Consider the following 55,000-nt stretch of genomic DNA (forward strand, 5'->3'; position numbering starts at 1 on the left):
CAGGACGACCCCGAAGACCACCGAGGCGAGCGAGAAGGCCAGGTTGGTCCGGAGCCCGAGGGCCCAGGTGCTGGTGCGGGCAAAGAGTGGATCGCCGATCGTCTCGGCGACACCCCAGACGCCGAAGACCAGGATGTAGACGCCGATCAGCCCGGAGAGGACCCGGTAGAGCGGCCGTGCCGGATGGTTGACCGGAAAGTGCGGCATGCCCAGACCCCCAGATGTGACCGTTTCAGGGGAATTGTCGCCCAAGGCAGCACTAACTGTCCGCAGAACCCCAAAGCCGAAGGGGTCCGCCGAAGGCTGGACCGAGTCAGGTTTTCGCCGGAGCCCGAGCTGCGCAGGGATCAAGCCTGACCGCCCGGAGCAGCTCGGGCTCCGGCGAAAACCCACGGCCGCAACCAAAGATCAGAGAACCAGACGAGCCTTCTGGAACGCCTCCGCCTCGTCCTCCGTGCCGACCTTGCCGTACATACCGACCATGAGCAGCACCAGGGCTGCCGTCATCACCACGATCACTGTGGTGATGCTGAAGTTGAAGATGTTGGCGTCCGTCCGGATGAACGCGAGACCGGCCAGGCTGACCACCATGAGGCCGTACGCCATCCACTGGTTGATCGCCACGTCGATGTTGCGGCCGAGCCCGGTGCCGACCAGCACGACGAGCCCGAGCAGCACGCTGAGCAGCGAGAAGCCGAGGTTCGTGCCCTGACCGAGCACGCGGGTGTCGTCCTGGGCGAGGAACTCGTTGCCGGTGCTCGCGATGATGCCGAGCACACCGAAGACGACCAGGTACAGACCGGTCAGCCCGCCGATCGCCCGGTAGATCGGCCGCGCGGGGTGGTTGACGGGGGTGTGGGCCATGTCTGTGTCTCCAACGCCGTGGGGTACGTGTCGCCGACGATTGTCTCGCACGCGGTGGTGTGACGCCGCACACGGGGGCCGGGCCGGCGCGCCCGGCCGGTCAGCTCTCGGGCAGGTCCTCGGCGAGGGTCATCCAGCTCTCCTCGATCCGTTCCCGTTCGGCGCGCAGATCCTTGAGCTGGGTGTCCAACTCGGCGACCCGGGCGTAGTCGGTGGCGTCCGCCGCGAGCTGACCGAGCAGCGTGGTCTCGCGCTGGTCGAGCTTGCCGAGTTGCCGCTCCAGCCGGGACAGCTCCTTGCGGGCCTGACGGACCTCGGCGGCGGACATGCCACCTCCCGAGGGGGCAGCGGGCGCGGAGGTCGAGGTGACGCCCACCCGAGGAGAGCCGGCCCGCTCGGCGGTCCGCGCGAGGTATTCGTCCACCCCGCCCGGCAGGTGCACCAGCCGACCGTCGCCGAACATCCCGTACGCCGTATCGGTGACCCGCTCGATCAGGTACCGGTCATGGCTGGCCACGATGATCGTGCCGGGCCACGAGTCGAGCAGGTCCTCCAGCGAGGCGAGGGTGTCCGTGTCCAGGTCGTTGGTGGGCTCGTCGAAGAGCAACACGTTGGGCTCGCCGGCCAGCAGCCGCAGCATCTGCAACCGGCGGCGTTCCCCACCGGAGAGGTCACTGACCGGGGTCCAGAGGCGGCGGTCGTCGAAGCCGAACACCTCGGCGAGCTGCGAAGCGGAGACCTCCCGGTCGCCGAGCTGAACCCGGCGGGCGACCTCCTCCACCGCCTCCAGCACCCGCAGGTGCCCGGGCAGCTCGGTGAGCTCCTGGGAGAGGAACGCGGGCCGCACGGTGGAGCCGGTGCCGAGGCGACCGCCATCGGGGCGGGTGATGCCGGCGAGCATCCGCAGCAGCGTGGTCTTGCCGGCGCCGTTGGCGCCGAGGATGGCGATCCGGTCGCCGGGGCCGACCAGCCAGGTGACGTCGCGAAGGATCTCCTTCGGGCCGGCGTGCAGCTCGACGTTCTCCAGGTCGTACACCTGCTTGCCCAGCCGGGAGGTGGCCATGCGCTGCAACGACATGGTGTCGCGCGCCGGCGGCACGTCGGCGATCAACGCGTTCGCGGCGTCGATGCGGAACTGCGGCTTGGAGGTCCGGGCGGGCGGGCCACGGCGCAGCCAGGCGATCTCCTTGCGGAGCAGGTTCTGCCGGCGGGCCTCGGTGGCGGCGGCTACCCGCTCGCGCTCGGCGCGGGCGAGGGTCCAGGCGGCGAAGCCACCCTCGTAGGCGCGGACGGTCTGGTCGGCGACCTCCCACGTGTTGGTGCAGACCGCGTCCAGGAACCACCGGTCGTGGGTGACCACGACCAGGGAGCCCCTGCGGCCAACCAGGTGCCGGGCCAGCCAGTCGACACCGCCGACGTCCAGGTGGTTGGTGGGCTCGTCGAGGATGAGCAGGTCGGAGTCGCGGACGAGCAGCGCGGCGAGCGCCACCCGGCGGCGTTCGCCACCGGACATCGGGCCGACCGGCTGGTCGAGGCCGAGGTGCGGCATGCCGAGGCCGTCGAGGATGGCCCGCACCCCGGAGTCGCCGGCCCACTCGTGCTCGGCGCCCATGCCCTCGGCGAGCCAGGCGGTGCCGAGCACCACATCCCGGACGGTGGCCTCGGGGGTGAGGGTGAGCTGCTGCGGCAGCCAGAGCACGCGCAGGTCGCGGCGGTGGGTCACCCGGCCGTCGTCGGGGTCCTCCTGCTTGGTGAGCAGCCGCAGCAGGGTGGACTTGCCTGCGCCGTTGAGGCCGACCACGCCGATCCGGTCGGCGTCGTCCAGGCCGAGCGAGACGTCCGTGAGCAGCCGCCCGGCGGCGCCGTACCCCTTGGACACCCGGTCCAGATTGACGATGTTCGCCACGTTCCACCCTTCATGATCAAGGCGTCCCGGTGCCGGCGGGCACCTGGACGCCTGTCCCAAGGGTACGCGGACGCCCCGAACGCCCGCGCCGCGCGCCGGCAGCCCGGTGGGACGTCCCGTCAGCCGACGCGGGCGCCGACGACCGGACCGTGCGCGACCCGCGCCTCCCGGCAGACGCCCGCGGCGGTCAGCTCGGCGGCGATCCGCTCCGCGTCGGCCGCGTCGGCGGCGAGAAACACGCAGGTCGGGCCGGAGCCGGAGACGATGCCGGTGAGCGCGCCGGCCGCCTCGCCGGCCTTGAGCGTGTCGGCCAGCGCCGGGCGCATGGCCAGGGCGGCGTCCTGGAGGTCGTTGCCGAGGGTTCGGGCGAGCACCCGGGGGTCGCGCTGGCGCAGCGCGCCCAGCAGGGCGTCGGTGCTGCCCAGCGGGGCGCCGGCGGCACCGGAGTCGCGGAGTCGATCCAGCTCCCGGTACGCGGCCGGGGTGGACAGGCCGACGTCGGCGATCGCCACCACCCAGTGCCAGGAGGTCGGCCGGGCCAGCACCGGGCTGATCGCCTCACCCCGGCCGGTGCCCAGCGCGGTGCCACCGTAGATCAGGAACGGCACGTCGGAACCGAGGTCGGCGGCGATGCCGGCCAACTCGTCGCGGGACAGCCCGGTGCCCCAGAGCGCGTCGCAGGCCACCAGCGCGGCGGCCGCGTCGGCGCTGCCACCGGCCAGCCCACCGGCGAGCGGGATCTGCTTACGCAGGTGCAGTCGGGCGTGCGGCAGTACCCCCGCGTACCCGGCGAGGGCATGCGCGGCGCGGATCACCAGGTTGGTGTCGTCCAGGGCCAGCTCGCCGGTGCCCTCACCCTCCATGGTCAGCGCGAGGGTGTCGCCCCGACGGGCCGTCAGCTCGTCGTAGATCGAGATGGCGTGGTAGACCGTGTTCAGCTCGTGGTAGCCGTCCCGGCGCAGCGGGCCCACCCCGAGGTGCAGGTTGACCTTCGCGGGCACCCGCACCCGCACCGGGCCGATGGCCCCGCGTGGTTCGTCGTCGTCCGGTCGCCAGGCCTCGGTCACGGGGTGATGTCCCGCATGCGCAGGCGGATGTCGAACGGCTTGGCCACGATCAGCTCCTCGGCGTCCTGGGCGGGCACGGCGTCAGCCTACTTCGCGGCCGGCGTACCGACCGGAGCCGACGCGGCGATGGCGGCGAACTGCTCGACGGTCAGTGACTCGCCACGGGCGCCGGGGTCGACGCCGGCGGCGGTGAGCGCTGCGGCGGCCCGGTCCGCACCGCCGGCCCAGCCGGCCAACGCGGCGCGCAGCGTCTTGCGGCGCTGCGCGAACGCCGCGTCCACCACGGCGAAGACCCGCTGCCGGGGTACGTCGGTGCGGGGCGGTTCGTGGCAGGTGAAGGCGACCAGGCCGGAGTCGACGTTGGGCACCGGCCAGAACACGTTCGGCGGCACCTTGCCCGCGCCCCGGGCCTGGGCGTACCAGGCAAGCTTCACCGACGGGATGCCGTACACCTTGGAGCCGGGACCGGCGACGAGCCGGTCGGCGACCTCCTTCTGCACCATCACCAGGCCGTGTCGCAGGGTGGGCAGCACGGCGAGCAGGTGCAACACCACAGGCACGGCGACGTTGTAGGGCAGGTTCGCCACCAGCGCGGTCGGTGGCGGGTCGGCCAGCTCGGCGGCGGCGACGCGCAGCGCGTCCGCGCGGTGCACGGTGAGCCGGGCGGCGTCGGCCCCGGCGTGCCGCGCGACGGTCTCCGGCAGCGCCCCGGCGAGCACCGGGTCGATCTCCACGGCGTGCACGTGCCCGGCGACCGGTAGCAGCCCCAGGGTCAGCGAGCCGAGCCCCGGCCCCACCTCCAGGGCCACGTCGTCGGGGGTGAGGCCGGCGGCGGTGACGATCCGACGCACGGTGTTCGGGTCGTGCACGAAGTTCTGGCCCAGCTTCTTGGTGGGCGCGACGCCCAGCCGGGCGGCGAGTTCCCGGATCTCCGCCGGGCCGAGGAGACCGGTCATGGCTGGCAGCGTAGCGACGGGGTCGGTGTCGACCGTCGGGCCGGGCTCACCATGGGCCGAAGGCCCGGTCGCCGGTGGCGGAGATGGCGGCGCACAGCTCGTCCAGGTCGCTGCCCGCGGTCGCCGCGAGCGCGCGGACGGTGAGCGGGATCAGGTACGACGCGTTCGGCCGGCCGCGGTACGGCATCGGGGTGAGGTACGGGGCGTCGGTCTCCACCAGCATCTGATCCAGAGGGGTGAGCGCGGCGGCCTCGCGCAGCGCCGTAGCGCTGCCGAAGGTGACGGTGCCGGCGAAGCTCAGCAGAAAGCCGCGGCGGACGCACTCACGGGCGAAGTCGGCGTCGCCGGAGAAGCAGTGCAGCACCACCCGGTCGGGGGCGCCCTCGTCGTCGAGGATCCGCAGCACGTCGGCGTGTGCGTCGCGGTCGTGGATGACAAGCGTCTTGCCGTACCGCTTGGCGATGGCGATGTGCGCCCGGAAACTCTCCTCCTGCGCGGCACGCCCCTCGTCTCCGGTCCGGAAGAAGTCCATTCCGGTCTCGCCGATCCCCCGGACGCGGTCGCGGGCGGCGAGCGACTCGATCTCCCGCAACGCCTCGTCGAGGTCGTTCAGCCGGGGCGCCTCGTTGGGGTGCAGCGCCACGGTGGCCAGCACGGCGGGATACCGGTCGGCGGTGTCCGCGCCCCACCGGGAGGAGGCGACGTCCACCCCCACCTGGACCAACCGGTCCACGCCGACCTTCGTGGCCAACTCGATGGCCACGGCAACCGGGTCGTCGGCCGTCCCGCCACCGGGCACACCTGCCTCGCTGACAGTGATGTCCAGGTGGGTGTGGCTGTCCAGCACCGCCCGGGGCAGCGACTCGGGGGCGGGCGGAAACTCTCCGGCCCGCCGGGCGGCACGCTCGCGGCGGGATTCAGTGGGCTCGCTCATCAGCGACAGCATCACACACCGGGCCTGTCCATCCGCCCGCCACCCGACGTTCACCTCGACTACGCCGCGCGACTCTACGGTCCCCGCATGAGCGTCACCCCCCAGGCCGATGGCGCCGCCGGCGAACGGACCGGGCTGCACGTGGCGTTCGGCGGCGGCGTGTACCCGGCCGAGGAGATCGCTCGGGGCGCCGCGTACGAGTTGTTCAGCGCCGACGAGGTGGCCGGCTTCGAGTGGGCGCCCCGCCCGGGTAGCGCCCTGCCGTGGCGTCGTTTCGTGCACGTCACCGAGGTGACCGCTGTGCACGGGGCCACCGAGCCGGCCGACGAGCCGGAGACGCCACTGCTGATGCCCGCCCACCGCGAGCGGGGTTGGGCGTACCTGCACCAGCTCAGCCAACAACCGGCGGCGGCGGGCGACCCGATGCTGGTGACGGCACGCGCGTCGGCGGTGGTCCGGCGGGGCACCCGGATGATGAAGGTGCTCTCGGCCCAGCAGGTCGCCGGCTACGTGCGGGGCTGGCTGCCGCACGGCTTCTGCTACCGCGAACACGATGTGGCGCACCTGCGTACGCCGGCGACGACGACTGTGCTGCGGAGCGACGGTGACGCTGGCCGGGACGGCCCGGAGGTCGCGTACGCGCTGCGCTGGCGCGCCTCCGACCCGGGCGACTACGACGTGCCGGTGGGCCGGGCGCACCGCGGCCTGACCGCGCTGGCCTCCCGGGACCGGCTCGGCGCCCCGGTGCTGGGCACGGGCTTCGTGCCGAGCAACGGTCAGCTCATCCCGGAGTTCATCACCCGGGACTTCGCCGACCTGCCGATGCCGGCGAACGCCGCCCTCATCGCCTACCCGGCGGAGGGGGCGGAGGTGGTGCTGTACACCTACCAGGCCGAGCAGCGCGGGTGGCTGCGGATGGTGGGCCCGCAGTGGCGGCACCTGCTGGCCGCGGTGCCGGGCCTCTCCCCGGACCAGGAGTACGTGCCGAACGCCGACGCGCCCCGCTCCACCCAACTGGTCGGCATGTACGGCGACACCGAGTACGAGGCGGTCGCCGACCTGCCCGGCGGGTTCCGGGTGCTGGCGATGACCCGGGCGGCCCGATACCCGGTGGACGCGGTGGCCCGCCGGGTCCGGTTCGCCCAGTGGCGGGGGACGCCGTGTCTGGTGCTGCGGGAGGAGGCCGGCTGGCTGCGGGTGCGCCTGCGCTACCCGAACCCGGACACCGTGGTCACCACCGGGGCGCAGTGTCAGGAACGTGGCATCTACGAGGCCTGGGCGCCGGGCGCCGAGGTGACCGACGACCAGGTGATGGACACCCGGTACGCGATGTGACGGCGCGCGGCGGCAGGGCACCCCGCCGCCGCGCGCCGTGCGTTCAGTCGGCGAGCCGGGCCAGCTCCTCGTCGACGATCGACGGGTCGAGCTTGCGGAACACGGGCTTCGGCGCGGCCAGCGGGCGGCCCGCCTCGATCGGCACCGACTCCCAGCGCGCGCCGACGGTGTAGTCCCCGGTGAGCACCGGGTACGTCGGACCGCCGTCCAGGTCGTCGACCTGCTCGATCACCGGCATCGGCGCGTGCACGCCAGTGCCCCCGAGCAGCTCGTGCACCTGCTGCGCGGAGTGCGGCAGGAACGGGGTGAGCAGCGTGTTGGCATCGCTGATCACCTGAAGGGCGACGTGCAGGATGGTGCCCATCCGGGGCTTGTCGGCCTCGCCCTTGAGCTTCCAGGGCGCCTGCTCGGAGAGGTACCTGTTGGCCTCGGCGACCACCTTCATGGCCTCACCGATGGCCTGCTTCTGCCGGTGCCGACCGATCAGGTCGCCGACAGTGGTGAAACCGGTCCGGGCGACGGCGAGCAGGGCCTCGTCGGCCTCGGTGAGCCCGGCCGGGTCGACCGGCGGGATCTCCCCGAAGTTCTTCGCGGCGATCGAGACGGACCTGTTGACCAGGTTGCCCCAGCCGGCGACCAACTCGTCGTTGTTGCGGCGGAGGAACTCGGCCCAGGTGAAGTCGGTGTCGTTGCTCTCCGGGCCGGCGGCGGCGATGAAGTAGCGCAGCGCGTCGGCGTCGTAGCGCTCCAGGAAGTCGCGAACGTAGATGACCACCTTGCGGGACGAGGAGAACTTGCGCCCCTCCATGGTCAGGTATTCGCTGGAGACCACCTCGGTGGGCAGGTTGAGCCGGCCCAGCTCGCCCGGCTCACCGTCGCGGGAGCCCTCGCCGGAGTAGCCGGAGAGCAGCGCCGGCCAGATCACCGAGTGGAAGACGATGTTGTCCTTGCCCATGAAGTAGTAGGACTGGGCGTCCTTACCGGCGCCGTCGGCGGACCAGTACTTCCGCCACGCGTCCGGGTCGCCGGAGCGACGGGCCCATTCGATCGAGGCGGACAGGTAGCCGATCACGGCGTCGAACCACACGTAGATCCGCTTGTCCGACCGGTCGCGCCAGCCGTCGAGCGGGATCGGTACGCCCCACTCCAGGTCACGGGTGATCGCCCGGGGCTGGAGGTCGTCGAGCAGGTTGCGGGAGAACCGCAGCACGTTGGGCCGCCACCCCTCGCGGGTGTCCAGCCACTGCCGCAGCACCTCGGCCAGGGCCGGCAGGTCCAGGAAGAAGTGCTCGGTCTCGACGAACTTCGGAGTCTCCCCGTTGATCCGCGACTTCGGGTTGATCAGGTCGATCGGGTCGAGCTGGTTGCCGCAGTTGTCGCACTGGTCACCGCGGGCGCTGTCGTACCCGCAGATCGGGCAGGTGCCCTCGATGTAGCGGTCGGGCAGGGTGCGCCCGGTGGACGGGGAGATCGCGCCCATGGTGGTCTTCGGCACGATGTAGCCGTTGCGGTACATCCCCTCGAACAGCTCCTGCACCACCGCGTAGTGGTTGCGGGTGGTGGTGCGGGTGAACAGGTCGTAGGAGAGACCGAGGCCGTGCAGGTCCTCGACGATCACCCTGTTGTACCGGTCGGCCAGCTCGCGCGGGGTCACCCCGTCGGCGTCGGCCTGCACCTGGATGGGGGTGCCGTGCTCGTCGGTGCCGGAGACCATGAGCACGTCGTGGCCGGCCATCCGCATGTACCGGGCGAAGACGTCGGAGGGTACGCCGAAACCGGAGACGTGGCCGATGTGGCGGGGGCCGTTGGCGTACGGCCAGGCCACTGCCGCGAGAACGTGACTCATGAGCAGTGAGCCTAGTGACAGGTCCGGGGCATCCGCGAACCAATGGGGGGTGCCCGACCGGCGGACCGGGCCGACCAGCTCGCCCGTTGGTCCGATTTGTCGTCGACACGCGGCTCAGCTGCCCGTTTCGCCTCCTGGGGCGGTGTGCAATGAACCTCGTGATGGGCAGACGAGCGGCGCGGGACCACGAGGACCGTCCCAGCGGACCGGCGGTCGGCGACGACCCGGGGCCCGAGCCCGCCGTGCCCCGGGTCGGCGGGCTCGCGCCTCAGCCCCGGCTGGTGCCCGGTGCCGACCCGGGCGCGCAGCGGCCCACCCCGGCGGGGAGGTCCGCCACCCCGGCCCGCCCCACACCGGCGGCGCCGTCGCCCACTCCGGCCCGTCCGACCCCGGCGGCACCCGTGCCCAGCCCGGCCCGGCCCGGGTTGTCGGGTCCGCCCGCCGGCTCGGAGGCCGTCGAGGTGGAGGCCGTCGAGGTGGAGGCCGTCGAGGTGGAGCCGACCACCGGCGCGCCGGTGGACGCGGTGCCGCGTCGGGTGCCGGTCCGGCAACAGGGTCGCCGGGAGCGGGGCCTGCGGTCCGACGGCGACACGCCGGACGACGACGGCGGCGCCTTCTGGGCACCGATCGAGCAGGTGCACTGGGACGGCACCCCGGTCCGCAAGGACCCGGCACCGGAGCGGTTCCGCGGCTTCCGGCTGGCACGCCGCCAGGCACCCAGCCGCACGCCCCCACCGCCGGATCCGCTGCCCGGGCTCGCCGCGCTGGTGGCGCTGAGCCTGGTCGCGGCCTTCTTCGCCTGGGTCAGCGCCGGCCCGTTCTGGCTCGCGGTCGGGCACGCCCGAACGGGCACTGTCGTGATCGACGACTGCTCCGGCGGCGGGCTCACCCAACGGTGCCAGGGGATCTTCACGGCTGAGGATGGGCGGTTCATCGCCCATGGTGTCCGGGTCAGCGGCGTGCCCGTCGAAGGCAGCGCGACAGGTACCTCGCTGCCGGCGCGGATGACCGGCCCGGACAGCGGCACCGCGTACGCGGACGTCGGGGTGGGCAGGCACCTGCTGTGGCTGCCCGGTCTGCTGGTGGTGCTGGGCTGCACCGCCGGCATCGTCCGGTGGACCGGATCGGCCCGGCTGCCCGGTCGCCGGCACCGCCGCTGGGCGGTGGCCGCCGCCATCGCCGGCCCCACACTGATCACCGTCGGCTTCCTGGCCGCCGCGTGGTGACCCCGCCGTCAGGCGAGCCGGACCACAGTGGTCAGCTGTGCACGATCGTGTAGACGTCCCGGCGGCGCAGCGCGTACTCGGTGGCGACGTCGGTGATGGCGTCCCGGCGGGACCGGCCGGCGGCCTCCCGCTCGGCGACGGCGGCGCGCAGGGTGTCGTCGTCGGGGCGTTCGGCGGCGGTCACCGGAGCTCCGGCCACCACCAGCGTGATCTCTCCGCGCGGGTCCCCCTCGGTGGCCCACCGGGCCAGCTCGCCGAGGGGTCGGCGGAGCACCTCCTCGTAGGTCTTTGTGAGTTCGCGGCAGAGCGCGGCCGGCCGGTCCGCCCCGAACGTGTCGGCCAGGTCGGTGAGGGTCGCCCCGATCCGGTGCGGCGCCTCGAAGAAGACCAGGGTGCGTTCCTCGGCGGCGAGCGCGCGCAGCCGGGATCGGCGGCCGCCGGGGGTGCGGGGCAGGAAGCCCTCGAAGCAGAACCGGTCGCAGGGCAGCCCGGAGACGGCCAGCGCGGTGGTGACCGCGCTCGGCCCGGGGGCGACGGTGACCGGCGCCCCGACATCCACCGTGGCACGGACCAACCGGTAGCCGGGGTCGGAGACGCTCGGCATCCCTCCGTCGGTGACAAGCGCCACCACGTACCCGCCGAGGATGGCCTCGACCAGCTCGGGGGTGCGCCGCTCCTCGTTGCCCTCGAAGTAGGAGACGATTCGACCGCCGACGGTGAGGTCGAGGTCGCGGGCCAACCGGGTGAGCCGGCGGGTGTCCTCGGCGGCGACCACGTCGGCGCTGATCAGCACCTCCCGGAGCCGGGCCGAGGCGTCGGCGGGGTTGCCGAGCGGAGCACCGAGCAGAATCAGGCGCCCAACTTCGGACATTTCACCCACGGATTCGTCTCCTTCATTGCTGGGAATACCGGTATCAGGGACGACGGACGCCACCGGACACCTTGGCAGCCTACGATCGCCGGGTGACGAGTGCGTCGACAGCGCAGAGCCCGAGCGCCGATCCGGACAAGATGATCCAGGTGACGGGCGAGCCCAGTGCAACCCAGGAGCCGACGGCGCCGAGCGCCGAGAGCGGCGGGGTGGCCGCCGCGGTCCGGCGACGGTTCGCCACCGTCGATACCCAGGTGGACCGGTTCTCGTGGTTGGCCACGGCAGTGGTGGTGGCCATCGCGGCGATCGTGCGCTTCGTCGGGCTGTCCAGCCCGAAGGGCAAGATCTTCGACGAGACGTACTACGCCAAGGACGCCTACGGGCTGATCTCCCGTGGTGTGGAGTGGAACTACAAGGACAACGCCGCGTCGTACGTGGTGCATCCTCCACTGGGCAAGTGGTTGATCGGCGTCGGCGAGTGGGCCTTCGGCTATCAGGACGCGGATTCCAAGGTCTCCGTCCCCGGGCACCTGATGACCACCGCACCGGAGTTCGGCTGGCGATTCTCGGCGGCCGTGATCGGCACGCTGTCGGTGCTGCTGCTGGTCCGCATCGGTCGGCGGATGTTCCGCTCGACGGTGCTCGGCTGCGCGGCCGGCCTGCTGCTCGCCCTGGACGGCTTCCACCTGGTGCTGTCCCGCGCGGCCCTGCTCGACATCTTCCTGCTCTTCTTCGTGCTGGCCGCGTTCGGCGCGCTGGTGCTCGATCGGGACGCCCGCCGTCGGCGCTGGGCACGGGCTCTGGACGACGGGCTCGATCCGAGCCAGCCGGGCCGGGCCGGCCGGCCGCCGACCGGTTGGCGCACCTGGCCGTGGTGGCGACTGGCGGCCGGGGTGCTGATCGGCTGCGCCTGCGCCGTGAAGTGGAGCGCCCTGTATTTCGTGCCGGCCTTCGCGCTGCTGGTGATCTTCTGGGAGGTCGGCGTCCGCCGCTCGGCGGGGGTCCGCCGGCCCTGGCGGGACACGCTCGTCGACGAGCTGCCCTGGCTGGTGCTCGCCGGCGTACTCATGGTGGGCACCTACGTCGCCACCTGGTCGGGCTGGCTGCTCACCGACGACGGTTACTACCGGCTCGCGTCGTCCTACCCGAGCGCCCCGCTCAGCGACCGCCCGGTGATCGGCCCGCTGATCAACCTCTTCGAATACCACCGCGCGGCGTACGGCTTCCACGCCCAGCTCGACGACGCGCACAAATACCAGTCGTGGCCGTGGCAGTGGCTGCTGCTCGGTCGACCGGTGGCGTTCCACTGGTCCGGCGACGGTGCCTGTGGCGCGCCGAGCTGCGCCTCGGAGATCCTGCTGCTCGGCACCCCGCTGCTCTGGTGGTCGTTCCTGCCCGCCCTGGTGGCGCTGGTCTGGCTGGGGGTAGCCCGTCGGGACTGGCGGGCCGGCGCGATCCTGCTCACCGTGGCCGCCGGGCTGCTGCCGTGGTTCTGGTTCGCCCTCGACGGCCGGACGATGTTCTCGTTCTACGCCGCACCGGCGGTGCCGTTCCTGGTGCTGGCCGTGGTGTACGTGCTGGGCGCGCTGATCGCACCCGCCGGGGGTGACGTGGGTACGGTGGCGCCGCTGGTGCCCGGTGACCCGAGTTACGAACGCCGACTGGTGGGCAGCATCGCGGCGGGGGCGTACGTGCTGTTGGTGGGGCTCTGCTTCGCGTACTTCTATCCGATCTTCGTCGGCCGGCTGATTCCGTACTCGGACTGGCTGTCCCGGATGTGGCTCGACGGTCGGTGGATATAAGCATCGACAGGCGACGCGCCGCACAGCGCGACGGAAGAAGGGCCCGCACGCCGAAGCGTGCGGGCCCTTCTTTTACAAAGACGCGCGCCCCGATCGCCTGCCACGGGGGAAGCGGGCGATTGGGGCGCGCATGAAGAGCTTAACCACCGCGCACCACCGGCACAACGGGTCGACTTGAGTCAGATTTCCGACGGATGCTGGCCGGGCCGAGACCTTCCCTCGCACAGTTGACCGAGGGTGACCCGCCGTGGACCCACAGCGCGGGCGCGGACGGTCAGAGGTGATTCCTGACCCGGCTGGAGTGGTCGGTCCCGCACCCCTCCACCCAAACGATCATCCAAAGTGGATCTCACTACACTGCGGGTCGTGATCAACTTCAGACGATCGACGGCGGTCCTTCTCGGACTGTTGGCGACCACCGCGCTGGCCGGGCCCGCCCCGGCGCGGGCCGACGAGGAGCCGGCGCCCGAGCCGCCCCGGGTCGAGCTGGTGCTCGACGTCAGCGGGTCGATGCGCGCCGCCGACATCGACGGACGCACCCGGATCTCGGTCGCCCAGCAGGCCTTCAACGATGTGGTGGACGCGCTACCCGAGGAGACACAGCTCGGTATCCGGGTGCTCGGCGCGACCTACCGCGGCAAGGACAAGAAGGTCGGCTGCCAGGACACGCAGCAGATCGTGCCGGTCGGCCCGGTGGACCGGTCCGCAGCGAAGGCCGCGGTGGCGACGCTCCGGCCGACCGGGTTCACCCCGGTCGGGCTGGCGCTGCGCTCCGCCGCGCAGGACCTGGGCAGCGGGGCCACCACCCGACGGATCGTGCTGATCACCGACGGCGAGGACACCTGCGCTCCACCCGACCCGTGCGAGGTGGCCCGGGAGCTGGCCGCCCAGGGCACCAGCCTGGTCGTCGACACCCTCGGCCTGGCCCCCGACGAGAAGGTCCGTCGGCAACTGCTCTGCATCGCCAGCGCGACCGGCGGGACCTACACCGCAGCGCAGAGCGCCGAGGAGCTGACCGACCGGATCAAACAGCTCGTCGAGCGGGCCGGCGACACGCACACCCGGGCGCCGACGGTGGTCGGCGGCACCAACGCGTGCGACTCGGCGCCACTGCTCACCCCCGGCGTCTACGCCGACCGGGAGGCGTTCTCCGAGCATCGCTACTACCGGGTTCCGATCCGCCCCGGCCAGGAGTTGCGGGCTTCGGTGAGCATGGCGTTGGACCGGGCCGTCAACCGGGACTACGGGGTGCTGCTGCGGGCCACCGCCGCCGACGGCCGGGAACTCGTCCGGGGCGCGGACGCCGGCAGCGGACGGGCCGACGTGCTCTCCGCCGGGCTGCGCTGGTCGGCCACCGCCGACGACGAGGACGCCGACGAGACCGAGGAGAGCGCCGCGCCGGTCGTCGAACCCACCACCGTCTGCCTGGTGGTGAGCAACTCGTTCGCTCCGCGTCCCGGCAGCGCGGCGACCCCGGGCATGCCTGTGGAGCTGACCATCGACGTGGTCGCCGCCGCACCCGCACCGGACGGACCGGACCTCGGCCGGGGCTGGGTGCTGCTGGCCCTGCTCACCGTCGCCGGGCTGATCACCGGTCTGCTCGCCGGCCTGCTCACCCGCTGGTGGGTCGCCACCTGGAGGGAGAACTGATGCGTACCGCCCTGTTCCGGTCGATGGCGGTGCTGCTCGCTGCCGGCGGGGCCGCTCTGCTCCCCGCTGCGGCCGTCGCCGCGCCGACCCCCTCCCCCGGTGCCACGCCGGTGAACCGTGCCGGCACGTCGTTCCTCAGCGCCACCCCGATCACCGCCGGACAACCGGTACGGGTGGACGCCTCGATCGGCGACCACCTCTACTGGTCGTTCCCGGCGACGGCCGGCCAGGTGCACGAGATCAACGCCACCGTCACCTTTCCGAAGGGACGCAGCGGCGCCTCCACCTGGACCGTGGACGTCTTCGACGGGCTACGCCGACGCCAGGCGTGCACGGCGGGGGCACAGACCCCGACAGTGGACGCGAAGGCGTCGAACGTCGTGTTGGGCTGCACGCTGCGCGAGGTGCGGCCGTGGGCGGAGCCCTGGTCGGCCGATCCACTGCCCGGCACGTACGTCATCCGGCTCTCCGTGATCGACCTGCCGGAGCCGGATCTGGGTGCGCCGATCGACGTGGACCTGCTGGTCGGCGCCATCGCCGACCGGGGCGCCTCGGCCGACGACGGCGAGTTGGCGGCACCGCTGGTGCCGAACACCAAGGCCGGCACGGTGCTCAACGCCGTACCCCCGGTGGACGCGGAGGCCGACGACGAGGGCGACTCGCTGACGGGTTGGTTGCCGGATCTCGGCTCGCGCTGGCTCTGGACCGGCATCGGCGGCGCGCTCGCCGCGGTGGCTGGCGTGTTCGGTTTCGCGGTCACCCGACGGCCTCGACGTCGCTGAACGCTCCCTCTGGTGGCCCCGCCCAGCGGCGGGGCCACCAGAGGTTCAGCTACGCCGGGAGCCGCGCGGCAACCAGCCGATGAACCTGTCCTGGAGCGACATCACCGGGGCGGCGCGCAGATCCTCAGTGGCGGCGGCCAGGCAGGAGCCCAGATAGACGCTGAGCATCGCGCGATCACCCCCGTACTCCGCCAGCAGCCGGGTGCGCTTCGTCGCGCACGGCCATTCGTCACCGCAGGAGCCGCAGCTCCAGCAGGGGGTCTTCGGTGCGTGCTCGTCAGCCCGCACCCTCGGCCGTTCCGCACCATCGGTCATCGCACGTCCTTCCAGATGTCCACGGGACTGGCGGCTGCCGTGCCGGCCAGCATTGATGGTGGTCCCCCCGGAGCCATCAGGGAGGGCGCTGCAGGTCCCTCCGGTGTTACATCCTTGCGGTACCTTCAGCGGTCGTGGGAGTCGGAAAGTTGACGGTTAATTCGATGCGTCATTCCTACCGAGCAGTAGGTAACTGGGATGCGTGACCTGCTGCCATCGACGGTCGCCGTCGCCGTCGCCGGGCCCGAGGACTGGACGGGCGACCTGCTCCCCGCTGAGCAGGCATGTCTCAGCGAGCGGGCCGTGCAGACCCGTCGGCGGGACTTCGCCGCGGGGAGGAATTGCGCCCGCAGGGCATTGCGCGACCTCGGCCTGCCGACGGCCGCCGTACCAGCCGCCGCCGACCGCGCGCCGGTCTGGCCGACCGGGGTGGTCGGCAGCATCACCCACACCGCCGGCTACTGCGCCGCCGCCGCGGCGCACACCACCGACATCCGGTCCGTCGGGATGGATGCCGAGCAGCACCGCAAGATCAATCCGGGAGTACGCAGACTCGTGCTGCTGCCCGAGGAGGAGGCCGCCTGTGCGCGGTTGCCCAGTGACATCTCCTGGCCGGTGGTGCTGTTCAGCGCGAAGGAAACCATCTACAAGGTGTGGTACCCGGTCGTTCGCAGCTGGTTGGACTTCCACGACGCCCGACTGGACATTGATCCGGACGCCGGCACGTTCACCGCCCGGATCGCACCGGCCCGGGTGGACGCGGCGGGGGTCGACGACCCGCCGGCGTCAATCACCGGCCGCTTCGTGATCGCCGACGGGCTGGTCCGCACCGCCGCTGTGCTCCCGCTGCACTGACGTCGCCTGGCTACTCATAGTGATGGATGCGATACCGGTCCACATTGGTGTTCGGTGACCGGCCCGACACCGTCCACGCTGGCCGGTGCGGTTTCGCGTCGCCTTCGGTGAGACGCCCTCCGGCGCGGCGGCGGGGCACTCTGCCACCCACGGTAACGTCGACGAGTTCCCGCACGGCAGTATCGATGCGTCAAGGAGTACGGTGACCCACCGCCAGCCCTCCGCCGGGCCGCAGGATCTCCAGCAGTCAAGCTCGCAGCCGCCGAACCGCCCGTTCGCGGCGACGCCGCAGCCGCCGTTCTCGGGGGCCGCGTACCTGACAGCTGGCGGACACACGGAGGCTGGTGGCGGATATCGGGCACCCGGTGGTCCGGGCTACCCGATCATCGCACCACCACCTGCGCAGACGGACCGCGCCAAGAAGTCCGTAGTGGTCGTCGCGGTCACCGCGGCCGTTCTCACCCTGCTCACCTGCGCCGGCGGCATCGTGGCGGCCGTCATCAGCACCAAAGGCACCTCGACCACTGTGAGCGAGGCACAGGCCACCCCGCCGACCCCGCCGCCGGCGAACGGCGACACCCGCGACCTGTCGCCGGGCGACACCCTGGTCGTCAACAGCGAGGCCGGCACCGTCGAGATCACCGTGACGAAGTTCAGCAGCGCCACCAAACCCTGCAAGTCCCACGGACTGAAGCCCGGCGAGGGCATGTACGTGATCGCCGACGTGACTGTGGCTGTCACCAAGGGCACCGTGTCGACGAACCCGCTCTACTTCCAGTGGGTCGCCGCCGACGGCACCAGGACCACAGCGATCGGTGGAGCCTTCTCCGGCTGCGGCAAACCGATGCCGGCCGTCGACGACCTGACCGCTGGCACCAGACGGACCGGCAGCGTGGTGTTCGACGTGCACGACACGTCGGGCGCGCTGGAGTACCAGGACCAGTTCCAGACCGCCGGTTCCTGGAAGCCGTGACGCGCTGACGCGACGTGGGGCCGACCCGTCCGGGCCGGCCCCACGCGGTGGGAGAGTCGGTGGGTCAGCAGCCTGTCCAGCGCACCGGGGTCACCCGGTCGGCGAGGACGTTGCGGAACCCGACGATGGTGCCCGAGTCGGAGATGGACTGCGCACCGATGGCCACGCGTTCGCCGCCACCCGGCAGGACCCGGGAGGTGGAGCCTCTGGCAACGCGGTCACCACCCACCACGACACCCTTGGCGTTGATGCCGGTCAGCGCCGGCATGTCCTGGTCGAGCAGCGTGTGCGAGCCGTTCCGAAGGTCCCACCGGACCCTGGTCGACGTGGTGTCGCCGCCCAGCCATACCTGGCCGATTGCCCAGCGGCCCGCCGCCGCGCCGGCAGTGCTCCACTCGGCGCCGGGGAACGTGAGCGCGTCGATCCGGCCGTTCGGGCGGCGGACCCAGCTGTTCCAGTCTCCGAAGGGTCCGGCGCTACCGACGATGGTTCCGTTGTCAGTGATCCCACTTGCCTGGGCGTCGACCGGGGCGTCGAGCACCTCCACGGTGCCCGGACGGGCAGCCGGCCAGCGCAGCGCGACCATTTCCCCGGAGACGATGTCGGAGCCGTGGCCGACGATGTCGCCGGCATCGTTGATGGCGCTGACATACGTGGCGGTGGACGGCAGCACCGGCAACTGCTCGAGCTTGCCGTCGCGGTACCTCCACGGCTGCCCGTAGCCGGTTTCCGCCGATCCGTTGCCGATCACGACACCGTCGGCGTTGATGTCGACCGGGGTGGACATGCCCTGTGACTCCAGCTCGGTGACCCGCTGCCCGTCCCAGAACAGCAGCAGGTACTGGTTGTCGGTTTCACCGACTCGCAGCGCGGTCCCCGCGACGTAGCGACCCGTCGGGTCGACCGCGTTCGCGTCGGCGCGATAGGTGTCGGTCGGGTACGGCAGCGTACTGATCTTGCAGGTGCGGGAGGTCGCCCCGCCCGGCGCGGCGGTCGCCGTCGCGGAGACAGCGACGCCGAGAGAGGTTGCCAGCAGACCGGTTGCGGTGGCTGCGAGCATCCGGCGTCGAGTGCTTCGATTCATCCTTGCTCCCCGTGTGGGGCCCGGTTGCTCCCGGGCATTCGGTTGATACCCGGCTTCACAGGTGAGCTGGCTGTACGGTTGCGCACTGTCAGCCAAGGGACAGAAACGGATCCGCCGGAGCTACCGCCCCCATGCCTCGGTGGCGGTGACGACCGGCCGGCCGGTGCGTACCGATTCTTCGATGGCGAGGCTGATCAGGTGGTCCTGGCAGGCTTCGGCGAGGGAATAGGGAGCCGGACCCTCCTCCCGCGCCCACGCCCCGGCGCGGGCGACGATGTCGGCGACCGCGATGTCGTCGTCGGACATCCCACTGCCGACGAACGGATTGCGGTAGACCACGTCGCCGTCGAAGCTGATGTGCTTCAGGTCGAGCCCCTCCAGGTTGAGGTCGAGACCCGTCTGGCGTCGCACGAGAGACGACTCCACAGGCGTGGTCGGATCGACCAGGCGGACCACCCGGTCGTCCACCAGCTCACCGCGCGAGCCCCGCACCACCAAGCGGCGGGTACGCAGCGGGTTCCACCACTGGTTGTCGGTGAAGTCGTACAACCCCATCCGCCCGCCGAAGTCGATGGTCGCGAGGGTGGTGGGGAGCTGCTGCGGGGTGTCGTCGCCGCTCCAGCCGGCCGGCGAGAGCGGGTTGGCCAGCGGCGCGACGAACGCGCGCGCGCTGACCTCGGCGCTCTCGTGACCGACACCGAGCAGGCCACGGATCAACGAGACCGCGTGGTACAGGTGGGTCGAGGAGATCTGGACCGAGGTCGGCTCGCCGAGCACCCCGGCGCGGACCACGGCCAGCCGGGCCGCGTGCCCCGGCATCAGCAGGTACTGCTCGGCGACCTGCACCAGCCCGCTGCCTCCGACGTCGGCCCAGAGCGAGCGCAGGCCCGCCAGGTCGGGGGCGGGCGGCGTCTCGGCGAGCACCGGTACGCCGGCCGCGACCAGTTCCCGGGTCGCCTCGGGCGTCACCGGCCACGGCACCGACACGATGACGAAGTCCGGCCGCTCGTGGGCGAGCAACTCCGCCGTCGTGCGGAAGGTCCGCACGCCCCACTCGGCAGTGACGGCAGCTCCCCGCGATTCGGTACGCGTCACCACCCCGGTCACCCGGAACCGCTCGGGGAGCAGCCGGGCCAGGCGAAGGAAGAACTCACCTCGCCAACCACTGCCGACGATGCCGAACCGGGTCTGGGCCACCGAAGTCATCTGGGCTCCTCACGTAGAGGTCCGGATGCTAACCGTTCTCCTTCGCTACGGTGGTGCCGATGACCGCCGACCCGATGCGCGCTGCGCCCGTGTTCCTGCCCGACCCGGGACCGCCCCTGGACTACTACCTGGTCGGCCACAGTGACCCGGTGACCACTGTGGAGGGCATCGTCGTCGAGGAGTTCACCCGCCACCGCGACTTCACCACCACGGGGCTGGACAGCGCGGGCTGGACGCCGGACGCCGGCTGGTGGAGTTCCGCCGCGCTGAGCCGCGCCATGCGCACCGACCCCGAGGTGCTGGCACGGGTGCTTCCCACTTCCCGCCGGGAGGCCGAGGACGTCTACCGCGCGCTGGGTGGTGGGCAACTGCCGAACGAGCCGCTGCTTCGTACGCACTTCCTCGACCGTCAACCGATCGCCACCGCCCCACCGCTGCGGCTCGGTCCCGCACAGCCCCCGGCCGGCTTCCACGAGCGACGGGTGTACCGGGTCCTCTTCGCCAAGGATCTCGGCGCCGGACAGGTGGCGAGCCTCCGGACGGCCTGGCGGACACCGGCGGGCGGCACGGGCGCGTCCGCCGCGACCGGTCGTCTCGACCAGCACGGCGACCAGATCACCTGGGATCTGCGCCGCGTCGGCCACTCCCTGGCCTGGTGTCTCGACGTGACAGCACTACTGAGGACCGACGCCACCGTGGTCCTCGGCTCGACCCTGTCCGAGCTGACGAACGTCCTGCGCCAGCACGGCTTGATACCCGTGACGACTGAACGCTTCTCCTAGCCTGTGGCACTGACCACCGGACCACGCGACGAGACCGGAGGCTCGGGTGTCAGTCGATCTTGAGGCAACGCTGGCCCGGCCCATCTCGCTCGCCGAGATGGTGATCGCCGCGCGGGCCACCCTGGCCGAACTTCTCGGCCTGGACACGACACCCGAGCTGAGCCTGTTCACCGAACGACGTTACGAGCAGGGACGCCGCGTCGCTTCCGGTCGCCGGCTCGACGCGGCGGAACTGCTGTCGACCACCATCGGCGACCGCATTGAACGCCAGCCCAACGGAATGCCGGGCTCGATCCACCTCGAGATCGACGTCTCGGGCTTCGAGGACGGTGCCTGGCTCCTGGTCATCGACCATGAGCCGGAGACCGGCGGCGACCCGGAATGCGTCTTCAGCCCCTACCGCACCTGCGTGAGTGTCGTGGTAGCGCTGGCCATGGCACTTGCCGTCGCCGACCGCACTGGCGGGCAGTTCACCGACGACCAGATCCAGCTCCTACAGCCGGGCCACACCCACCCGCGCCACATGATCACGGCGACTCGACTGCCACCTGAGCCGGGCGAGTTCACCCAGAGGTGCGAGCGCTACCTTCGCCAGTTCGCGAATCTCGGCGGGTGGCCACGCGACGTGTCGATGGGGCGTACGTGATGGGCGCGGCTTGTCACCCGAAAGATCGGAAAAGGCCGTCTCCGACTCGCGGAAACGGCCTTTGACCTGGGGTGGAGCTGAGGGGATTTGAACCCCTGACCCCCTCGATGCGAACGAGGTGCGCTACCAGTCTGCGCCACAGCCCCCCGCCGGCGAACCGGCTTCGGTCCCACCCGGCTTACACCGGGCGGGCCGGCAGCAAGGCTAACAGGTCGCCGGCCCCGACCGCGAATCCGCCCCCGGCCGCGGCGCACGGCCGAGATCGCGTCAGGCGCCTCGGCCGGCTTCGTAGGGGCGGCCGCGGAGGCCGCCCGACCGCCGGTACGAGACCGACCCGCCGTTGACCGCCGCCGGCAGGTCCCCCGGTCGGTCCAGGCCCATGGCGGCTCGGCGTACCCCCTCGCGCTGGGCGGCCAGCCGGCGCTGCGCCTCCCGGCGGGCGGCGGCCCGGCGGGCCTGTTCCCGACGCACCTCGGCCTGCCGGGCGGCCAGCCAGGCGGCCTCCCGGGCTCGGGCGCGGCGGCGGCGACGTCCGGCGAGAGCCTGACCCCGCAGGTGGACGACGTACAGGGCCAGGAGCAGGAAGGTGACGCCGAAGCCGACCCAGAAGCCGGGGCTGACGAACAGCACGCCGATCAGCTCGACGACGTTGAGGAGCAGCAGGGCGGCGAGCACCCGGCGACGCCGGTACACGGCGGGGGTGTGCTGTCGGCGCGGCGCCGGGCGACGGCGGGACCGTTTGGGTGCTGGGGGTACGGCGCGCAGCCGACCGGAGCGGCGGGCGGCCGGGGGCGCGGAGACCGGCGCACTCAACGCGCCGGTAGTCGCATTCTCACTGAGGGTGACGATCAGTGAGCGCGGAGGATGAACGGGTCGCCGTCCCGGCACAGTACGGCGCCGTCGGCGGCGCTGGAGCACCCGCGCCGTCGACTGCGCCCGCTCCGCCACCAGCCGCTCGGTGGCGTCGTACCGGCGAACCAGCGCCGGGGCCAGGGCGAGCAGGCCGGCGGCGGCGAGGACGGCGAGGAGCACCGAGGTCGGCACCCTCACCCCTCCCGTCACCGAATTCGAAGCAACCGCCATCCGACCGCAGGATCTTCCACCGATCGCGCCTGGGTGCGTGGATCGTCCGGCCGGAGAGCGCTTGCCGCAGCTTGCAGTTACTTGAGGTTACGGCGCACCGACCGGGATGCCACCGCGCCGCGCCGATCCCGTCCGTGGGACGAGTGGGAGGATGTCGGGAAATCCTCCTACTACGCGTTGGCGCGTATCCGGTGCCAGCGGGCCAGCAGGCCACCCTCGGCAGCGATCTCCTCACTCGTCATCGCGTACCCGATGTGGTCCCGCCACGCGCCGTCGATGTGCATGTAGCGCACGTGGTACGACTCCTCGCGGAAGCCCAGCTTCTCCACCACCCGCCGGGACGGTTTGTTCTCCGGACGGATGTTGATTTCCACCCGGTGCAGCCCGCCCGGGCCGAACGCGTGGTCCACGGCGAGCGCGAGCGCCGTCGGGATCACACCTCGGCCGGCGACCCGGGCGTCCACCCAGTAGCCGACGTAGCCGGAGCAGAGCGCCCGCCGCACGATGCTGCCCACGTTGATGTGCCCGACCAGCCGATCCCGGTCGCCCTCACGCAGGCAGACCGCGAACGGCATGCCCTCACCCTCGCGGGCCGAGCGCTGCTGGTCACGGTGCACCCAACGGAACGCGGCCGGCGAATTCATCTCGTCCCAACCACCGGGCAGCGACGACTCCCAGGGCGCCAACCAGGCCCGGTTGGCCCGCCGTACCTCCGACCAGGCCGCCGCGTCGGAGCGCCGGTAGGGCCGCAGCAGCACCGGGCCGTCGGCCAGCTCCACCGGCCATCCCGGTGACCGCGCGGGTCCGAAGAGACTCACCCGCACAGTCTCCCGCGCGGGACCGTGTCGCGCGCAAGTAGCCCCGCCGCGTTCACCGCACACGTCCGACTGTCACCCGACGCGGGCCGCGAGCGGACCGGCCGGGACACGTCACCGGCGACGGTCCAGCAGCAGGACGTCCACGGTCGAGCCGGCGGCCGCCGTGGTGACCCGCTCGCCGAGCACCAGCAGCCCGTTGGCCTCGGCCAACCCGGAGAGAGTGAACGGCCCGCCGCTGAGCGGCTGGACCGTGTACCCGCCACCGCGTCGCTCGGCGACGTGCGCCGGCCGGAACTCCCGCAGCCCCGTCGGGGACGACACGGTCTCCAGCAGGTGGGCCCGCACGCTGGGTCGGAACACCGGCTCGGCGCCGGCGAGCAGTTGGATGGCGGGGCGGGCCAGCACCTCGAAGCCGATCAACGCGGCGCCCGGGTCGCCGGGCAGGCAGACCACCGGCACCTCCTCGGCGCCGACCGTGCCGAACCCGAGCGCGGTGCCGGGATAGAGCGCCACGTCGGTGAACGTGACCGGCCCGGCGCGACCGCCCTCGCGGCGGGAGAGGATCCGGCGCACCATGTCCCCGGGGCCGGTACCGGTGCCCCCGGTGGTGATGATCAAGTCGGCGCGCAGCGTCTGGTCCTCCAGCAGGCCGCGCAGCCCCTCCGGGTCGTCGTCGCAGATTCCCACCCGGTACGCCAGGGCGCCCACCTCGGCCGCCGCAGCGGTCAGCGCGTGCGAGTTCGCGTCCACCACCTGGCCGGGCTGACTGCCCCGGCCCACGTCGACGAGTTCGTCACCGGTGGCCACGATGACCACCCGTGGGCTGGGCCGCACCACCACGTGCCCGATGCCGGTCGCCGCGAAGACGGCGACCAGGGCCGGGGACACGTAGGTGCCGGCCCGGGCGAGCAGGGTGCCGGCGGGCAGCTCCTCACCCGCTCGGCGTACCCCGTACCCCCGCTTGGGGGTACGGAAGATCTCCACGGCGGCCATGCCCTGGTCGGTCCACTCCACCGGGACCACGACGTCAGCGGCGACCGGCAGCGGCGCCCCGGCGGCGACCGAGAAGCACGAGCCGGGGGTGAGCCGGACCGGCCGCCAGCTCGCGGCGCCGAGATCGCCGACCACGTTGAGCCGGATGGTGCGGCCGCCGGGCGTGCCGGAGGGGGCCGGGACGTAGCTCGGCCCCCGACCCCCTCCGGAAATGTCCTCCCAGCGCGCGGCGTAGCCGTCCACGGCCGCCTGGTCGAAGGCCGGGAAGGCGTGCGGCGCGACGACGTCCTCGGCGAGGACGTTGCCGTGCGCCTGGGTGAGGTCGAGGTCGAGTGGCGGCAGCGCGCGCAACCTGCGCAGCACGCTGCCCAGGTAGTCGGCGAGCGGCGTCAACTCGTTCGCGGCCGCCTCGGCGTCGGCCGTCGCGGTCATGTACCAGATCCGCCTGCCGCGTCGGCCTTGACGAAGTCGGCCAGCCAGGACCGGAACTCGGCGCCCAGGTCGTCGCGCTCGGCGGCGATCTGCACCACCGTCTGGAGGTACCCCAGCGGCATGCCCGTGTCGTAGCGGGTGCCCCGGTAGACGATCGCGTGCACCGGAGTGCCCTCGGTACGCAGCAGTTCCATCGCGTCGGTCAGCTGGATCTCGCCGCCGCTGCCCGGCTTGGTCCGCCGGATCGCGTCGAAGATCTTGCCCGGCAGGACGTAGCGGCCGAGCACCGCGAGGTTGCTCGGGGCGTCCTCCGGCTGCGGCTTCTCCACCATCCCGGTCACCTTGACGACCTCGCCGATGTCGGTCAGCTCCGACTCGGCCGGTTCGACGGAGGCGATCCCGTACCGCTTGGTCTCGGACGGGTCGACCTCGAAGAACGCGAGCACCACACCGCCGGTGCGGGCCTGCAACTCCAGCATCGCCGGCAGCAGCGGCTCCGACGGCTTGACGAACTCGTCGCCGAGCAGCACCGCGAAGGGCTGGTCGCCGACGTGCGACTCGGCGTACCCGACGGCGTGGCCGAGCCCGAGCTGCTCGGGCTGCCGCACGGTGTAGATCTCGGCCAGCTCGCTGGGCCGACGCACGGCGGCCAGCCGCTCGGTGTCGCCCTTCTCCTCCAGCCTGGTCTCCAGGTCCGGACGACGGTCGAAGTGGTCCACCATCGACGTCTTACCCCGACCGGTGATCAGCAACACGTCACCGATGCCAGCCTGCGTGGCCTCCTCGACGATGTACTGCAACACCGGCCGATCCACCACCGGCAGCAGTTCCTTGGGCACCGCCTTGGTGGCCGGCAGGAACCGGGTGGCCAGTCCGGCGGCCGGGATGACGGCCTTGACCGCCAGGGGACGGCCGTTTGCGGCGACCGTCGATGAGGGGTTCGCTGAGTGCTCCGACATGCCGCGAGACTATCGGCCACGGCTCTGCCGCGGCGGCTGTGGCCCAGAAGACGCGCCGCCACCCGACCCCGGCCGCGCCGCGTCCGGGCCGGCCCGCGCCCCGCCCGTCGCGCTGTCCGGGGTGTCGTCGGCCGAATCCGGTCGCGCGTGCGCCGGGCCTGCCAGCGATGATTCCGGTACGCCCACAGCCGGGTCGGACCGGGCGGGCCCGCCCGGCTCCCGGGTGGCCTGCACCGGCTGGCCGGCGCGCGGCAGCCCGTCGGGTGGGCTCACCGCGCACGCGAGCACCGGGATCTCCCGGGTCGGCAGATCCGAGCGCACCTCGGCGACCCGGTACGTGTCGCGGCCCGCCGCCTTGGCCGCGTAGAGCGCGTCGTCGGCGGCCTCCAGCACCTCCCGCCCGGTGCTGCCGTGGTCCGGGAAGACGGCGATGCCCACCGACACGGTCACCAGGACCGGCCCGGCGTACGCCTCGACGGCGATGGCCGTGTCACGTACCGCCGCGCCGAGCCGCTCGGCCACGATCGCCGCACCCCGGGCGTCGGTCTCCGGCAGCAGCAGCACGAACTCCTCACCGCCCTGCCGGAAGGCCAGGTCGACCTCACGAATTTCCCCGCGCACCCGCCGGGCGAACTCGGCCAGCACGGTGTCCCCCGCGGCGTGCCCGTACGTGTCGTTGACGTCCTTGAACCGGTCGAGGTCCAACGCGAGGACGCTGAGCATCCGCCCGAAGCGGCTGGCCCGTTCCACCTCCCGCCGGATCGACTCGCGCAGGTAGCGGTAGTTCCACAGCCCGGTGAGCGGGTCGGTGAGGGAGAGCCGCTGCGCCTCCTCGTGCACCCGGACGTTGTCCACCGCCACTGCCGCATGGCCGGCGAAGGTGCGCAGGGTGGCCAGGTCGTCGTCGTCGAACTCGTCGGCGCCCAGCCGGTCGTAGAGGGCCAGCACGCCGAGCGCGGCCGCCGCGCCAGCCTCGTCGGACGACCCCGATCCTCCGGTTCCGGTTGCGCCGATGGTGGTGGTGGCGCCGCCCGGGGCAGCGAACGGAACCGCGACGTAGGTGCGGCAGCGTGGCTCACCCGTCGGTGCCTCGGTCGGCTCTGCCCTGCCCCGCTGGGGTTCCCCGGTGGCGGCGACCGCACCGACCACGCCGACACCGACCGGCACCCGAAGGGTCTGCGACCCGTCCGCGCCCTCCTCCGGCCAGCGCCCGTCCAATCCCTCGGTGCACTGCGCGACGAGCACCCCGCCGGTCTCCACGAGCAGCACGGCACCGGCACGCGCGCCGGTGGCCCCGATGGCGCTACGCAGGATCACCCGCAGGATGCGTTGCAGGTCGTGCGTGCTGGCCAGGGTGTCGCCGAGCACCGCGAGGTGCCCCCGCAGCTGGTCCCGGTTGCTGGTCAGCGCGGTGACGTAGGAGCCGGTCTCCCGGGTCATCCGGTTGAAAGCGGCGGCCAACCGCCCCAACTCGTCGCGACTGCGGACCGGCACCCGCGCGGTCAGGTCGCCCTGGGCCACCCGGTCGACCGCACCGGCCAACTCCGCCAGCGGCCGGGTGGTCACCCGGGCCAGCCGCCAGGCGGTCAGCACGGCGAGCAGCCCGGCCAGCACTACCACCCCGACCAGCGTGGCGTGCAGCCCCGGTGGCCGTTCACTGGGCACGGAGAGCACCAGTGGCAGCGGCTGCGTGTCGGAGGGCCCGAGCCTGCGCACGTACCGGCCCTCGTTGGTCTCGGTGACCTGCTCGCCGCTGCCGGCGACGGCGGCGGCCAGCACCGCGTCGCGTACGTCCCGGGACTCGGTCGTGTGGGTGACCCGCGCGGCGCTCGCCCCACTGTCGAGCAGGGTGACCGCCACCCCGGTCACCGCCGCCAGTCGGGCCACGAAGGCCGGGTCGACCAGTTGCGCGGCGGTCACAGTGCCCAGCCGGGTGCCGGCGGGATCGTGCAGGGCGACCTGGGCGGCCAGCGCACGGACCGGGCCGGTCGAGCCCGTGCTCGTGCCCCCGTTCGGGCCTCCGGTCGAGCCGGCGCAGTCCTGCCACGGGGTCGACGGCGCACCGGGCGAGACGTAGGTGACCTGGCTGGCCACGTCGGTGATCAGCACCGCGGCGGCCAGGCCCCGGCCGACCAGTTGCGCGGCGGCGACGCCCGGATCGGCGGCGAGCGCCACCGCGTCGGCGATGGCGCGTAGCTGCTGGCAGAGCGCGTCGACCGAGGTGCGCACGGTGGACGCCGCCACCGCCAGCCGCTCGGTGGAGCGGCTGCGGTCGACCGCCGCGACGGTGGAGGCGACGAAGAGCGCGCCGAGCAGGACCGGCCCGAGCACCACCACGAGGAAGGCTGCTGTCAACCGCCCGCGTAGCGTCACTCGGTCCCCCCGGAAGTTCCGCCTCCGTTGCTTGCGATGCTGACACAGAGCAACCGTGGGAGAGGCGTTGCGTCAGGAGTGTTGCGTGCCGGAATTTTCTGATGAAGCGGAAGTGACCCGAATGGCGAAGCGGGACACCCGCGTCGAGCTGCTCGCTCGCCGCCGGTCGCTGCCCGCCCCGACGAGGGCGGCCGCCGCCGGGCGCGTGCAGGCCGAGCTTGTCGCTCTGGTACACCGGCTGCGCCCACAGCTGATGACGGCGTACGTGCCGGTCGGCTCGGAACCGGGCGGGGCCGACCTGCCCGAGGTACTACGGGCGGCCCTGCCGGCGGACGCCGAGTTGCTGCTGCCGGTGCTCCTGGCCGACCTGGATCTGGACTGGGCGGCGTATACCGGGCCGGCTGCCTTGATCGCGGCGGGTCGGGGTATCCGAGAACCAGCCGGCGCCCGTCTCGGGGTGGCCGCCGTGGCGCACGCGGGGCTGGTGGTCGTACCGGCCCTCGCGGTCGACCACCACGGTCGGCGGCTCGGGCGCGGCGGCGGCTCGTACGACCGCGCCCTCGCCCGGGTACCCGAGGCAACCCTGACGGTGGTGCCCCTGCACGACGGTGAGCTGGTCGAGGCGCTGCCGGCGGAACCACACGACCGTCGGGTGCGCGCGGTCGTCACTCCCGCCGACGGGGTGCGTACGCTTGACGGCGGCCCGGGTGCGGCGCACGGTGTCGCGCCCCACACGTCCGCTGGACGAACCCGGGCCGAATGACGCACCATTGGCACTCGAATAGGTCGAGTGCCAACTGGCCGAGCCCAGATCCGGAGGAGAACGTGCCCACGTACCAGTACGCCTGCACCACGTGCGGTCACCAGCTCGAGGCGGTGCAGTCCTTCTCTGACGAGCCGCTGACCGAGTGCCCGGCGTGTCAGGGGCGGCTGCGCAAGGTCTTCAACTCGGTCGGCATCGTCTTCAAGGGTTCGGGCTTCTACCGCACCGACTCCCGGGCGTCCGGCTCCGAGACGACGGCCGGCGGCACGGCCACCAAGCCGGCGAAGTCCGAGTCGTCCTCGGGTGACAGCTCGTCCTCGTCGTCCTCTTCGGGGTCCTCGTCCGGGTCGTCCTCGGGTTCGTCGTCCTCCTCGGGGTCGTCTTCCGGGTCGTCTGGGTCGTCCTCGGGTGGATCGGGCGGCGGCGGCAAGGCGGCGGCGGCAAGCTCCGCGTCCTGATCGTCGAAGGCCCGACCCCACGGGTCGGGCCTCGGTCCACTCGGTGCCGTAGCAGATCGAACCGACAGATGGGCGTTTTCCACAGGCCGGGCGGTTGTCCACAGGCGTCGTCCGTGGGTCGGCTGCGGCGGTGGGAACTGCCTAGCCTCCCGTCCATGGGTGCCACCGCGGCGCTCGGGGACGGAAGGCGGCAGCGCGATGGTCGATCCGGAATCCGCGCGGGCGTTGCGCCCGCTGCGTCAGCTCACTCTGCCCGGCGGGCGCACCCTGCTCCGGGCCGGCCTGATCGCCGCGCTGCTCGGCCTGGCCGCCGCAGTCCTGCACACCCCGGCCGGATGCCCGCCGACAGCCGTCCCCTCCGACACACCGTCCTCGCCGGTCAGCATGGCCCGGCAGGTCGGCGAGGGCCGATCGGCCGACTCCAGGACAGGCTCTCCCGATCTGTCGGAGCTGCGGGGGTCAGTCCCAGTGCGGGGGGCGTTCGGCGAGTAGCCAGTCGTCGTTGCCGCCCGACCGCTCGCCCCAACCACTGTCGGTGTCGTCAGAGGTCTGCTCGGGCAGCACCTTGAAGTCTTCGCTCAGGTCGACGGCGCGGTCATCGTCTCCACGTGCGCCGCGCGTGCCGGGGTCTTCGGTGCTCACGAGCGGCAAGACTAGCGCAGCCACGGTCGGCGGACCGGGCCGCCGACCGTGGGCTCGCCGGCTAGGGCCTGTGTCAAAGCCCTCGGTCGAGCAGAGGCGGAGTCCAGGCGGCGGTCCGGCAAGGCGGAAGTTCGTCCGGATACCGGTGTTGTATCCGGACGAACTTCCAACGCGGACGGTCGTCGTCTGGGCCCGCCGCAGGCCGGCCAGGGGCTTTGACACAGGCCCTAGAAGCGACCGGACCACGGGCGGCGTTGGTAGCGTCGGACGGCGTGACGACCCCCAGCGGTGGCAGCACCCCGGACGACTACTGGCGACGGCCCGACACCGGCGACGACGCGGTGGCGGACCAACCTCCCGCCGCCCCCGCGACCACACCACCGACCGGGCCCACCAGCCAACCGCCGACCGGGCCCAGCAACCCACCGCCGAGCGAGCACGCCGGCCCCGCACCGACCGGGTCTACCAGCGGGTACTCCGGCCCGCCGCCGAGCCTGCCGCCGCCGGCGGGTTGGCGTCCACCCGTACATCTGCAGCCGGCGCCGCCGCGACAGCTGCCGCCGCAGGACATGGCCGACCTGGACGCGGTCGAGCAGCGCTCGCAGCGGGTCACCTACGGCTTCGGCGCGGCGGCCGGCGTGGTGTTGCTTGTTCTGCTCTGTCTGCTCTGCTCGCGAGTCATCTTCTGATGCCCGACCCCACCTGAGGGGCAGCAGCTCAGAGGGTGGTGCCCCAGACGGCCTCGGCGCCGGAGTGGCCGGTCAGGGAGACGTAGACCAGGGCGGCGATGGCGAGCCCCACGGCCGCTACCGCCAGCACCGGGATGACCAGCGCGGGTAGCTGCGGCACCCGGGGGTGTCCACTGGTTGCCACGAGCAGCAGGATGGCCACGATCCCGAGCGGCACCACGATGCGGAACAGGATGTCGCCGTAGCGGGAGTGCTCGAAGATCTGATCGAGGATCGGCCCCTGGAAGCCCCGGGCTACCAGCGCGTCGGTGAGCGCCTCACCCGACTTGACCGCGACGTAGGCGGTCACCGGCGCGGCCACGGCGAGGAGGCCCAGGGCCCAGTCCAGCCGGTGCCGCCACCGCGGCAGCCCCACGTACGCGATGGCCAGCACCGCCAGCAGCGGCACGAACACGATGACCGCGTGGACCATCAGGGCGTGTACCGGTAGACCCAGGATCTCCTCGAACATCGAACCCTCCAGGTGGATCATGGTCAGGGGTGATCAGCCTATGGTCCGCCGATCGTCCCCAGGCTCTCGACCGGACACACGCGCGCCACGTCGATCGGGTTCACTCTCCGGGCCGTACTCCCGATCTTGCCGGCCTGTGTCGGTGACCACCCGGAGCGGGCGACGGTTGTCGATGCTGATCGGGCGTGTTGTCATTGGCGAGTGTCCGGTGCCGAGGAGCTGCTGCGATCGAGGGGCCTGCGTGTCACGCGGCCACGCCTCGCGGTGCTCGACGTGCTGGCCGGAGGCGGTCACCTGGAGGTCGACGAGATCACCCGACGGGTTCGGGAACGCCTCGACTCGGTCTCCACCCAGGCGGTCTACGACGTGCTGGGCGCGCTGTCCCGGGCCGGGCTGTCGCGGCGGATCGAGCCGGCGGGCAGTCCCGCCCGCTACGAGGCGCGGGTGGGCGACAACCACCACCACGTGGTCTGCCGCGGGTGCGGCGAGATCGCCGACATCGACTGCGCGGTGGGCAGCGCCCCGTGCCTGGAGCCGAACGTCGCGCACGGGTTCGAGGTGGACGAGGCCGAAGTGACCTTCTGGGGTCTCTGCCCGGGCTGCCGGGCCCGCCGCTCCGCCGACGTCTGACAGGTGGTTCAGGCGGTTCGGGCGCGGCACCGGCGGCACGTGACCGGCGAGGCCGGCCGGGCCGTGGCACTCTTGGGCGGTGGACTCCGATGACCTCGGCCTCTTCGGTCCGGGTTCGGTCACGTGGAAGGTGCACGACGAGCCGATCCTGATCGTCGCCGGCCTGCGCTCCCTCTTCCTCCAGGCGTTGCACCCGCGGGCCATGGCCGGGGTCGCGCAGAACAGCAACTACCGCACGGACGCCTGGGGCCGGCTGCTCCGCACCGCCACCTACGCGGCGACCACCGTCTACGGCACCACCGCCGAGGCGGAGGCCGCCGGGGCCCGGCTGCGCCGCCTGCACGACCGGCTGCGGGCCACCGACACGCTCACCGGTGCGGAGTTCCGGATCGACGAACCGGACCTGCTGCGCTGGGTGCACGTGACCGAGGTCGAGTCGTTCCTGAGCACGGCCCGACGCGCCGGGCTGCCGCTGACCGACGACGAGGTGGACGGCTACTACACCGAGCAGCGCCGCGCCGCCGCCCTGGTCGGCCTGGACCCGGCCACCGTCCCGGGCACCGCCGCCGAGGTCGCGGACTACTACGAGGCCGTACGGCCACAGTTGCGGATGACCCGGGAGGCCGCCGAGACGGCGGTGTTCCTCACCGCCCCGCCGCTGCCGTGGAAGCTCAGCCTGCCGGTCCGGTTGGGGCTCACTCTGGGCCCGCCGCGCTGGGCGTACCTGGGGATCGCCGGCACCGCGTTCGCGCTGTTGCCGACGTGGGCGCGCCGGATGTACGGAGGTCTCGGTCTACCGACCACCGCGCTGTCGGCGGATCTGAGCGTGCGCGCGCTGCGGCTCGCGCTCGCTGCCGTCCCCCGCCGCTACCTGGAGGGGCCGTTGATCCAGGCAGCCAAGGAGCGGGCCGCGCGGCACGCCGCTGCCTCGCTGGCCGGCTGACCCGACCCTCCCCGGGGGAGATCAGCCGTCGGCAGGCCGGTCCATGGCCGCCCACGGCTCCTTGCCCGGCACCTGCGCGCCGGTCGGGCAGTGCCGCCGAAAGTCGCACCATCCACAGCGCGGGCCGGGTGCCACCGGGAACGCCTCGTCCGCGTCGGCGCCGTCCGCGACCGCCCGTTCGGCGGCCATGATGTCGCGGGCTGTCTCCTCCGCGCGGGTCAACTGCCGGGCCAGCGACTCGACTGTGTGGTCGTGGGCGGCGACCGTGCCGGTCGGCAGGTGGTGCAACTCCACCCGGCGGCACGGCTTGCGGAACACCCGCTCGGCCGCGTACGCGTAGAGCGCCAACGCCTGCGAACCCCGGGCGTCGTCCGTGTCCAGACCGGTGCGACCGGTCTTGTAGTCGACGATGACCAGCTCGGGCCCTTCCGGCCCGGGTCGCGAGTCGATCCGGTCGGTGCGGCCGTTGAACGCCAGCACCGCGGTCTTGACCGCCACCACCCGCTCCACGCCGAGCGGGTCGGAATCCGGCTCCAGCGTCTCGACGTACGACTCCAGCCAGCCCAACGCCCGCCGGTAGGCGGCCCGCTCCTGCTCGTCGTCGCGGTAGCCCTCGCGGACCCAGGTGCCCTTGAGCAGCGTGGCCAGCGCCTCGGGGCGCCGCCGGTCGGCGGGCAGCGCATACCAGTTTTTCAGCGCGGTGTGCACGCTGGCGCCGAGCGAGTTGTGCGCCCACGGCGGGCCCTTGGGCGGGGCGGGCCGGTCGACGTAGGAGTAGCGGTAGCGACGCGGGCAGTCCGCGTACGCGCCGAGCTTGCTCGGGGTGCAGACGAACAGCCGCTCCGGCATGCCCTCGAAGCCAAGTTGCTCGGCGTCGCCGGCGCGCTGCCGGGGGGCCCGGCCGCCGGCGGCCGGCCGCCCCGCTGATGAGGATCGTCGCACGCCTGCGATCCTGCCATCCGCCCCCGACATCGCGCGCGTGCCGTCAGGCCATGTTGACGTACTGCGTGACGAAGGCGGCCACCGCGTCGGCGATGAGCTGCACGGCGATCGCGGCCAGCAGCAGGCCGGCGATCCGGGTCAGCACCTCGATCCCGCCCGGCCGGAGGATCTTCACGATGCCACCGGAGAAGCGCAGGACGATCCAGACGGCGACCATCACGGCGAGGATCGCCACGGCGATGGCGGTGAACTCTCCCAGCCCGTCGGCCTGCTGGACGAAGAGCATGGTGGCCACGATGGCACCCGGCCCGGCCAGCAGTGGCGTGCCCAGCGGCACCAGCGCGATGTTGGAGGTGACCTGTTGGCTCGGGTCGTCGGCCTTGCCGGTCAGCAGTTCCAGGGCGACGAGTACGAGCAGCAGCCCGCCGGCCGCCTGCAACGCCGGCAGGTCCACGTGCAGATAGTCGAGCAGGGTCTGCCCCGCCACCGCGAAGATCACGATGACGCCGAGCGCCAGCGCGACGGCCTGCCAGGCTGCCCGGTTGCGGTCGCGGGCGGGCAGCGGGCCGGTCAACGCCAGGAAGATCGGCATCATGCCCGGCGGGTCGGTGATCACCAGCAGGGTCACGAAAACCTCGCCGAACAGCTTCAGATCCACGTGATCAACCTAGCCGCGCCGCGATGGGCGAAATACCCGGATCAGCCCGAAGCGACCTCGGTCACCCCGTCGGCGACGATCCGCTCGTACGCCTCGACGCTGGTGCTGAACGCGCCGAGCTGAACGGTCTTGTGGGTGCCGTGAAAGTCCGACGAGCCGGTGACGAGCAGACCCAGCTCGGCGGCGAGCGCCCGTACGTGTTCCCGCTCGGCCGGGCTGTGGTCCTCGTGGTCGACCTCGAGCCCGGCCAGCCCGGCGGCGGCCAGCTCGGCGATCACCTCGTCGGGTACCACCCGGCCGCGGCGGGTGGCCCGCGGATGGGCGAAGACCGGCACACCTCCGGCCGCCCGGACCAGTCGAATGGCCCGGAACACGTCGATGTCCTCCTTGGGCAGCCGGTACCGCTCGCCCAGCCAGTTCGGGCCGAACGCCTCCCGGACGCTGTCGACCAGGCCGGCGCGGATCAGCGCCTGTGCGAGGTGCGGGCGTCCCACGGTGCCGCCACCCGCGCCGGCCAGGATGTCCGGCCAGTTCACGTCGATGCCGTCGGCCCGCAGGAGGCCGACCATCCGTTCGCCGCGCTCTTCCCGGGCGGCCCGGACCCGGGCCAGCTCGGCCACCAGCTCAGGGTGGTCCGGGTCGAACAGGTACGCGAGCAGGTGCAGCGGCACCGCTGGCTGCTCGCCGGACCAGCGACACGACAACTCCGCACCCCGGACCAGACGCAGACCTGGCGGCAGCGCGCCCACGGCCGGGGCCCAACCGGCGGTGGTGTCGTGATCGGTGATCGCCAGCACGTCCAGCCCGGCGTCGACGGCCGCGCCGACCAGCTCGGCCGGGGTCAGCGTGCCGTCGCTGGCCGTCGAGTGGGCGTGCAGGTCGATCCGGGGGGCGGAGCCGGTACGCGAGGTCACCGCCCGACGCTACCGAGGAAACAGTGAGCACGGCTCATGTGGGTCGCCCAGTTCACCCGGGGATCAGAAGGTCCTTCACCAGGATCGGCTGGTCTCCGGTCGGCACGCCGGGCACCGCGGTGGGGCTGGCGGGCTTTCCCGCCCGCACCTGGCCGACGTCGACCCGGACCAGCTCGCCGGTGCCGTCGAGGTAGGAGGCGTGGGCCTCGTTGCTCCACACGATCGCCCCGGTCATCGGCGGCCCGGCCGCAACGGCGGTCGTAGCCGGCCCGAGCCGCTGCAGGTCGACCAGCAGGGACCGGCCGGCCTTGCCGATCTCCCCGTTCACCAGCAGCCACCGCCCGTCCGGCGAGACTCCGCCGATGCCGTCCTGGCTCAGGTCGGGACCGCAGCCGGTGCGTACCGGGTCCAGCTGACGGGTCGGGGCGAGTACGGCGAGGCAGGTCCGGCCCGGCTCGGTGGTGACCTGGCCGACGAGCCGCCCGTCGGGTAGCCGCCCGTAGACGTTGAGGCTCTTGCGGTCGAGGGCTTCGGGCAACGACCCCGCACCGGGCCGCCAGAGGGTGTGACCGGCGCCGGCCGGGTCGAGTCGGACCAGCACGCTGTCGCCGACGAACCGGACGGGCTCCGCCGCCGCGGGTACCGGGGTGCGTACCGCCCCGATGAGTTGGGTGCCGGCCACGCCCGCCACCAGCAGATCGCCTCCGTCGCGCCAGGCGACCTGGAGGCTGTCCGGGGCCAGGACGATGGCGCCCGCCCCGGCCAGCAGCACCTGCACCAGGCCGTCGTCCTGCACCACCCACAGGCTGCGCCCTGCGGTGCTCTGCGCGCCGACCACCAGCCAACCGCCGCCGCCGGGCAGGGGCTGGGCGCGTTCGGCCGGCCCCACGTCGGGCAGCACCAGCCGCCGCCCGTCGGCGCTGATCAGCGTCTCGCCGACCAGAGGAGAGGTCGACGTCTCGGGTGAGGGGGCCGGGCCGGGAATGTTGGCCGTCGGGAGCGGTCGGCTGGTCGGGTCCGGGTCGCCGATAACCACGATGGGCGAACCGTCCCGCCTGGTCTCGGCACCGAGCTGGACCATGCCGGCGCTGAGCAGCACGGTGGTGACCGCCGCGAGGGCGACGCCGACCGCGGTGCGTCGACGCCGGATTCGGTTCGCGCGGCGAATGGCCTGCCCCGCCGGGTCGACGCTCAGTGGGCGGGCAAGAGCGACCTGGCGCGAGAGTGTCTCCCGCACCGCACCTTCCACCTCGTCAGGCCGCACCTGGTATGAACGCCGTGGACCGTCCGTCAGGTTGTCGCGCCGGCCTGGGACCTCACTCACTGCTGTTCCCCGGAGCCCGTGCCGACGGGCACGGCCGCCGGGGCGGTGGGCAGCACGACCTGCGGGGTGATCGGACGCGGCGCGGCGGGGCGCGGAGCGGCCACGCGGGGCACCTGTCGGCCAGCCGCCCGCCCCGGCCTGGGTGTCGCAGCGGCACCGGTCGCGCCCGCCCCACCATCGGCGGCGGCCGAGCGGCCGGCGATACCGGCTGCGGCGGCGAGGTCCGCCGCGTCCGCGCCCAATCGACGACGCAGCGTGGCCAGTGCCCGGGACGCCTGGCTCTTCACCGTGCCCGGTGAAATGTCCAGCATCGCGGCGGTCTGCGCCTCCGACATGTCCTCGTAGTAGCGCAGCACCAGCACTGCCCGCTGCCGGTTGGGCAGCTCCCGGAGATGCCGCCAGAGCAGGTCACGGTCGAGTTGCTGCTCGATCTCGTCGACACCGGCCCGCTCGGGCAGCACCTCGGTCGGGCGTTCGCCGTGCCAGCGCCGCCGCCACCAACTGGTCGACGTATTGACCAGCACACGTCGGGCGTACGGCTCGACCGCCTCGATTCCGCCGAGCCGCTTCCACGCGAGGTAGGTCTTGGTCAGCGCCGTCTGGAGCAGGTCCTCGGCCGTGGCCCAGTCCCCGGTGAGCAGGTAAGCGGTGCGTAGGAGCGCGGCGGAGCGGGCCGCAACGAACTCGCGGAACTGCTCCTCCAACGAGTCCTTGCTCGCCACCGCCCACCTCCACACCCCTGCCGTCCTGGCAGAGTGCCACGTCAGAGGCGCTCTGGTCCATGACGAAAGGTGCGCACTTGCTCCGATGTTCGGTCGAAAACCTTCACGCCCCGTCGTCGGCCTTGGCCTCGTCGGCCTCCTTGCCGAGCCGTGCCTCGACCGCCTGCGGCTCGTACATCTCCTCGACGACACGCAGGTAGAGCTCGTTCGGGTTGGGCAGATTCTTGATCTCGCGGAGCGCCTGCTCCTGGCCGGCGGACTCCAGCACGAAGGTGCCGTAGTTGAGCGCGCGGCCGGTCGGCGACTGCTCGTACTTCATGTCGGTGACCCGGACCAGCGGCATCATCGCCACCTTGCGGGTGACGATGCCGTTGACCACCATGACCCGCTTGTTGGTCAGGATGAACCGGTCATACCACCAGTCGGCGACCTTCCACGCCACCCAGCCCATCACCGCGAACCAGAGCAGCACGGCGATGGTGGTCAGCGCGCCGACGTCCTGACCGGCGAGGAAGCCGGAGAGGTAGCCAAGCACGAAGGTCGCCGCGACGCCGATCAGCAGCGGGTTGGTGAGGTGGATCCAGTGCCGCTTCCACTCGCCGCGGTAGCGCTCGGTGGGGAAGAGGTAGCGAGCCACCAGCGAACTGGGCTCGTCTTCCAGTGGCAGCACCCGACGAGGGGTCGAGCCGGTCGCGTCTGCGCGCAACCCGGCCAGCTCGTCCTCGGAGATCTGCGGCGGCTGGTAGCTGGCCTCCGGATCACGGATCCACCCCCGACCGGAACGACCCTGGCCGGCATAACCGGGCCCGTCGCCGTAACCGACGTCGTCCGAAAGGGACGGACCGTCGGACAGGCCGGGACCGGCCCCGTAGCCCGGGCCATCATCAGGCCCGATCCGCGGGATCGGCTCGGTGTCGCGCTCGCGACGTTCCCGGTCGGGGTCGTCCGGGTCGAAGGGTGGACCGGAGGGGCTGCCCATCGGCGGCTAGGCGACGAGGCTGGTGAAGAAGTCGCCAAACCCCTGGGCGATATCCATGATCCCGCCGCCGAGCGACTTGAACACGTCCGCCGCAGAGTTTGGCCGGTAGGCGACGAAGAAGATCAAGAATGCGATTCCGGCCCAGGTGAGGACCTTCTTGACCATGGCGGGCCATCCTCTCGCGCGGCGCCGGGTCCCATTACCGCAGCGGCACCCAGAGTATCAGTGTGGTGTCGTACAGTGAATATCTGCGTCCGTTCTCCGTCAAACCAGGAGAGTTGTCAAGCTCTACCGGGTAAATACGGGGACGGTGCGCCGTACACGAGCTCGGGCGGAGTCCACTCGGTCAGGTCGTGTAGCACGACGTCTTCCGCGAGCAGGTGACCCGCACTCGCCGGCCAGGCTATCGCATGGAGCCACATTCCCCGAGCCTCGCCGGCGTACGCGCTTCGATCCGTTGCTGAATTCACCAACCACAGTGGAGTGGGGTGCCCGCCGACCTTGATCTTCGCCTGTCCGACGTGGTCAGGGTGACCCGACCCCGGGTCGGTCAGCGCGTCGACCAACTCCGGGCCCGGATCCGGGCCGGTCAGCCCGGCGAGTCGGGTGCCCAGGCCCACACCGGGTTCCTCGGCCACGAAGACCAGATCGGCCGGACCCCCACCGAGTGGCGCCGGGCCCGCGCAGGCCACCGCGGTCGCCCGCACCCCCGTGCGGTCGTCCCCGGCGTACGCCACGCCGGTGAGTGTCCAACCGGGCGGCAGCGGCCACGGGCACCACAGCGGCGTCACCGGTGGATCGGCGGTCGTGGTGATCCGCTCCACCACGCTCGCCACGATGTCCGCTCCGATGTGCTCGGGCACGTGCAACGGCGGCACCGGGCCGCAGCGCACACACCTCGAGTCGGTGTTCATCAGATCCGGCGCCCGTACCGGGCCCCCGCATCTCGGACAACTCACCGCGACACTCACATCCCCACCGTCTCCCCGGACCGCCGGCACGTCAAGCCGGAACGTCCGATTCGGCACCGTACGTGGGTCAGTCCGGCGGTGTGCCGGCATGCGCACGGATCCAGGCGTGCATCGCGATTCCGCTGGCCACGCCCGCGTTGATCGACCTCGTCGAGCCGTACTGGGCGATGGAGTAGAGCTGGTCGCACGCGGCGCGGGCCGGCGCGGAGAGGCCGGGCCCCTCCTGGCCGAACAGCAGCACGCAGTCGCGCGGCAGGGTGCCGGTCTCCAGCGGACGCGACCCGGGCAGGTTGTCGATGCCGAACACCGGCAGGCGCCGCCCGGCCGCCCAGGCGACGAACTCCTCGATCGTCTCGTGGTGCCGTACGTGCTGGTACCGATCGGTCACCATCGCGCCGCGCCGGTTCCACCGTCGCCGTCCGACGATGTGCACCTCGGCCGCGTTGAACGCGTTCGCGTTGCGCACCACAGTGCCGATGTTGAAGTCGTGCTGCCAGTTCTCGATCGCCACGTGGAAACCGTGCCGGTGCCGGTCCAGGTCCGCGACGATCGCCTCGTGCCGCCAGTAGCGGTAGCGGTCGACGACGTTGCGCCGGTCCCCCTCCGCCAGCAGCTGCCTGTCGTAACGACTGTCGTCCGGTGGGTCCCCCGGCCAGGGGCCCACGCCCACCTCAAGCTGGTCGTCGGTCACGGTCATCAGAGGGTACGGACCGCCTCGGCGCCCGGCGCGACGACCTGCCGGTCAACCGAGGTCGAGGGCGGCACCGAGCCGGTCCAGGAAGCGCCGGTCCGCCGGGCTGGCCGGTGGGTCCACCCGGCGCGCGCCGGTGCCGGGCACCGCGCGACAGACCCGGGCCGCGACCGACTGCACCCACTGGCGGTACGCGGCCGAGTCGGCGGGGTCGGCCCGCCGCCGCAGGACCCGGCTCGCCGCCCGGCAGGCGGCCAGCAGGTCCACCAGGTCGGTGAGTCGCTCGGCAGGTTGCGGGGTGCCGTCGTGGCGGGCGTAGATCGTGGCGACCACCGCGCGGACCAGGTCGCTGTCGGAGGCTCGGCCCGCGGCCACGGCGTCCAGGCCGGCCAGGCTCGCCATGACCCCGCGCTCCGTCCGGCCAGGACCGGGCGCCGCGGCGGCCACGAGAACCCGACCGGGCAGGCTGGTGAGCAGGTCCCACTCGGCAGCGGAGTAGACAGCGGTGGTCAAGGGCGCGGCTCGGCGGCCGGCAGAGGACGGCTCTCCCGCGACGGAGTGGCTCATCGGAACCTCCGGCGTCAGCATATGCCCCGAGACGGGAACAGGGCCCCTTCCCCAGCAGACCCGCGGCGGGGAAGAAGCCGGTGTTCGTCGACGGTCGAGCCCGCCGCGACGGTCAGCGCGGCTCGGGGAAGCTGGGCCGCTCCGGATCCACTCCGTCGGGCACCGCGGCGGCCGCGTACTCCCGCTTGGGGACCATGACCTTGCGGCGGAAGACGCAGACCATCGTGCCGTCCTGGTTGTAGCCGCGAGTCTCCACCGACACCACGCCCCGGTCGGGCTTCGAGCCGGACTCCCGCTTGTCCAGCACGGTGGTCTCGCCGTAGATGGTGTCGCCGTGGAAGGTCGGCGCGACGTGCCGCAGCGACTCGACCTCCAGGTTGGCGATCGCCTTGCCACTCACATCGGGCACCGACATGCCGAGCAGCAGCGAGTAGATGTAGTTGCCGACCACGACGTTGCGCTTGAACTGGCTGGCCGTCGCGGCGTAGTGCGCGTCCATGTGCAGCGGGTGGTGGTTCATCGTGAGCAGGCAGAAGAGGTGGTCGTCGTACTCGGTGACGGTCTTGCCCGGCCAGTGCCGGTAGACCGCGCCGACCTCGAACTCCTCGTAGTAGCGACCGAACTGCATGCTGGTCCCTTCGACGGGCGGCGATGGAGTTCGGCACAGCATGCCTTACCGATGGTTAAGGGGACCGGCGGGGCGCGACGGCGGCGGAAATGTCACACCGGTCACTCGCCTGGGGGGAGACGCAATGAGCGGCGGGGCCCTCCCCGGCACCCGCCGCCCACGCTCTGATGTGAGGAATTCTGCCCTACGCCTGCGTAGGTTCAACAGAGATCGGCGTCACATTTATCTTTTTGTAACACTACTGTCCGTGACGAAGCGGAGGTTGATCAGCGATCTCCGCAGGCCGGATACCTCCTCGTCAGGGCCCAAGTTACCGATTCGTAGTGCTCAATCGGGTGGATCTCCCTGGAAACGCTCCCATTACCGCTGGTCACGCAAGTGCGTCATGCACTTGCGTTCCGCAGGTCGGGTGTGAACAGACATGTGTCGATGACCTGCGGCACCCCCCGGCAGCCCCGAGCACGTTTCGTGCCCCACCGCCCGGGAATTCGATACGGTCAGCCCTGGTTCTACGGGACGTAGATAAACCGCGGTGATCGGAGAGTGCAATGGCAACCGTTGAGCTGACCTCGACGAACTTCGACGAGGTGACCGGCAACGACGGCATCGTCCTGGTCGACTTCTGGGCCGACTGGTGTGGTCCGTGCAAGCGGTTCGCCCCGGTCTACGAGCGCTCCTCGGAGAAGCACCAGAACATCGTCTTCGGCAAGGTCGACACTGAGGCCCAGCAGGAGCTGGGCGCCAAGTTCGACATTCGCTCGATCCCGACGATCATGGCGATCCGTGACGGCGTCATCGTCTTCGCCCAGCCGGGCGCCCTTCCCGAGTCCGCGCTGGAGAACCTGATCGAGCAGGTCGAGGCACTGGACATGGACGACGTTCGCAAGCAGCTGGCCGAGCACAACCACTGAGTCGTCCCCGCGACGACACCGAAGGCCGGGCCCGATGCGGGCCCGGCCTTCGTCGTACCCCCGGAAGCTGGCGCATGATCACCTGGCTGGTCAGGCCGAACTGGCCGTCGGAGGGACCCGACACAGCCGGTACATCCCGTATCGTCACGACCCGATGGAGAACCTGACCACCCGCGGGCGCGCGACCCGGCTCGGCGCGACCGCACTCGGCCTCGCCCTGCTCGTCGTCGGCACCTTCTGGGGCAGCGACGACGACTTCCCGTTCGGCCCGTTCCGGATGTACTCCACCTCCAACCCGCCGAACGCGCCCGCACCCGACACCCGCGTCGAGGGGGTGAACAGCTCCGGGGCGCTGATCGACCTCGACCAGAACGCAACAGGCATCCGCCGCGCCGAGATCGAGGGTCAGCAGGCCCGGTACGCTGCCGACCCGACGCTGCTCACCGAGGTCGCCGACGCGTACGCCGAACGCCACCCGGACGCCCCCGCGCTGGTCGAGGTCCGCATCGTCATCCGCTGGCACGGCATCCGCGCCGGCCGACCGACCGGTCAACACACCGACGAGACCGTCGTCCGCTGGCAGGCCCCCCGATGAGCCGCTGGCTGACCGAGGCCGTACCCCGGGGCCGGGTGGCCGCGTTCCGCACCCTGATCTATCTGTTCGTCGCCGCCGACCTGGTGATCTTCACCCCCTGGGTACGCACCCGGGTCAGCGTGCCCGGCGACCTGTACCGACCGCTCCTGATCGGCCGCCTGCTCCCACTGCCGACGCCAACCGAGACGTTGGTGACGGTGATCTTCTGGGCGTTGCTGCTACTCGCGCTCCTCGCCGCGACCGGGCGGGCACCCCGGCTGCTCGGCTGGGCCGTGTGCGCGCTGTACCTGGAGTGGATGATCATCGCGATGAGCTACGGGAAGGTCGACCACGACCGGTTCGGCCTGCTCGTCGCCCTGGCCGTGCTGCCCACCGCCGGTCGCGCCCGACACGGCGACACCACCCGCACCGAGGCCGGTGGCTGGGCCCTACGCGTCACCCAGGTCGCGGTCATCTGCACGTACTTCCTGGCCGCCTTCGCCAAGCTGCGCTTCGGCGGTCTGGACTGGCTGACCGGCTCGGTCCTGGCCCGCGCGATCATCCGGCGCGGCACCGACCTGGCGGACCTCATCGCCCAGGTGCCGCACCTGCTGATCGTCGCCCAGTTCGGCATCGTCGCGTTCGAGCTGCTGAGCCCGGTGGTCTTCCTGCTGCCGGCCCGCTGGCGACTCGCCATGGTCGGCTTCTTCTACTCGTTCCACGCGGTCACCATCGCGACCATCACGATCTCGTTCGCGCCGCACCTGGCCGCGATGACCAGCTTCCTGCCGCTGGAACGGGTGCGCCCACTGGTCTGGGCCCGCCGGCTCGTCGGCCGCGAAACTCCCGCGTCAGCGACCGACGTTCCTCCAGCGGACCCGATGGACGCCGACACGGTGCCGCCTGGCCAGGCCCCGGTGGGAGCCGGCGCGGAGCGAACGCTCGACGATCAGGCGCCGGTGGTCGGGCGACCAGTCGGCCCGTAGAGCCGCTCCCGGGCCTCCTGCGGCAGGGAACAGGCCGCCGTGCCACCGGGAAGCCGGTGCCGGTTGCGCGCCACCCAGCGGTACACCGGCCAGGCCGCAGCGCGGACCGGCGGGAACCGCAGACCCGCGCCTGCGACCCGCCAGAGCGGGCCACTCGCGGCAAGCAGTTTCGCAATGGCGTCCGGGCCCGCAGCGCGCGAGCCGTCCGCGCCCACCCACTGCACGGCCTCCTCGCACTCGGCCACTGTGAGGCCGAGCGCGTCCAGGTCGGCGAACTGCCAGGGCACCACCCGCGCGGCGGTGGGGATGCGGCGCTCGATGAACTCCGCGCAGGTCGTGCAGAACGCGCAGTCCCCGTCGTAGACGAAGGTCGACGTCTCCATGGTGTCCATCCTCCCCTCTCCGACCACGCGAACGCCCACCGGTGTACGGCGGGTCACTTGCGCTTGCCTCGTACACGTGTTCGAATAGTGCCCATGCGCTGGGACAACCTCACCGCTCCCCCGGTCGAGGGAGACCCCGAGCGGGCAGCGCCAGCGACGCCACCCCTGCCGCTGGCGCTGCCCGGCGCCATCGCCCGCACCTTCGACACCCCCGAGTTCGCCGGGATGACCTTCTACGAGGTGCAGGCCAAGTCCATCCTCAACCGGGTTCCCGGGCAGTCCCGCGTCCCGTTCGAGTGGACGATCAACCCATATCGGGGCTGCTCTCATGCGTGTGTTTATTGTTTCGCGAGAAATACTCACACTTACCTCGACCTCGATGCCGGCGCGGACTTCGACCGGAAGGTGATCGTCAAGGTCAACGCCGGTGAGCTGGTCCGACGGGAGCTGGCCGCGCCGCGCTGGCGGGGCGCGCACGTGGCAATGGGCACCAACGTGGACTGCTACCAGCGCGCCGAGGGTCGTTACCGGCTGATGCCGCAGATCATCGGCGCCCTGCGAGACTTCGCCAACCCGTTCTCGATCCTCACCAAGGGCACGCTGATCCTGCGCGACCTGCCGCTGCTGCGCCAGGCCGCCGAGGTGACCACGGTGGGCATCTCCTTCTCGGTGGGGTTCGTCGACGAGCACCTCTGGCGCAGCGTCGAGCCGGGCACACCGCACCCACGCCGCCGGCTGGACGCCGTCCGGGCGCTCGCCGACGCCGGCTTCTCCGTCGGCGTGCTGATGGCCCCGATCCTGCCCGGCCTCAGCGACAGCGACGAGTCGATCGACGCCACCGTCTCGGCGATCGCCGCCGCCGGCGCGACGAGCGTGACCGCCCTGCCGCTGCACCTGCGTCCCGGTGCCCGGGAGTGGTACGCGCACTGGATCGCCCGCGAGCACCCGCACCTCGTGCCCCGCTACCGCGAGCTCTACCGAGCCGGCGCGTACGCCCCGCAGGCGTACCAACGGGAGTTGACCGCGCGGGTGCGGATCGCCTCCCGCCTGCACGGGCTGCACCGCGGGGAGCGGGGCGACAACCGCAACCTGCCCGAACCGCCGCCACCGTCGGCCGCCGAGCAGCTGACGCTGTTGTAGTCGGAGCTACAGTCGGCGGGTGCGTACCGCTCAGCAGATCCTCGCCGACTCCGCCGTGATCGCCGTCGTGGGCGCGTCCCGAGACCCGTTCAAGGCCGCGCACGGCGTGCCGTTGCAGATGCAGCAGTACGGCTGGCGCATCATCCCGGTCAACCCGACGGTCGACGAACTGTTCGGGGAGCGGGCGTACAAGACCCTCGCCGACATCCCGCATCCGGTCGACCTGGTGGACGTGTTCCGGCCGGCGGCCGACGCCGTGCAGGTGGTCCGGGACGCGGCGGCGATCGGCGCCCCCGCGGTCTGGCTCCAACTGGGCATCGTCTCGGCCGAGGCGCGGCGGATCGCCGAGGAGGCCGGCATGGACTACGTCGAAGACCGCTGCCTCATCGTCGAACGCGCCGCCGCCAACCTGACCCGCCTCCCCTAACGCGAACCCCGCCCCGCCCCGCCCCGCCGATCATGCAGTTGTGGTGCCGGGTTGGGGGCCTTTGCCGCTTCTATTCCCCACCACGACTCCTTGATCGACGAGGTTGGGGTGAGTGCGGAAGGGCTGGTGGGGTGAGGGCGGGTCACCGGCCTGCGCTGGTCAGGGGCGCCATGTCTCGTCAACGACGACGCGTCCGTCGGCGCGGACAGCCTCGGTCACGAGCGTGATGCCTCTGAGTCATATTGATGCCTCACGGTCATCACGCTCGTGACCGACGACGCGGATCGGCGACCGGCCAGCAAGCAACCGGCAGCGAGCAACCGATCAGCAGGCGCGGATCAGAGCTTGTATTCCTTGAGGAGGCCCCGGGAGATGATGGTCTTCTGGATCTCGGAGGTGCCCTCGCCGATGAGCAGGAACGGGGCCTCCCGCATCAGCCGCTCGATTTCGTACTCCTTGGAGTAGCCGTAGCCGCCGTGGATGCGGAACGCCTCCTGGACGACCTCGGCGCAGTATTCCGAGGCGAGCAGCTTGGCCATGCCGGCCTCGACGTCGTTGCGCTGGCCGGCGTCCTTGAGCCGTGCGGCGTTGACCATGAGGGCGTGCGCCGCCTCGATCTTCGTGCCCATCTCGGCGAGCTTGAAGGCGATCGCCTGGTGCTTGGCGAGGGGCTGGCCGAAGGTCTTGCGCTGCTGGGCGTAGCTGACCGCCAGCTCGAAGGCGCGGATGGAGATGCCGCAGGCGCGGGCGGCCACGTTGACCCGGCCCACCTCGATGCCGTCCATCATCTGGTAGAAGCCACGGCCCACCTTGTCGGCGCCACCGAGGATCGCGGAGTCGGGCACGGTCACGCCGTCGAGCACCATCTCGGTGGTCTCGACACCCTTGTAACCCATCTTCTCGATCTTGCCGGGGATGGTGAGGCCGGGGGCGGTCTCACCGAAGCCCGGCTCCTTCTCCAGCAGGAACGTGCTCATGTTGCCGTAGACGGACTCCGCGCCGGTGTCGGTCTTGACCAGGGTGGCGACCACCGAGGAGTACGCCCCGTTGGTGAGCCACATCTTCTGCCCGTTGAGCACGTAGCGGTCGCCGTCGCGGACGGCCCGGGACTTGATCGCGGAGACGTCGGAGCCGGTCTCGGGCTCGGACATGGAGAACGCTCCGCGCACCTCGCCGGTGGCCATTCTCGGCAGCAGGCGGGTCTTCTGCTCGGCGGAGCCGTGCTGGGAGATCAGGTACGCCACGATGAAGTGGGTGTTGACGATGCCGGAGATCGACATCCAGCCTCGGGACAGCTGCTCCACGACAAGCGCGTAGGTGAGCAGTGATTCGCCGAGCCCGCCGTACTCCTCGTCGATGGTGAGGCCGAACAGCCCCATCTCGCGCATGCCGTCGAGGATGTCGGTGGGGTACTCGTCGGCGTGCTCCAGCCGCTGCGCGTGCGGAATGATCTCCTTGTCGGCGAACTCCCGAACGGTCTCCAGGATCGACTGTTGTACGTCGGTCAGGCCGGGCGTCTGGGCGAGTCGGGCCATCTCAGCCTCCGGGGATCCGCGCACTACTCGTGGGTAACTGAACGCTGGGTCAGTATCGGCCCCCCGGGCCGACGAGGCCAAGGTGACCAGTCCACACAACCGCTGTGAAAAGGTTCACCGCTGCGGGTAGCGTCCGGCAAGAGGGACTTTTCCGGCACCGGCAGCAGGAGGACAGCTGTGAGCTACCCGCCGCCGTCGGGACCACCCGAGGACGAGCCGCCGCCGTCACCCTACGAGCCACCCAGGGACCAGTCGCCGTACGCGCCACCGCCGGCCGACCAGCCTCCGTACGTGCCGCAGCCGGACCAGCCGGCGTACGAGCTGCCAGCGGAACGCTCACCGTACGGGCCACCGGCTGGTGAACCGTCGCCGTACGGCCACCAGGGGCCGCAGCAGTCGGCGCACTGGAGTCAGCAACCGCCGTACCCCCCGCAGGGCCCCTACGGCCAGTACGGTCCACCGCCGTCCGGGCCGGGTCGGGGCACCAACGTGCTGGCGATCCTGTCGCTGGTGTTCGCCTTCGTGTTTCCGCCGGCCGGCGCCGTCCTCGGTCACGTGGCCAAGCGGCAGATCCGTACCAGCGGCGAGGAGGGCGGCCAGCTCGCGACCTGGGGGCTGATCCTGGGCTACGTCTTCACCGGGCTGACCGTGCTGGCCTGCTGTGGCTGGCTGGCGCTGGTGGCCTTCGCCAACAACACCGGCGACAGCGGCAGCTACTGACCGACCGACCGGCGCGGCCCAGCGCGGTCAGCGGAAACGGGCCTCGCGGACGCTGTTGCCGCCGTCCACCACCAACATCTGCCCGGTGATGTACGAGGCGGCCGGCGAGCAGAGGAAGCTGATCGCCGCGGCTACCTCGTCCGGCGTGCCCGGTCGCCCCACCGGGGTGCCCAACCCCTGCTTGATCTCGGCCATGGTGGACGCCGCGGTGTAGATGGTGCCGGGCGCCACCGCGTTGACGGTCACGCCGTCGGCGATCATCTCCATCGCCAGGGCCCGGGTCAGCCCGACGACCCCGGCCTTCGCCGCGGCGTACGCGGCCTCGGTGGGCAGGGCGTTGACCGGGCCGGCCGTGGCCGAGAGGTTGACGATCCGACCCCAGCCCCGCTCGGCCATCCCCCCGATGAACGCGCGGCTGCACAGGAACGCGGTGGAGAGGTTGCGGTCGATCTCACCGCGCCACTCGTCGTAGGTCAGCTGCGCCACCGGCCGCAGCACCCCCTGGCTGGCCCGACTGGCCAGGCCGGCGTTGTTGACCAGCACCTCGACGTCGCCCAACTGCTCGGCGACCGCATCGGCCAGCGCGCCGACCTCGGACTCGTCGGTCAGGTCCGCGACGAAACCGGTCACCCCCAGCTCGGTCGCCCGCTCGTGGATGCGTCGGGTGGTGGAGACGATGGCCACCCGGGCGCCCAGGTCGGCGAGTCGCCGGGCGGTGGCGTACCCAATGCCGTCCGGGCTGCCCGCGCCGGTGACCAGAGCGACCCGCCCGTCGAGGCGCATGGTGACCGGGTCGGTGAGCGCGACCGGCTCGTCGGGGCCGGGGTTGCCGGCCGGGGCGGCCGTCCGGGCGCGCCGGGCCGCACCCGGGCGGCTGACGTCCCGTCGGGGTCGGCTGCCGGAGCGGTCCGCGGCGCGCGCGTCGTATGCCATGCCAGCGATCCTGCCCGTTACGACCGGCCCGAGCAACGCGGCACCCGGAAGCGGGGGCGTCGGGTTTGGGCGGCGCTGGCTACCCTGTCTCCGCACCCCGACCTGACGGAGAGTTCGCATGACCAATCCCCCGCCGCCCGGCAACTGGACCGATCCCACGTGGTCGGCCCAGCCGTCGAGCCCCGCACCGGACCCGACCCTTGTGGCCGGTCAGCCGGTGCCCCCGCAACCTGGCCCGGTCGACCCGTACGCGCCCGACCCGTACGCCCCGACCCCATACGCCCCGGACCCGTACGCCCCGGTCGACCCTTACGCCGGCGCGAAGCAGCCAGCGACCCAGCCAATGCCCGGTTACGCCCCGGCCGGTTACGCCCCGGCCGGTTACGCCCCGGCCGGTTACCCGCCGCAGTACCCCGGCTACGGCTACCCGCAGCCGCCGAAGACCAACGGGCTGGCGATCGCGGCGTTCGTGCTGGCCCTGATCGGTTTCACGTCCTGCATCACCGCGCCGATCGGCGCGATCCTCGGGCATGTCGCGCAGAAACAGATCCGGCTCAGCGGCGAGGGCGGCGCGGGGATGGCGAAGGCCGCCATCATCGTCGGCTGGATCCTCACCGGGTTCCTGGTGCTGGTGATCGCCGGCTACGCCGCCGCGATCATCTACGCGATCGCGACGAGCGACAACAGCAGCAGCAGCTACTGACCGGCGGGCGGGCCGGCGTACCGCCGATTGTCGAGCCGGATCGACAGCCGGCGGCTGTCGTCCCGGCCCGGCCGGTCACTGCTCCGGTGGGGTGAACGACGAGGTACGGCTCATCCCGGCCGCCCGGCCCTTGGCGGCGACCACGAGCGCCATCTTGCGGGACGCCTCGTCGATCATCTCGTCGCCGAGCATCACGGCGCCGAGCCGGCCGCCGGCCTCCGAGGTGTAGTGCTCGTACGCGTCGAGGATCAACTCGGCGTGGTCGTAGTCGGCCTGCGCCGGCTGGTAGACCTCGTTGGCGGCGTCGATCTGGCCCGGGTGCAGCACCCACTTGCCGTCGAAGCCCAGCGCGGCCGAACGCTTGGCCACCTCGCGGAAGGCGTCGACGTCGCGGATCTGCAGGAAAGGGCCGTCGATGGCCTGCTTGTCGTGCATCCGCGCGGCCATCAGGATCCGCATCAGGATGTAGTGGTACGGGTCGCCCGGGTAGTCCGGGATCAGGCCGCCGACCACCATCGACTTCATGTTGATCGACGCCATGAAATCGGCCGGGCCGAAGATGATGGTCTCCACGCGCGGGGAGGCGGCGGCGATCGCGTCCACGTTGACCAGACCTGCGGCGTTCTCGATCTGCGCCTCGATGCCGATCCGACCGACCTCCAGGCCGATCGTCTTCTCGATCTGGGTGAGCGTCAGGTCCAGCCACTGCACCTGGGCGGCGGTCTGCACCTTCGGCAGCATGATGCAGTCCAGGTTGGCACCGGCGCCCTCGACGACCTCAATGACGTCCCGGTAGGTCCACGGGGTGGTCAGGTCGTTGACCCGGACCACCCGGGTCTTGCCGGCCCAGTCACCCTCGTTGAGGGCGGCCACGATGTTCTTGCGCGCGTCCGGCTTGGCCAGTGGGGCGACGGCGTCCTCCAGGTCGAGGAAGACCTGGTCGGCCGCGAGCCCCTGAGCCTTGCCGAGCATCTTCACGCTGGAACCCGGCACGGCGAGGCAGGACCTGCGGGGGCGACCGACTGCGGCCATGGATGCGCTCCTTCCAGCGTCCGGCGGGCATGCCGACGCCACCTGACGACAGATCCGAGACCTTAACGATCCCAAAGGGCGTTGTGACGCCACGGTAACCTCGCGCCATGACCGGGGTGAATGGACCTGTGGAAGATCTCACTGGGCGCCGACTGGTGGTGGTGACCGGGGCCAGCTCCGGCATCGGACTGGCCGCCGCCGTGCACCTGGCCTGCCGTGGCGACCAGGTGGTACTGGTCGGGCGGGACCCGGCCCGCCTCCAGGCCGCCGCCGAGCGGGTACGGGAGAACTCCGGTGAGCGTCCGGAGCTGTTCCGGGCCGACTTCGCGATCCTCGACGACGTACGCCGACTGGCCGAGCAGCTTCGGGCCGCGTACGACCGGATCGACGTGCTCGCCAACAACGCCGGCGCGATCGCGCTGCAACCACTTGTCACAGTCGACGGCTTCGAGATGTCGATCCAGGCCAACCACCTGGCCCCGTTCCTGCTCACCAACCTGCTCGCCGACCGGGTGGACCGGCTCGTGGTGACCGCCTCCGGCGCGCACCGCTTCGGCGCACTCGACTCGGACGACCTGAACAAGCCCCTGCGTGACTACCGGCCGATGGGCGCGTACGGCACAAGCAAACAGGCGAACATCCTGTTCACCGCCGAGGCCGCCCGGCGTTGGCCGGGCATGTTCGCGTACAGCTTCCACCCGGGGGTGGTCCGCACCCGGTTCGCCAACGACAGCAGGCTCGTCGCGTTCGGCATGCGTTTCATGCCCTTCCGCAGCCCGGAGAAGGGCGCGGAGACGCTTGTGTGGCTGGCCAACCAGGAGCACTCCCGGCTGATCAACGGGGGTTACTACGTGGATCGTCGGCCGCGTCGGCCCCTTCGGAAGGCGGCCGATCCGCAACTCGCCGCCCGACTGTGGGCGGCGAGCGCCAAGGCCGTCGGTCTCGATGACTGACGTGACCGGCGTGCTGACACTTGTCGCGATCGTCGAGTTCGCCGCCGGGGCCGAGGCCGCCGGGCAGCGTTACGAGGACTCCGTGCTGGCCCTGCTCGGCCGGCACGGCGGCCACCTGGAACGGCGACTGCACGGCACCGACGGGCGGGCCGAGGTGCACATGATCCGGTTCGACGACCGGGCCGGGTACGAGTCGTTCCTCGCCGATGCGGACCGGGCGGCCCTGCGAACCGCCCTCGGCGAAGCCGCTCCGACGACCCGGGTCATCGAGGTGCACGAAGCCTGACCCTCAGCGGCGGCAATCGCCCGGCGGGCGGCGCCGGAGCTCCGACCGGGACGAGCCACGGATTTTCCGGCAATCTTGGACAGTTTCCGTTAGCTGCTAACGGAAACTGTCCAAGATTGCTTCAGCAGCACGCACCCGCAGAGGTGCAAACCTGCGTCTTCCCTCACTTCATCACGGGGCGGCGGGCGAGAACAAGACTTGATCTTGGCGCATCCGGCGGTCAGGGTCGAGGCATGGAGTTCGATGCGACGGCCACCGCACGCCGGGCCCTCTGGATCGGCGGTGGGCAATGGGCCGGCAAGTCCACGGTCGCCGTCAACCTGGCCCTTCGACACGGGCTTACCGCTTACCTCTACGACCGACACGATGCCCGCGGCCACGACGATCGGCGCATCGCCGACCAAGTCCGGCGGGGAGAGTCACCGGCAAGCCCTGACCCGGACGCTGTCTGGGTCCGCACCGATCCAACCCGGATGGCAGCCGAGACGCTGGCCGGCTTTGCCAGGCGCTTCGCCTGGGTGCTGGACGACCTGAGCGCGCTGGTGCCCGGCCGGAGGCTGGTGGCAGAGGGCTGGGGGCTGCGGCCGGAGCTGGTGGCACCGGTCGTCGAGTCGGTACGGCAGATGGTTGTCCTGGTGCCCACCGCCGAGTTTCGCGCCCACCAGCTCACCCGACTGCCTCGGGCCAGCAACGCCCTAGCGGGGGTCAGCGACCCAGAGCGGGCCAACCGCAACCGGTGGAAGCGGGACGAACTGGTGGCGGTGGATGCGGTGGCGCAGGCCGAAGCGCTTGGCGTACGGGTCGTCGAGGTGGACGGGAGCCTCGACGGCGAACAGCTGACCGACCTGGTGGCCGAGCACTTCGCGGCGTACCTGTGACGTTCGTCAGTCGGCCAGCGGGGTCGGGTCGGCCGGCAGGGCGGTGGGTTCGCTCCGCCGGCCGCCGAGCACCACCACCGCCACGCCGGCCAGCAGCAACGCCATTCCGAGCAGCGCGTACGGGCGGGGCAGTTGACCCAGCCAGGCCCAGCCAAGCAGTGCCGCGCCCGGCGCCTCCAGCAGGATCAGCACGCTCACAGTCGTCGCCGGGATCTTCCGCAGTGCGTAGTTGAACATCGAGTGCCCGAGCAGTTGGGCGCCGGCCACCAGGGCCAGGATGGCCAGCCAGCTACGCCCGTCGAACCCGGTCAGCCGTACGCCACCGGCCAGGCACAGGGCCAGCAGGATCAGTGCGCAGATCCCGTAGCAGATGGTGGTGTAGGTGGTGGTGCTGATGCTGGTCCGCGCCCGTTCCCCGAACGCGGTGTAGACGGCGGCGAACACGCCGCCGGTCAACGCCAGGACGTCGCCGAGGACGGCCCGGCCGGAGACTCCCACGTCCACCCCAGTGGCGACCGCCGCGCCGCCGACCGCCACCGCGATGCCGATCCACACCAGCCGGGGCAGCGGACGCCCCTGGGCGCGGGCGATCAGCCCCTGCCAGACCGGCTGGGTGGCGACCAGTGCGGTGGAGGTGGCGACCGAGGTGAGCTGGGCGCTCGGCACCCAGGTCGCGAAGTGCCCGGCCAACGCGACCCCGGACAGAGCGCAGAACAGCCCCTCCCGCCGGCCCGCACCCACTGTCAGCGTGCGGAACTCGGCGCGACGTCGAACCAGCGCGAAGGGGCTCAGTACGGCCACCGCGAGCAGGTTGCGCCAGAACGCGATGGCCAGCGCGGGGGCGGCCGCGTACGCGATCAGCGGCGCGGACGACGACACGGCGACCACGGCCAGCCCGACCGCGCCGGTGGTCAGCGGATCCACTGTCGGCCGAGGTAAAGGTGGGGGCACGGGACGTAATCCTCACACGTATGACGGTCAGCACGGAGGGTCATCGCTCCGTTACGATCACGCGGTTCCGCGCCGGCGACCCTCGACCGCCCGGAGGCGTTCCCCCATGCCCAGCTACCAGGCGGTGCTGTTCGACTTTTTCGGCACCCTGACCCGTTCGGTGCAGCGCGGCGTCGCCCACCTCGGCACCGCCGAACTGCTCGGGTGCCACACCGACACGTTGACCGAGGTGCTGGATCGTACCTACTACGAGCGGGCCACCGGCCTTCTCGGCAACGCGGAGGCGACCCTGCGCTGGGTGTGCGCCCAGGCCGGCGTACACCCCAGTGACCAGGCGGTGCGGGCGGCCGTGGCCTCCCGGCACCGGGCGGTCCGCGCCGACACCTGGCTGCGGGCCGACGCGGTGCCGGTGCTGGCGGCCCTGCGCCAGCGCGGCCTACGCACCGGCGTGATCAGCGACTGTACGCACGAACTGCCGGCCTTCCTGCCGCAGCTCGCGATCGCCCCGCTGCTCGACGTACGGGTCTTCTCGGTGCAGGTCGGGCGGTGCAAGCCGGACCCGGCGCTCTACCTGACCGCCTGCCAGCGGCTCGGGCTCGCCCCCGGCGACTGCCTCTACGTCGGTGACGGCGGCAGCCAGGAGTTGACCGGCGCCGAGCGGGCCGGGATGACCGCCGTCCGGCTCGCCGCACCGGATCTGGCCACGCACCTGGTGTTCAACGCCGACCGGGACTGGCGCGGCCTCACACTCGGCACCCTGGGCGAGGTGCTCGCCCTCGTCGACGCGGACGCGGCGGTCGCGGGCGTCGGCGGCCGGGCGGGCTGATCAGTTGATCAGCGGCGGCGGACCCGGTGCAGGCGGAACGGTTTGCGGGTGGCCCGGACCGCCGGAGTCGCCCGGGGCGGCTCGGCCTGCGCGTCGGCCGGCAACTCCGCTCCGGCCAGCGGCGTACCGGCCGGAGCGAGCCGGTTCACCGCGCATCCGTCGGCGGCCCACCGGGCCACCAGGTCGGCTGTCGGACCGGGCGCGTTGAGCCGCTTCGCCGCCACCAGCGGCGCGGTGATGTCCCACGCCTCGGTGCCCGGCTGCAACCGGCTCACCCGCGCCGGCCAGGTGACGATCCGACCGCCGTGGTCGCCGCGCAGGGTGACCTGGGCCTCGGTGGCGTCGGCCAGACCCGGTGCGGCCTGCTCGCCCGGCCCGCTCACCACCAGGAGCGCGCCCTCCAGTGGGGCGCACCAGAGCGCGAGCGCCGGCCCGCCGGCAACGCTGATCCAGGCCACGGCGGCCTTCTTCATCGCCTCGTCGACCAGTGGGGTGCCCCCGAGGGCTTCCTCGTCCGTCACACCCGCATCCTCCCGCATCGGTGCCTCCGCTCAGCCCACGAACGGCGGCACGGCGATCTCGCCCCGGGCCACCGGCATCACCTGACCGGCGACCGTCGCGCCGACCGCCACCCCGTCCGCCGCGGTGACAGTGCAGGCCAACGCGGACGGACGGTTCATCTCCACACCCTGACGGACCGCGTACTCCGACCGCCCCTCGCCGGGCAGCAGGCCACTCGCCACCAGCCAGACACCGAGGCCGAGCGCCGCCGAACCGGTCGCCGGGTCCTCCGGAACGCCGATCCCCGGCACGAAGACCCGGGCATGCGCGGTTTGCGCGGCCGCGTCCCAGGAGAAGACGCTGACGTGCGACACCCCGTACCGCTGCGCCACCGCCGGGTTCACCCGGGCGCGGGCCACCGACTCCGGCCGCACCGGCAGGTACGGGAACTCCAGCCCGCAGCCGGCGACA

62 protein-coding genes, 1 tRNA gene and 1 pseudogene (2 of these 64 cut by a window edge) are annotated in these 55,000 nt (G+C 72.0%); 26 read left to right on the forward strand and 38 right to left on the reverse strand.

All coding sequences use genetic code 11. From position 1 onward, the window contains the following. The 6 genes from IW248_RS21505 to IW248_RS21530 form a co-directional block, all read right to left on the reverse strand. A protein-coding gene (locus tag IW248_RS21505; protein ID WP_124820366.1) for a DUF4383 domain-containing protein crosses the window boundary here: on the reverse strand, positions 1-207 show its 5' end (the start). The gene continues 270 nt to the left of window position 1, outside the view; only the first 207 of its 477 coding nucleotides appear in the window; its start codon is at positions 205-207; the stop codon falls past the left edge of the window. Positions 208-408: 201 nt separating this feature from the next. Continuing rightward, positions 409-864, reverse strand: coding sequence for a DUF4383 domain-containing protein (locus tag IW248_RS21510; protein WP_196928423.1), 456 nt, complete (start codon positions 862-864; stop codon positions 409-411). A 100-nt stretch (positions 865-964) separates the two neighbouring features. After that, positions 965-2,770 carry an ABC-F family ATP-binding cassette domain-containing protein gene (locus tag IW248_RS21515; RefSeq protein WP_196928424.1) on the reverse strand — a complete coding sequence of 602 codons (1,806 nt, stop codon included), beginning with the start codon at positions 2,768-2,770 and terminating at the stop codon, positions 965-967. Between the two features lie 119 nt (positions 2,771-2,889). After that, positions 2,890-3,837 (reverse strand): 4-(cytidine 5'-diphospho)-2-C-methyl-D-erythritol kinase, encoded by a 948-nt coding sequence (locus IW248_RS21520; protein WP_124820363.1) that lies wholly within the window; start codon positions 3,835-3,837, stop codon positions 2,890-2,892. 86 nt (positions 3,838-3,923) lie between these two features. Continuing rightward, on the reverse strand, positions 3,924-4,793 hold the full coding sequence (rsmA, locus tag IW248_RS21525; RefSeq protein ID WP_196928425.1) for a 16S rRNA (adenine(1518)-N(6)/adenine(1519)-N(6))-dimethyltransferase RsmA: 870 nt from the start codon (positions 4,791-4,793) through the stop codon (positions 3,924-3,926). Between the two features lie 46 nt (positions 4,794-4,839). After that, a complete protein-coding gene (locus IW248_RS21530) occupies positions 4,840-5,739 on the reverse strand; it encodes a TatD family hydrolase (RefSeq protein ID WP_196928426.1) in 900 nt (299 codons plus the stop codon). Positions 5,740-5,814: 75 nt separating this feature from the next. On the opposite strand from IW248_RS21530, the gene IW248_RS21535 reads away from it, so the two are divergent. Further along, positions 5,815-7,062 (forward strand): hypothetical protein, encoded by a 1,248-nt coding sequence (locus IW248_RS21535; protein ID WP_196928427.1) that lies wholly within the window; start codon positions 5,815-5,817, stop codon positions 7,060-7,062. A gap of 43 nt (positions 7,063-7,105) precedes the next feature. Here IW248_RS21535 and metG read toward each other — a convergent pair whose 3' ends face one another. Continuing rightward, entirely contained in the window at positions 7,106-8,908 is a 1,803-nt protein-coding gene (metG, locus tag IW248_RS21540) for a methionine--tRNA ligase (protein WP_196928428.1), read from the reverse strand. Between the two features lie 161 nt (positions 8,909-9,069). Here metG and IW248_RS21545 point away from each other — a divergent pair, with 161 nt between their 5' ends. Then, complete coding sequence (locus tag IW248_RS21545) at positions 9,070-10,134, forward strand: hypothetical protein (RefSeq protein ID WP_231396388.1); 1,065 nt, start codon at positions 9,070-9,072, stop codon at positions 10,132-10,134. A gap of 31 nt (positions 10,135-10,165) precedes the next feature. Here IW248_RS21545 and rsmI read toward each other — a convergent pair whose 3' ends face one another. Continuing rightward, positions 10,166-11,005, reverse strand: a complete 840-nt coding sequence (rsmI, locus tag IW248_RS21550) for a 16S rRNA (cytidine(1402)-2'-O)-methyltransferase (RefSeq protein WP_231397579.1) — start codon at positions 11,003-11,005, stop codon at positions 10,166-10,168. Positions 11,006-11,097: 92 nt separating this feature from the next. Here rsmI and IW248_RS21555 point away from each other — a divergent pair, with 92 nt between their 5' ends. The 3 genes from IW248_RS21555 (at position 11,098) to IW248_RS21565 (ending at position 15,239) form a co-directional block, all read left to right on the forward strand. Further along, positions 11,098-12,807: a dolichyl-phosphate-mannose--protein mannosyltransferase gene (locus tag IW248_RS21555; RefSeq protein WP_196928430.1), complete on the forward strand. Its 1,710-nt coding sequence runs from the start codon at positions 11,098-11,100 to the stop codon at positions 12,805-12,807. Between the two features lie 366 nt (positions 12,808-13,173). Continuing rightward, positions 13,174-14,457 carry a VWA domain-containing protein gene (locus IW248_RS21560; RefSeq protein ID WP_196928431.1) on the forward strand — a complete coding sequence of 428 codons (1,284 nt, stop codon included), beginning with the start codon at positions 13,174-13,176 and terminating at the stop codon, positions 14,455-14,457. Next, complete coding sequence (locus IW248_RS21565; protein WP_196928432.1) at positions 14,457-15,239, forward strand: peptidase; 783 nt, start codon at positions 14,457-14,459, stop codon at positions 15,237-15,239. Before IW248_RS21560 ends, IW248_RS21565 begins: the two co-directional genes overlap by 1 nt. A gap of 45 nt (positions 15,240-15,284) precedes the next feature. Here IW248_RS21565 and IW248_RS21570 read toward each other — a convergent pair whose 3' ends face one another. Next, entirely contained in the window at positions 15,285-15,554 is a 270-nt protein-coding gene (locus IW248_RS21570) for a hypothetical protein (protein ID WP_196928433.1), read from the reverse strand. Positions 15,555-15,752: 198 nt separating this feature from the next. Here IW248_RS21570 and IW248_RS21575 point away from each other — a divergent pair, with 198 nt between their 5' ends. Together IW248_RS21575 and IW248_RS21580 are read left to right on the forward strand one after the other, a co-directional pair. Continuing rightward, positions 15,753-16,409, forward strand: a complete 657-nt coding sequence (locus IW248_RS21575) for a 4'-phosphopantetheinyl transferase family protein (protein ID WP_196928434.1) — start codon at positions 15,753-15,755, stop codon at positions 16,407-16,409. A 202-nt stretch (positions 16,410-16,611) separates the two neighbouring features. Next, complete coding sequence (locus IW248_RS21580) at positions 16,612-17,382, forward strand: DUF4352 domain-containing protein (protein ID WP_196928435.1); 771 nt, start codon at positions 16,612-16,614, stop codon at positions 17,380-17,382. A gap of 64 nt (positions 17,383-17,446) precedes the next feature. Here the strand turns inward: IW248_RS21580 and IW248_RS21585 are convergent, their stop codons facing one another. Then, positions 17,447-18,466 carry a hypothetical protein gene (locus IW248_RS21585; protein ID WP_196928436.1) on the reverse strand — a complete coding sequence of 340 codons (1,020 nt, stop codon included), beginning with the start codon at positions 18,464-18,466 and terminating at the stop codon, positions 17,447-17,449. A 120-nt stretch (positions 18,467-18,586) separates the two neighbouring features. Then, the gene (locus IW248_RS21590) at positions 18,587-19,672 is read right to left on the reverse strand and encodes a Gfo/Idh/MocA family protein (protein WP_196928437.1); all 1,086 of its coding nucleotides are present in this window, start codon (positions 19,670-19,672) and stop codon (positions 18,587-18,589) included. A 59-nt stretch (positions 19,673-19,731) separates the two neighbouring features. Here IW248_RS21590 and IW248_RS21595 point away from each other — a divergent pair, with 59 nt between their 5' ends. Further along, positions 19,732-20,454, forward strand: coding sequence for a hypothetical protein (locus IW248_RS21595; RefSeq protein WP_196928438.1), 723 nt, complete (start codon positions 19,732-19,734; stop codon positions 20,452-20,454). Positions 20,455-20,500: 46 nt separating this feature from the next. After that, on the forward strand, positions 20,501-21,100 hold the full coding sequence (locus tag IW248_RS21600; protein WP_196928439.1) for a hypothetical protein: 600 nt from the start codon (positions 20,501-20,503) through the stop codon (positions 21,098-21,100). Between the two features lie 72 nt (positions 21,101-21,172). On the opposite strand, the gene IW248_RS21605 is transcribed toward IW248_RS21600, so the two are convergent. The 6 genes from IW248_RS21605 to IW248_RS21630 all read right to left on the reverse strand — a co-directional run bounded on the left by IW248_RS21605 (position 21,173) and on the right by IW248_RS21630 (position 27,758). After that, positions 21,173-21,246, reverse strand: a tRNA-Ala gene (locus IW248_RS21605). Positions 21,247-21,367: 121 nt separating this feature from the next. Further along, on the reverse strand, positions 21,368-22,144 hold the full coding sequence (gene sepX / locus IW248_RS21610; protein WP_372432708.1) for a divisome protein SepX/GlpR: 777 nt from the start codon (positions 22,142-22,144) through the stop codon (positions 21,368-21,370). Between the two features lie 209 nt (positions 22,145-22,353). Beyond that, a complete protein-coding gene (locus IW248_RS21615; protein WP_124819957.1) occupies positions 22,354-23,001 on the reverse strand; it encodes a GNAT family N-acetyltransferase in 648 nt (215 codons plus the stop codon). 111 nt (positions 23,002-23,112) lie between these two features. Further along, a complete protein-coding gene (locus tag IW248_RS21620; protein ID WP_091394702.1) occupies positions 23,113-24,426 on the reverse strand; it encodes a molybdopterin molybdotransferase MoeA in 1,314 nt (437 codons plus the stop codon). After that, a complete protein-coding gene (locus tag IW248_RS21625; RefSeq protein ID WP_124819959.1) occupies positions 24,423-25,385 on the reverse strand; it encodes a UTP--glucose-1-phosphate uridylyltransferase in 963 nt (320 codons plus the stop codon). Before IW248_RS21625 ends, IW248_RS21620 begins: the two co-directional genes overlap by 4 nt. Positions 25,386-25,394: 9 nt before the next feature. Further along, positions 25,395-27,758: a diguanylate cyclase gene (locus tag IW248_RS21630; RefSeq protein WP_196928441.1), complete on the reverse strand. Its 2,364-nt coding sequence runs from the start codon at positions 27,756-27,758 to the stop codon at positions 25,395-25,397. A gap of 85 nt (positions 27,759-27,843) precedes the next feature. Here IW248_RS21630 and IW248_RS21635 point away from each other — a divergent pair, with 85 nt between their 5' ends. Both IW248_RS21635 and IW248_RS33185 read left to right on the forward strand, forming a co-directional pair. Beyond that, positions 27,844-28,521, forward strand: coding sequence for a 5-formyltetrahydrofolate cyclo-ligase (locus IW248_RS21635; RefSeq protein ID WP_196928442.1), 678 nt, complete (start codon positions 27,844-27,846; stop codon positions 28,519-28,521). Beyond that, a pseudogene (locus tag IW248_RS33185) lies at positions 28,518-28,676 on the forward strand (FmdB family zinc ribbon protein); the annotation flags it as partial. The gene IW248_RS21635 and the pseudogene IW248_RS33185, both read left to right, overlap by 4 nt. A 62-nt stretch (positions 28,677-28,738) precedes the next feature. On the opposite strand, the gene IW248_RS33190 reads toward IW248_RS33185, so the two are convergent. Further along, entirely contained in the window at positions 28,739-28,951 is a 213-nt protein-coding gene (locus IW248_RS33190) for a hypothetical protein (protein ID WP_231398137.1), read from the reverse strand. Between the two features lie 226 nt (positions 28,952-29,177). Between IW248_RS33190 and IW248_RS21645 the strand changes: the two genes are divergently transcribed. Further along, a complete protein-coding gene (locus IW248_RS21645; protein ID WP_196928444.1) occupies positions 29,178-29,471 on the forward strand; it encodes a hypothetical protein in 294 nt (97 codons plus the stop codon). Here IW248_RS21645 and IW248_RS21650 read toward each other — a convergent pair. Beyond that, on the reverse strand, positions 29,439-29,621 hold the full coding sequence (locus IW248_RS21650; protein WP_124819962.1) for a hypothetical protein: 183 nt from the start codon (positions 29,619-29,621) through the stop codon (positions 29,439-29,441). The two genes, IW248_RS21645 and IW248_RS21650, sit on opposite strands and share 33 nt — an antisense overlap. Positions 29,622-29,893: 272 nt before the next feature. Between IW248_RS21650 and IW248_RS21655 the strand changes: the two genes are divergently transcribed. Beyond that, complete coding sequence (locus IW248_RS21655; RefSeq protein ID WP_196928445.1) at positions 29,894-30,310, forward strand: hypothetical protein; 417 nt, start codon at positions 29,894-29,896, stop codon at positions 30,308-30,310. Positions 30,311-30,338: 28 nt separating this feature from the next. On the opposite strand, the gene IW248_RS21660 is transcribed toward IW248_RS21655, so the two are convergent. Beyond that, entirely contained in the window at positions 30,339-30,821 is a 483-nt protein-coding gene (locus IW248_RS21660) for a DUF2231 domain-containing protein (protein WP_196930305.1), read from the reverse strand. A gap of 201 nt (positions 30,822-31,022) precedes the next feature. Here IW248_RS21660 and IW248_RS21665 point away from each other — a divergent pair, with 201 nt between their 5' ends. Together IW248_RS21665 and IW248_RS21670 are read left to right on the forward strand one after the other, a co-directional pair. Further along, positions 31,023-31,451, forward strand: a complete 429-nt coding sequence (locus IW248_RS21665) for a Fur family transcriptional regulator (protein ID WP_124819964.1) — start codon at positions 31,023-31,025, stop codon at positions 31,449-31,451. A gap of 79 nt (positions 31,452-31,530) precedes the next feature. Continuing rightward, complete coding sequence (locus IW248_RS21670) at positions 31,531-32,394, forward strand: oxygenase MpaB family protein (RefSeq protein ID WP_196928446.1); 864 nt, start codon at positions 31,531-31,533, stop codon at positions 32,392-32,394. A 21-nt stretch (positions 32,395-32,415) separates the two neighbouring features. Here IW248_RS21670 and IW248_RS21675 read toward each other — a convergent pair whose 3' ends face one another. From IW248_RS21675 to IW248_RS21725, 11 genes are all read right to left on the reverse strand, one after another. Further along, the gene (locus IW248_RS21675) at positions 32,416-33,366 is read right to left on the reverse strand and encodes a RecB family exonuclease (protein WP_231396392.1); all 951 of its coding nucleotides are present in this window, start codon (positions 33,364-33,366) and stop codon (positions 32,416-32,418) included. A gap of 13 nt (positions 33,367-33,379) precedes the next feature. Beyond that, positions 33,380-33,994, reverse strand: coding sequence for a MarC family protein (locus IW248_RS21680; protein ID WP_124819967.1), 615 nt, complete (start codon positions 33,992-33,994; stop codon positions 33,380-33,382). A 41-nt stretch (positions 33,995-34,035) separates the two neighbouring features. Beyond that, positions 34,036-34,908, reverse strand: a complete 873-nt coding sequence (locus tag IW248_RS21685) for a PHP domain-containing protein (protein ID WP_124819968.1) — start codon at positions 34,906-34,908, stop codon at positions 34,036-34,038. Between the two features lie 52 nt (positions 34,909-34,960). Further along, the gene (locus tag IW248_RS21690; protein WP_196928448.1) at positions 34,961-36,145 is read right to left on the reverse strand and encodes a hypothetical protein; all 1,185 of its coding nucleotides are present in this window, start codon (positions 36,143-36,145) and stop codon (positions 34,961-34,963) included. Between the two features lie 83 nt (positions 36,146-36,228). After that, positions 36,229-36,954 (reverse strand): SigE family RNA polymerase sigma factor, encoded by a 726-nt coding sequence (locus tag IW248_RS21695; RefSeq protein ID WP_196928449.1) that lies wholly within the window; start codon positions 36,952-36,954, stop codon positions 36,229-36,231. Positions 36,955-37,057: 103 nt separating this feature from the next. Continuing rightward, on the reverse strand, positions 37,058-37,933 hold the full coding sequence (locus tag IW248_RS21700) for a PH domain-containing protein (RefSeq protein ID WP_196928450.1): 876 nt from the start codon (positions 37,931-37,933) through the stop codon (positions 37,058-37,060). Positions 37,934-37,939: 6 nt separating this feature from the next. Then, a complete protein-coding gene (locus tag IW248_RS21705; protein ID WP_007455302.1) occupies positions 37,940-38,098 on the reverse strand; it encodes a hypothetical protein in 159 nt (52 codons plus the stop codon). Positions 38,099-38,214: 116 nt separating this feature from the next. Beyond that, the gene (locus IW248_RS21710; RefSeq protein WP_372432716.1) at positions 38,215-38,961 is read right to left on the reverse strand and encodes a DUF6758 family protein; all 747 of its coding nucleotides are present in this window, start codon (positions 38,959-38,961) and stop codon (positions 38,215-38,217) included. A 10-nt stretch (positions 38,962-38,971) separates the two neighbouring features. Further along, positions 38,972-39,595: a TrmH family RNA methyltransferase gene (locus IW248_RS21715; protein WP_196928451.1), complete on the reverse strand. Its 624-nt coding sequence runs from the start codon at positions 39,593-39,595 to the stop codon at positions 38,972-38,974. A 51-nt stretch (positions 39,596-39,646) separates the two neighbouring features. Then, positions 39,647-40,183 carry a hypothetical protein gene (locus IW248_RS21720; RefSeq protein WP_196928452.1) on the reverse strand — a complete coding sequence of 179 codons (537 nt, stop codon included), beginning with the start codon at positions 40,181-40,183 and terminating at the stop codon, positions 39,647-39,649. A 91-nt stretch (positions 40,184-40,274) separates the two neighbouring features. Further along, complete coding sequence (locus IW248_RS21725; RefSeq protein ID WP_030486570.1) at positions 40,275-40,790, reverse strand: MaoC family dehydratase; 516 nt, start codon at positions 40,788-40,790, stop codon at positions 40,275-40,277. 548 nt (positions 40,791-41,338) lie between these two features. Here IW248_RS21725 and trxA point away from each other — a divergent pair. The 3 genes from trxA (at position 41,339) to IW248_RS21740 (ending at position 43,261) form a co-directional block, all read left to right on the forward strand. Continuing rightward, entirely contained in the window at positions 41,339-41,701 is a 363-nt protein-coding gene (trxA, locus tag IW248_RS21730; protein WP_007455291.1) for a thioredoxin, read from the forward strand. A gap of 154 nt (positions 41,702-41,855) precedes the next feature. Then, positions 41,856-42,296 (forward strand): hypothetical protein, encoded by a 441-nt coding sequence (locus tag IW248_RS21735; protein ID WP_196928453.1) that lies wholly within the window; start codon positions 41,856-41,858, stop codon positions 42,294-42,296. Further along, entirely contained in the window at positions 42,293-43,261 is a 969-nt protein-coding gene (locus tag IW248_RS21740) for an HTTM domain-containing protein (protein ID WP_196928454.1), read from the forward strand. Before IW248_RS21735 ends, IW248_RS21740 begins: the two co-directional genes overlap by 4 nt. On the opposite strand, the gene IW248_RS21745 is transcribed toward IW248_RS21740, so the two are convergent. Next, positions 43,225-43,644, reverse strand: a complete 420-nt coding sequence (locus IW248_RS21745; RefSeq protein WP_196928455.1) for a thiol-disulfide oxidoreductase DCC family protein — start codon at positions 43,642-43,644, stop codon at positions 43,225-43,227. The two genes, IW248_RS21740 and IW248_RS21745, sit on opposite strands and share 37 nt — an antisense overlap. Before the next feature lie 93 nt (positions 43,645-43,737). On the opposite strand from IW248_RS21745, the gene IW248_RS21750 reads away from it, so the two are divergent. Together IW248_RS21750 and IW248_RS21755 are read left to right on the forward strand one after the other, a co-directional pair. After that, positions 43,738-44,784 carry an Rv2578c family radical SAM protein gene (locus IW248_RS21750; RefSeq protein ID WP_196928456.1) on the forward strand — a complete coding sequence of 349 codons (1,047 nt, stop codon included), beginning with the start codon at positions 43,738-43,740 and terminating at the stop codon, positions 44,782-44,784. A 19-nt stretch (positions 44,785-44,803) separates the two neighbouring features. Next, positions 44,804-45,211: a CoA-binding protein gene (locus IW248_RS21755; RefSeq protein WP_196928457.1), complete on the forward strand. Its 408-nt coding sequence runs from the start codon at positions 44,804-44,806 to the stop codon at positions 45,209-45,211. Positions 45,212-45,549: 338 nt separating this feature from the next. Here IW248_RS21755 and IW248_RS21760 read toward each other — a convergent pair whose 3' ends face one another. Then, positions 45,550-46,746 carry an acyl-CoA dehydrogenase family protein gene (locus IW248_RS21760; RefSeq protein WP_196928458.1) on the reverse strand — a complete coding sequence of 399 codons (1,197 nt, stop codon included), beginning with the start codon at positions 46,744-46,746 and terminating at the stop codon, positions 45,550-45,552. A gap of 177 nt (positions 46,747-46,923) precedes the next feature. Between IW248_RS21760 and IW248_RS21765 the strand changes: the two genes are divergently transcribed. Then, complete coding sequence (locus IW248_RS21765; protein WP_196928459.1) at positions 46,924-47,466, forward strand: DUF4190 domain-containing protein; 543 nt, start codon at positions 46,924-46,926, stop codon at positions 47,464-47,466. Between the two features lie 27 nt (positions 47,467-47,493). Here the strand turns inward: IW248_RS21765 and IW248_RS21770 are convergent, their stop codons facing one another. Then, entirely contained in the window at positions 47,494-48,399 is a 906-nt protein-coding gene (locus IW248_RS21770; protein WP_124819984.1) for an SDR family NAD(P)-dependent oxidoreductase, read from the reverse strand. 118 nt (positions 48,400-48,517) lie between these two features. Here IW248_RS21770 and IW248_RS21775 point away from each other — a divergent pair, with 118 nt between their 5' ends. Then, a complete protein-coding gene (locus IW248_RS21775) occupies positions 48,518-49,102 on the forward strand; it encodes a DUF4190 domain-containing protein (protein WP_196928460.1) in 585 nt (194 codons plus the stop codon). A gap of 75 nt (positions 49,103-49,177) precedes the next feature. On the opposite strand, the gene IW248_RS21780 is transcribed toward IW248_RS21775, so the two are convergent. Beyond that, the gene (locus IW248_RS21780) at positions 49,178-50,134 is read right to left on the reverse strand and encodes an HpcH/HpaI aldolase/citrate lyase family protein (RefSeq protein WP_124819986.1); all 957 of its coding nucleotides are present in this window, start codon (positions 50,132-50,134) and stop codon (positions 49,178-49,180) included. Between the two features lie 128 nt (positions 50,135-50,262). Between IW248_RS21780 and IW248_RS21785 the strand changes: the two genes are divergently transcribed. The 3 genes from IW248_RS21785 (at position 50,263) to IW248_RS21795 (ending at position 52,251) form a co-directional block, all read left to right on the forward strand. After that, the gene (locus IW248_RS21785) at positions 50,263-51,087 is read left to right on the forward strand and encodes an SDR family NAD(P)-dependent oxidoreductase (protein ID WP_196930306.1); all 825 of its coding nucleotides are present in this window, start codon (positions 50,263-50,265) and stop codon (positions 51,085-51,087) included. Continuing rightward, positions 51,080-51,373, forward strand: a complete 294-nt coding sequence (locus IW248_RS21790; protein WP_196928461.1) for a hypothetical protein — start codon at positions 51,080-51,082, stop codon at positions 51,371-51,373. The genes IW248_RS21785 and IW248_RS21790 overlap by 8 nt, the downstream gene beginning before the upstream one ends. A 233-nt stretch (positions 51,374-51,606) precedes the next feature. Continuing rightward, on the forward strand, positions 51,607-52,251 hold the full coding sequence (locus tag IW248_RS21795) for a hypothetical protein (RefSeq protein ID WP_196928462.1): 645 nt from the start codon (positions 51,607-51,609) through the stop codon (positions 52,249-52,251). Between the two features lie 6 nt (positions 52,252-52,257). Here IW248_RS21795 and IW248_RS21800 read toward each other — a convergent pair whose 3' ends face one another. Continuing rightward, positions 52,258-53,202 (reverse strand): DMT family transporter, encoded by a 945-nt coding sequence (locus IW248_RS21800; RefSeq protein WP_196928463.1) that lies wholly within the window; start codon positions 53,200-53,202, stop codon positions 52,258-52,260. A gap of 106 nt (positions 53,203-53,308) precedes the next feature. Here IW248_RS21800 and IW248_RS21805 point away from each other — a divergent pair, with 106 nt between their 5' ends. Further along, a complete protein-coding gene (locus IW248_RS21805; protein WP_196928464.1) occupies positions 53,309-54,028 on the forward strand; it encodes an HAD family hydrolase in 720 nt (239 codons plus the stop codon). A gap of 8 nt (positions 54,029-54,036) precedes the next feature. Here the strand turns inward: IW248_RS21805 and IW248_RS21810 are convergent, their stop codons facing one another. Together IW248_RS21810 and IW248_RS21815 are read right to left on the reverse strand one after the other, a co-directional pair. Continuing rightward, positions 54,037-54,567: a hypothetical protein gene (locus IW248_RS21810; RefSeq protein WP_196928465.1), complete on the reverse strand. Its 531-nt coding sequence runs from the start codon at positions 54,565-54,567 to the stop codon at positions 54,037-54,039. A gap of 12 nt (positions 54,568-54,579) precedes the next feature. Continuing rightward, positions 54,580-55,000: the 3' end of a PhzF family phenazine biosynthesis protein gene (locus IW248_RS21815; protein WP_196928466.1), read on the reverse strand. It continues 449 nt past the right edge of the window; the window shows 421 of its 870 coding nt (coding positions 450-870); its start codon lies beyond the right edge, outside the window — the gene reads right to left on this strand; the stop codon is at positions 54,580-54,582.

This window comes from Micromonospora ureilytica, from assembly GCF_015751765.1.
Lineage (GTDB): Bacteria > Actinomycetota > Actinomycetes > Mycobacteriales > Micromonosporaceae > Micromonospora > Micromonospora ureilytica.

Bases quoted from the DNA above. Each gene is read 5' to 3' on its own strand.
- IW248_RS21510 (WP_196928423.1), bottom strand. From the start codon at position 864: ATGGCCCACACCCCCGTCAACCACCCCGCGCGGCCGATCTACCGGGCG.
- rsmA (WP_196928425.1), bottom strand. From the start codon at position 4,793: ATGACCGGTCTCCTCGGCCCGGCGGAGATCCGGGAACTCGCCGCCCGG.
- IW248_RS21530 (WP_196928426.1), bottom strand. From the start codon at position 5,739: ATGCTGTCGCTGATGAGCGAGCCCACTGAATCCCGCCGCGAGCGTGCC.
- IW248_RS21535 (WP_196928427.1), top strand. From the start codon at position 5,815: ATGAGCGTCACCCCCCAGGCCGATGGCGCCGCCGGCGAACGGACCGGG.
- metG (WP_196928428.1), bottom strand. From the start codon at position 8,908: ATGAGTCACGTTCTCGCGGCAGTGGCCTGGCCGTACGCCAACGGCCCC.
- IW248_RS21545 (WP_231396388.1), top strand. From the start codon at position 9,070: ATGGGCAGACGAGCGGCGCGGGACCACGAGGACCGTCCCAGCGGACCG.
- rsmI (WP_231397579.1), bottom strand. From the start codon at position 11,005: ATGTCCGAAGTTGGGCGCCTGATTCTGCTCGGTGCTCCGCTCGGCAAC.
- IW248_RS21565 (WP_196928432.1), top strand. From the start codon at position 14,457: ATGCGTACCGCCCTGTTCCGGTCGATGGCGGTGCTGCTCGCTGCCGGC.
- IW248_RS21570 (WP_196928433.1), bottom strand. From the start codon at position 15,554: ATGACCGATGGTGCGGAACGGCCGAGGGTGCGGGCTGACGAGCACGCA.
- IW248_RS21575 (WP_196928434.1), top strand. From the start codon at position 15,753: ATGCGTGACCTGCTGCCATCGACGGTCGCCGTCGCCGTCGCCGGGCCC.
- IW248_RS21585 (WP_196928436.1), bottom strand. From the start codon at position 18,466: ATGAATCGAAGCACTCGACGCCGGATGCTCGCAGCCACCGCAACCGGT.
- IW248_RS21590 (WP_196928437.1), bottom strand. From the start codon at position 19,672: ATGACTTCGGTGGCCCAGACCCGGTTCGGCATCGTCGGCAGTGGTTGG.
- IW248_RS21595 (WP_196928438.1), top strand. From the start codon at position 19,732: ATGACCGCCGACCCGATGCGCGCTGCGCCCGTGTTCCTGCCCGACCCG.
- IW248_RS21620 (WP_091394702.1), bottom strand. From the start codon at position 24,426: ATGACCGCGACGGCCGACGCCGAGGCGGCCGCGAACGAGTTGACGCCG.
- IW248_RS21625 (WP_124819959.1), bottom strand. From the start codon at position 25,385: ATGTCGGAGCACTCAGCGAACCCCTCATCGACGGTCGCCGCAAACGGC.
- IW248_RS21645 (WP_196928444.1), top strand. From the start codon at position 29,178: ATGGTCGATCCGGAATCCGCGCGGGCGTTGCGCCCGCTGCGTCAGCTC.
- IW248_RS21660 (WP_196930305.1), bottom strand. From the start codon at position 30,821: ATGTTCGAGGAGATCCTGGGTCTACCGGTACACGCCCTGATGGTCCAC.
- IW248_RS21675 (WP_231396392.1), bottom strand. From the start codon at position 33,366: ATGTCGGGGGCGGATGGCAGGATCGCAGGCGTGCGACGATCCTCATCA.
- IW248_RS21700 (WP_196928450.1), bottom strand. From the start codon at position 37,933: ATGGGCAGCCCCTCCGGTCCACCCTTCGACCCGGACGACCCCGACCGG.
- IW248_RS21705 (WP_007455302.1), bottom strand. From the start codon at position 38,098: ATGGTCAAGAAGGTCCTCACCTGGGCCGGAATCGCATTCTTGATCTTC.
- IW248_RS21720 (WP_196928452.1), bottom strand. From the start codon at position 40,183: ATGCTGACGCCGGAGGTTCCGATGAGCCACTCCGTCGCGGGAGAGCCG.
- IW248_RS21725 (WP_030486570.1), bottom strand. From the start codon at position 40,790: ATGCAGTTCGGTCGCTACTACGAGGAGTTCGAGGTCGGCGCGGTCTAC.
- trxA (WP_007455291.1), top strand. From the start codon at position 41,339: ATGGCAACCGTTGAGCTGACCTCGACGAACTTCGACGAGGTGACCGGC.
- IW248_RS21735 (WP_196928453.1), top strand. From the start codon at position 41,856: ATGGAGAACCTGACCACCCGCGGGCGCGCGACCCGGCTCGGCGCGACC.
- IW248_RS21740 (WP_196928454.1), top strand. From the start codon at position 42,293: ATGAGCCGCTGGCTGACCGAGGCCGTACCCCGGGGCCGGGTGGCCGCG.
- IW248_RS21745 (WP_196928455.1), bottom strand. From the start codon at position 43,644: ATGGAGACGTCGACCTTCGTCTACGACGGGGACTGCGCGTTCTGCACG.
- IW248_RS21750 (WP_196928456.1), top strand. From the start codon at position 43,738: ATGCGCTGGGACAACCTCACCGCTCCCCCGGTCGAGGGAGACCCCGAG.
- IW248_RS21760 (WP_196928458.1), bottom strand. From the start codon at position 46,746: ATGGCCCGACTCGCCCAGACGCCCGGCCTGACCGACGTACAACAGTCG.
- IW248_RS21770 (WP_124819984.1), bottom strand. From the start codon at position 48,399: ATGGCATACGACGCGCGCGCCGCGGACCGCTCCGGCAGCCGACCCCGA.
- IW248_RS21775 (WP_196928460.1), top strand. From the start codon at position 48,518: ATGACCAATCCCCCGCCGCCCGGCAACTGGACCGATCCCACGTGGTCG.
- IW248_RS21780 (WP_124819986.1), bottom strand. From the start codon at position 50,134: ATGGCCGCAGTCGGTCGCCCCCGCAGGTCCTGCCTCGCCGTGCCGGGT.
- IW248_RS21790 (WP_196928461.1), top strand. From the start codon at position 51,080: ATGACTGACGTGACCGGCGTGCTGACACTTGTCGCGATCGTCGAGTTC.
- IW248_RS21795 (WP_196928462.1), top strand. From the start codon at position 51,607: ATGGAGTTCGATGCGACGGCCACCGCACGCCGGGCCCTCTGGATCGGC.
- IW248_RS21805 (WP_196928464.1), top strand. From the start codon at position 53,309: ATGCCCAGCTACCAGGCGGTGCTGTTCGACTTTTTCGGCACCCTGACC.
- IW248_RS21810 (WP_196928465.1), bottom strand. From the start codon at position 54,567: ATGCGGGAGGATGCGGGTGTGACGGACGAGGAAGCCCTCGGGGGCACC.